This window comes from Chryseobacterium glaciei (assembly GCF_001648155.1).
GTDB lineage: Bacteria > Bacteroidota > Bacteroidia > Flavobacteriales > Weeksellaceae > Chryseobacterium > Chryseobacterium glaciei.
Map to the genome: position 1 here is coordinate 980414 of NZ_CP015199.1, position 57671 is coordinate 1038084.

Here is a 57671-nt window from a genome sequence, read left to right on the forward strand (position 1 = left end):
ACTTACAATCTTATCATAGTGTCCTTTTTTAGGAGCAATGATAACAATTGGCATGTTTTCGTCAATTAATGCAATTGGTCCGTGCTTCATTTCTGCAGCAGGATATCCTTCAGCATGAATATAAGAGATTTCTTTTAGTTTTAGGGCACCTTCAAGAGCTGCAGGATAATTGTATCCTCTTCCTAAATATAGGAAATTGGTAGCACCTACGAAGTCTTTTGCGATATTCTGAGTCAATTCATGGGTTGCATTAAGAACATCTTCTATTTTCTTAGGCATAGCATCCAATTCGGCAATTAAGCTCATAAATTCAGCGTTTCCTAGGTTACCATTGTGCTTACCTAATTTAAGTGCAATTAAGCTAAGAATGGTAAGCTGAGCTGTAAATGCTTTTGTAGAAGCCACACCAATTTCCGGCCCTGCATGAGTATATGAACCTGCATCTGTAATTCTTGCAATAGATGAATCTACGACATTACATATACCATATATAAATGCACCTCTTTCTTTTGCAAGCTTCAATGCTGCCATTGTATCAGCTGTTTCCCCAGATTGAGAAATTGCAATTACCACATCTTTATCAGTGATAATCGGGTTTCTGTATCTGAATTCTGATGCATATTCTACTTCCACAGGAATTCTTGCATATTCTTCAATCAAATATTCGCCAATAAGACCTGCATGCCAAGAGGTTCCGCAAGCAATGATGATGATTCTGTTTGCATTTTTGAATTTCTCAACGTGATCCCAGATTCCGGCCATTTTAATTACGCCTTCTTCTACGATCAATCTTCCTCTCATTGTATCTTGTACAGATTTTGGCTGCTCAAAAATCTCTTTAAGCATAAAGTGCTCGTAACCACCCTTTTCAATCTGTTCCAAACTCAACTTAAGTTTCTGAATTTCAGGCTCAATTTTAGAATTATCATTAATAGTTCTGATATCTACTCCATTTTCCAATGAAATAGTTGCCATATGACCTTCTTCTAAATAAATAGCTTCTTTTGTAAATTCTACGAAAGGAGAAGCATCAGAAGCAATAAAATATTCTTTATCACCAATACCAATAGCCAATGGAGAACCTAATCTTCCAACAACCAATACTCCAGGATAGTCTTCATGCATTACTGTAATTGCATATGCCCCATATACTTCGTTAAGAGCATATCTTACAGCCGTCGGAAAATCCATTTCTTCGTTAAGATCCATAAAATACTGGATAAGATTTACCAATACTTCAGTATCTGTTTCAGATTTAAATGTAAACCCCTTTTCAGTAAGCATTTTTTTAATAGTATCATAATTTTCAATGATACCATTATGGATGATTGCTATCTTATTGTTATTAGATAAATGCGGGTGAGAGTTTCTATCACTTGGAACACCGTGAGTTGCCCAACGTGTGTGCCCCATTCCTATTGTAGCTGTTCCTTTTAAATGGCTCGCAATATTAACAAGATCTTCTACCTTCCCTTTTGTCTTTTCAACTTCCAGCTTGTTATTTTTATCTTCAAGAACAATCCCTGCACTATCGTATCCTCTATATTCTAGTCTTCTAAGACCATTGATTACTATATCGTAAGCGTCCTGAAAACCTGTATATCCTACTATTCCGCACATAATTTTATCAAGTGTTTTTTAAGTTTTATTTTGTACCGTAAATGATTTTTAACTGAATTCTATTGGCATCTGTCGATTTAGATCCTATAAATACAGCTCTGTCTACAGCATATGGTGTTGATGTATATTGGTATCCTGCCAAAGCACCTGTTGATGTAGTTAAGAAGCTACCTAAATCAATTTTAAAATATTTATCCTCAATAGCCTGATTATTAAGATTCCCCTCAATAATATCTTTTACAGATTTTGTGACTGTAAAGTCATAATATGATTGGGTTTTGTCAAGATCGTAAGTTCGGTAAATTGCAAAATTGTTAGATCCCGTTAAATTCAATAAATCTGTTGTAAATGCTGTGGTAACTTTAGGCTTTGTAGGATCTGTTGTTCTATCAATATCTCTTTGAACAATAGTAAAGTTTTTAGGCTTTGCATATTTATTTGTCCAAACAGGATCTGTATACATTCTAATTTTAGCACTGATAATAGCTGCTTTATTATTTTGATACAATTCTTTAAGATCTTTAATTGTTTGCGTAGAAAGCTTAACTCCTATTGAAGGACCTCCCATTCCTTGTGTGTACAGTTTTTCATCACCTAATTCTTTATTTCCTAAAACGTAAGTAGAAAATTGAGAGCTTCTCTCATATTTATAGTTTGCAATATGAGCATTCGCAGAACCTAAAGCAAATGTATAAGTTGATTGAGGTCTTGTCGTAGTATTATTTTCAGTCTTATCATTTTTATAATACATTACTAACTCCATATCATTAGGAGAGAATTGTATTAAATAAGCATCATCTTCATCAACAGAAAGTTTCAGACCTTTGAAGTGTCTGATGAAATTTGAAACATCACTAAGTTCAGGCTGACCTTTTTTATCAATAATTTTAGTTTTAAAGAAACTAGGTGATAAAGGAATTCTAAAGCCAGTTGCAGAAGTAAACAATGAAGACGCATCAGAATCTTTAGTAATTGCTACAGAATTTACTGTTCCCGTAAAATCTTTAGTTCCAATTTCTTGTCCAATTGTATAAGCTTTGTTTGAATAAGCTATATCTGCAGGACCATTTAAGAACTCAGTTACTTCATTTACTCTTATCGTAAGTTTTGGAGATTTTGTTCTACCGTATTTTATTGCAGGATAAGTATTTACAACTTTTTTAGCAGCTACACTTCCATCCGGATAGATGTAATCTTCATTCGTAGTCGTTGTAATAGAATCTGAAGCATACGTTGGCTTAATTACCAACACCACAGAATCAACTGTAGGATTAGTCCCAAAATCAGGATTATATGCTGGTAGTCTTAATTGTGTATAATAAGCAGCTTTTTGCTTACCAAACTGAGCATCTTTTACAGCGCCCAAAGTTGCATACCCTAATTTAGAAGCATCACTTCTGATACTATCATTATTATTAATATTATAGGCAATAAGAGGATAAGAAACCTCCTCGCCATGTGCAGCTCCGTCTAAGAATAATTGTTCTCCTAAAGAATCCGGATCGGGTTCGCAATTATAAAGCAATACACTTCCAAAAATCGCCAAAGAAAGAATGGCGAAAGCTTTTTTAATATTATAAGTCATTAAAATGTGTTTTTTAATAAAGTTGGTTTATAGAATCCACATCGAGATATTCCGATTTTGGAGTTGACGTTTCGTTGAAGGCTTTATCTAAGTCTCCATCTAGAAATTCGTCTCCTTTTACTACTGCGTCTACATACTTCATGCTTTCGATTACAAAACTTTGAACACTCGGATTATCTAACGCTTTTAATCCTGAAATATTGTCGAATTTCAATTTTTCACCGATATTTTTATCAAAAGGTGCATCTTTCTCATTGTATAATGAAAGAACGATTTTTGCATCTTTGAAATAAGTATCAGATTCGTAATATGTTTTAAGATAAATTGGAACGAAAGAAGCCATCCAGCCATTAAGGTGAATTACATCAGGAACCCAGTTTAGTTTCTTGATAGTCTCAATTACTCCTCTTGCAAAGAAAATTGCTCTCTCGTCGTTATCATCGAAAGGAGTTCCTTCATCATCAAAATAATATTGTTTTCTTTTGAAGTACTCTTCATTGTCTATAAAGTACACCTGCAGTCTTTCCCCCGGAAGAGACGCTACTTTAATAATTAAGGGTTGATCTAGATCGTTAATAATAATATTCATTCCAGAAAGACGGATAACCTCGTGTAATTGGAACTTTCTCTCACTTATTTGTCCAAATCTTGGCATAAAAACTCTTACATCATTGCCTTCTTGGTGCATCTTAAGTGCCATTTTGTTTACCACTGCAGCCATATTCGTGTCTTCTTGATATGGATACATCTCTGTAGTAATGTACAGTATTTTTTGATTCGGCATAAACTTCTATCTAATTTTTGTAAAAATGCTTTAATGTGCAAAATTACAAAAAAACATCCAACATTATTTTAATTAACATTTTTTTACGATAATTCCCTTTTCCAAATTGCTAAAAACGCATTTTATTATATGATATTTTTAGTATTTTTGAATTGCTATTAAAATAAACTATGGAAGTTCTAAAAAACAAAAAAACACTTCAGGATTTCATTGAAAGACAGAAAGAAATGGGTAAAAGGATAGGTTTTGCACCTACGATGGGGGCTTTGCATAATGGCCATTTATCCCTGTATGAGGCAGCTAGAAAAGAAAATGATCTTGTAGTTTCTTCAATTTTTGTAAACCCGACTCAGTTTAATAATCCTGAAGATCTGGAAAAATACCCACGAGATATTAATAGAGATGTCTTAATTTTAAAGAATTCAGGGCTTGTGGATGCGGTTTATATTCCAAATGTTGAAGATATTTACCCTGAAAAAGCAGTAAGCCAACATTATGATTATGATGGATTGGAGAATGAAATGGAAGGAAAATCCAGACCGGGGCATTTTGACGGTGTAGGAACTGTTGTAGAAGAGCTTTTCAATCAGGTAAAACCAGACAACGCTTATTTTGGTGAAAAAGACTTCCAACAATTGGCTATTATTAAAAAAATGGTCGAAAAGAAGCAACTTACCGTAAAAATAAAAGGAGTTCCTATTTATAGAGCAGAAAATGGTTTAGCATTAAGTTCAAGAAACCAAAGACTTCATGAAGACAGAAGAGAGGCTTCAAAGATTATTTTTGAGACTTTAAATAAAGTGAATGATTGGTTCAGAGTTGTAACGATTGCGGAGATCAAAGAAAGAGTCCAAGATATTATGGATCATCAGCAAGGCATGCAGTTGGAATATTTCCTTATTGCGGACGAAGAAACTTTAAAGGAAACAGATTTCTTTTATAAGGACAGAAATTTCAGAGCGTTTATCGTTGTAATGGTAGATGGTGTGAGATTGATCGACAATATGCATTTAGATTAAAAAATTCCATACAAAATATAAATAGGCGTTATCTTTTTTAAGTGACGCTTTTTTTATGTTTTAATTCAAAATTTATTATTGATGAAATGATGAAGATTAAATATTTGTTTAAGTAAATCTTAGAAGATTAATTTTAAAAACTGATTTGTTCTTGAGTATATATAAAAAATCAAAGGCCACCGTTAGGAAGCCTTTGAACACCAAATCACAAAATATTAATATGAAAAAAATTTACTTTTCAGTAAACTTGTGACCCGGCTGGGATTCGAACCCAGGACCCATACATTAAAAGTGTATTGCTCTACCAGCTGAGCTACCGAGTCGGTCACTAAATTTTAAGATTGCAAAAGTATGAAAAATAATTCACATCTTAAAATAAAATTTCAATTTTCTTTGCAGTGCCTGCGACTGGATTCGAACCAGCACATCCTTAGGAAACCACCCCCTCAAGATGGCGTGTCTACCAATTTCACCACGCAGGCTAAAAAGAATTACAAAAATCTAGTAATCATTTTTTCGCTTGTGACCCGGCTGGGATTCGAACCCAGGACCCATACATTAAAAGTGTATTGCTCTACCAGCTGAGCTACCGAGTCGGTCACTTTATTATCAAGTTTTGTTGTGAGTAACGTCCCTTGTTTTGAGTGGTGCAAAGATATAGCTTTTTTTTATTTCTCAAAACTTTTTCGCAAATTTGTTTAAAATAAATTCATGATAATTTCACTGGTAGGATACATGGGGAGTGGCAAATCTCACATTTCCAAAATATTAAGCGAAAAAATAAATTTTAAATTAATTGACCTAGATAAAGAGATTTCTAGGCGAAATAAATTAACCATTCCTGAAATATTCGAAAAAAAGGGAGAAATTCACTTTAGAAAGCTGGAAAGAGAAACTTTGGAAGAGCTCTTGGCTACGGAAGAAAATCTTGTTTTAAGCCTGGGTGGAGGAACTCCTGTTTATTACAATAACATGGAAATTGTAAATCTTAACTCTAAGAGCGTATTTTTAAGAGCTTCGATTCAAACTTTATCAGAAAGGATTTCAAAACAAAAAGAGAAAAGGCCGATAATAGCCAACATTTCGGATGAAAACCTTTCTGAGTTTATTGCTAAACATTTATTCGAAAGAAACGAATTCTATAGCAAAGCACAGTTTAATATCATTACAGACTCGCGAGAACCGGAAGATATCGTTAATGAAATCATTGAAAAACTATATTTATAAGTCTTTCTCATTGTTTTCATCTTCGTTTGAATCATTGGAGTCACCTGTTTCGCCAAAAAAGTCATCCCAGTCTGTGAAATCTCCGGAAATATCGTTTCCTGAATATTCATCCATGTCTCGTCTATCTTTTTTGGTGGGTCTTCCCTCTCCTCTGGTTCTGTAATAATCTTGGGTCATTTTACGCAGTTTGAGTGTTTCATACTGCTCTTTGTCCGTCACGTCCTTGATATGAAGCGGAACCAACTTGGCGCCCATTCTGCTTTTAGGGATTTGGATGACCTTAATTTTGTAATCAATCTGATTTTTACGGATTTTAATGACATCTCCTTCCTTCACTTCTTTAGAAGACTTTACAACCGATTCGCCAATGGAAACTCTATTTTTCTTAATCTCCTCAGTAGCAATGGTTCTGGTCTTATAAAAACGAATGCTCCATAAAAATTTATCTATTCTCATAATTTTTTATACTTTTGTCGTTATATTATTTGTAAAGTAATCAAAGTTTTTTGAAATGAAAAAAATATTTTTATATATCCTTGCGGGATCACTGTGCTTTTCTGCTTGTAAAAAGGATGATGATGTTGAAAATTATGTAGAACCAGAAGACATCGGAGTACAAAATACCTATGACGACCAGTCTATCCAAAAGTTTTTAGATGCCAATTATTTGGATACTCAAGGAAATATAAAGCCTTTCAGCGCAACAGATACGGCTGATGATAATTATAAAAAACTATCTCAGTTGGCGCCAGTAACGCTTCCTTCAGGAGTAATTTATATCAAAAGAGCTAATGCTCAGCCTGAAGATGCACCAGCAACAGCACCGGGCAAAACAATTGGAGCTACAGACATTACAAGAATCATGATGAGAGCTAAAACTTATCTTGGAGCCAATACAAATGGAGACGTAGCATTTATCTCTGGTACGGATATGACAGGATATAACACGATCGATGTATCAGGTTCTCCCGTAATAGATCCAAAGTTTTATTATATTGATCCACTAAATGATCCTTTAATAACTCAAGCAACAACTGATGCTGCAAAACAACCAAGTTATTACGTAATTGAAGGTTATAATGAAGCTTTACAAAAATTTAAAGCTTTTGATCAGACTGATGGTTCTCCTTATAACTTACAAGGTGTAATTATTGTTCCTTCAAGAGCTGCCTTTGCAAGAGACGCTCACTACAATTACAGTGGTTACTCTTTCAGAAACAGAACTTTCGTTTTCAACTTCCAGGTTTATAAAACGACTGCCAGATAAGAAATATTCAATCTATAAAATAACAAACCCGCTATGAAATTCGTAGCGGGTTTTATTTTGAAATTATTTTTAGTCGTTCAAGATCTTGCTTTCTGCTTTACATTTCCTAAAATATCCGGGAAATAAAGGTCTGCCAGATGATCAAACTCATCACCTCTCATAAACATTGTGGCATCTACTTCTTCGTATGAAGTTCTTCCTGCTGCTGCAATTAATTCGTTACAAGTATGAAGTGTATTTTTATGAAAATGGTATACTCTTTCTGCTTTATCTGTAACATCAAGACCTTTTATCAGCATTTTATCCTGCGTTGCAACACCTGTTGGACACTTGTTGTTATTACATCTCAGCGCCTGAATACACCCTAAAGAAAACATAAATCCTCTCGCATTATTACACATATCTGCACCCATTGCAACGGCTCTCAGAATATCTAAACTTGTTAAGACTTTTCCGCTGGCAATCACTCTCAATTTATCTCTTACATTATAACTGTTCAAGGTTCTGTTAACAAAGATCAAAGCAGGTTCTAAAGGCATTCCTACTCCATCAGAAAATTCTGGCGGTGCGGCTCCGGTTCCTCCTTCTGCTCCATCGATTGTGATGAAATCAGGGTAAATTTTAAGAACATTCATTTGAACACAGATGTCGTCAAATTCTTTGGTATCACCGATACATAATTTAAATCCGACAGGTTTTCCTCCGGAAAGTTCTCTTAATTGCTGAACAAATCTCAACAATCCTGCAGCATTAGAAAATGCTGAATGTGAAGGCGGAGAAATAATCGTCACTCCCGGTGTGACGTGACGGATTTTTGCAATCTCAGGGGTATTTTTCACTCCCGGTAAAACTCCACCGTGACCTGGTTTTGCACCTTGAGATAATTTAATCTCGATCATCTTCACATTAGGAAGATTGGAATATTTTGTAAACAATTCAGGGTTAAATTTACCTTCATCATCTCTACAACCAAAATATCCTGTCCCGATTTGCCAGCAGAGGTCACCTCCTTCCAAATGGTGGGGAGAAATCCCTCCTTCACCTGTGTTGTGGTAAAAATTTCCTTTTTTGGCACCTTTATTTAAAGAAATCTGAGCTCTATCGCTTAAAGCTCCAAAACTCATTGCCGAAATATTAAATAAAGAAGCATGATAAGGCTGAGAACACTGCTCCCCTCCTACCCAAACTCTCGGCAGTTCTTCTGCAGGAGATTTAGCATAAATGGAATGTTTAATTCCTTCATATTTTCTATGATTAACTTCTAACTGAGTCCCAAAAGGTACTGTATCACTCAAGTTTTTTGCACGTCTGTACACTGCCGAACGTTGATTTCTTGGAAATGGCTTCCCATCCGTCTCTCTTTCGATGAAATATTGCTGCATTTCGGGCGAAATACTCTCGAAAAAGTATCTGAAGTACCCAACAACAGGAAAGTTCCGTAAAATAGCGTGTTTAGACTGATAGGCGTTGTATACGCCCAATGCATAGAACGCAGACAAAGAAATTGGTATCCAATAATCTGCCCGGATTAGTAAAGCTACAATCCATGCAACAGTTACTAATACAATTCCCCAAGATAAAAACTTATCTCTCATAGAATGTAATATTTAAAAGTTAAAAATAAATTTAGTAGAAATTTTGCAAAGAGACTACACTTTTGCTAAAAAACTTTCATAAGAAGATTGCACAGAAACCGTGCCATCTGACAGTATTTTTTCTAAATTCAGAAATTCGATCTGGTTTACAGACGCTTGATCAAAATCTTTTTGCACTCGCACATAATTTTCTGTGAAGCCAAACATTTTACCATCCTTATTTTCATGCTCCCAAAGAACAGGAAGCGTTTTGCCTAATTGTGTTTGATAAAATGCCATCTTTTTCTTTTCAGAAAGGATTCTAAGCATTTTATTACGTTTTTTTCTTTCAGGAATCGGAACAACGCCATCCATACCTACAGCTTCCGTATTTTCTCTTTCAGAATAAGTGAAAACATGTAAATATGTGATTGGAAGATCATTCAGAAAGTTATACGTTTCCATAAATCTTTCCTCAGTTTCTCCCGGAAAACCAACGATTACATCAACACCAATAGCCGCATCAGGCATTACCTCACGGATTTTATTGACTCTGTCGTTGTATAATTTCGTTAAATAACGACGTTTCATTTTTTTCAACAAATCATCGCATCCCGATTGTAACGGAATGTGAAAATGTGGAACAAAACTTTTACTTTTAGAAACCAATTCGATGCTTTCATCCTTTAAAAGATTCGGCTCGATAGAAGAAATACGGATTCTTTCGATCCCTTCAACCTGATCAAGCTCTGAAATTAAGTCTAAGAAAGTATGTTCGTGTCTTTTATTACCGAATTCGCCTTTTCCGTAATCACCGATGTTTACACCTGTAAGAACGATTTCTTTGATGTCTCTGGCAGCAATTTCTTTGGCATTATTCAGTACATTTTCGATGGTGTCTGATCGAGAAATCCCTCTGGCTAGAGGAATTGTACAATACGTACATTTATAATCACAACCATCCTGAACTTTCAAAAAAGCTCTGGTTCTGTCTCCGATCGAGTAACTTCCGATAAAGAAATCAGTTTCTTCAATTTCACAAGAATGAACAACACCTTCGCTTTCAGATTTTTCTAAATCATCCAAATAGCTCAGAATATTGAATTTTTCTTTGGCTCCAAGAACCAAATCAACACCCGTGATTTGTGAAATTTCTTCAGGCTTCAACTGTGCATAACATCCAACGATCACTACCAAACCTTCCGGATTAGCTTTCATCGCTCTTTTTACGTGAAGTTTGCACTCACGGTCTGCGTTTTCAGTTACCGAACAGGTATTGATTACATAAATATCCGCTCTTTCATCAAAACTTACCTTATCATAACCGGCATCTGTTAATTGACGGGCAATAGTAGATGTTTCCGCAAAGTTTAATTTGCAGCCGAGCGTATGAAAAGCGGCAGTTCTATGAAAATGGGACATTGAGTATTCCTGATTTTTTATGGGTGCAAAGATAGTAATTTAAATAAAAACTCTGAATTGATTCAGTCTATTGTTTATATTCGTCCCTCACTTCCGGATTATTTTGAAAGCAAACAGGTGAAGAATTTGAATTAAAATCCGTCTCAGTGAATTTATCTTTCATTTCAGAATTAAATTCGTTGGATTTATTTCTAGCAATAGAAAATGTTTTCCAATCATCATTTTTCATCATTTTGGCGATGTAAACGATCTGTCCGATATGATAAGGATAATGAGCCATCTGACGGAAAACCGCATCTACAACCAACTGAGCTTCGCCCCTTATATAAAGTGTAGCATATAAATTTTCATCATTAATTTGGTTTAAAGCATCGAAAAAGCATTTCCAGCCTTTTTCCCAGAAGTCTAGGATTTCCGTTTTAGTTTTAAAATTATTTACAAATTCTTCATCACGGTTTCGCCAGCTTTTTTCACCGTCTTCCGTTAAAAAATTTGTCCATCGGGAGAGCATATTTCCTCCAAGATGCTTTACAATGACCGCAATCGAATTACTTTCTTCGTTAAAATGCCAAAAGATCTGCTCCTCAGAAAGTTGCTCAAATGTTTTGTCACCAAGAGATTTGTAATATTCGAAACGTTTGATAAATAGCTCTTTCATATCATTTAAAATAAAAACCAAGTTAATAATTTTCGCGTATATTACATAAATGGAAATTATGAATTGTAAGATCAGTCATTTTATGAAGGATTTAAATTCTTTAAAAACAGAACAGCTTGAAAAATGGTTTACCGATGAAAGTATAATCTGGATTCCTCCGTCTAAAGAAATTTCGGGTAAAAACAGAATTTTAGCTTTGTTTAGGGCAATTTTTAGGCGTTATGAAAATATTGAATGGCGAGTTTCCGAGATTTTTCCATTAGGAAATGGAAAATATTTTTATCAGACCAATTCTCTAGGAAATATGTCCGGAAAAGGCACTTACAAAAATGAAATATGTACAATTATTCAGTTTTCAGACTGCGGGAAAATATTATATCTTTCTGATTACTTTAAAGATACAAAAGTATTTAACTAAAAAACCATCTCGTTAAAGATGGTTTTATTTTATATTGATGATTTAATTATTCTCGGTTTTTAACCATTACCCATCCTGTGTATTTGAATAAGGTATTCTTTTTATCTTTTTCATTCCACGAAACAGAATACCAGTAATTTCCTGTAGGAACTTTCATTCCTCCGTTCGTGGTTCCGTTCCATTTATAGCCATTAAATTTATCCGCCTGGAAAATTTTAGATCCATATCTGTCGAAAATATTGAAGACCAGATTTTGTTTTGCTGCCAATGCAGAATAATCAATCACATCATTTATGCCGTCGCCGTTTGGAGTGATGACGTTAATAAGATTCGGAACAACAATCGTAATATTAATCGGTTCGCAATCATAAGCATCTTTTACATAAATCATATTATCACCTCTCGGAACATTCGTAAAAATATTGGAATCCTGCCAAGTAATATTGTCTATTGAATATTTGTACGGTGCAGTTCCACCCATCACGGCAATCGTAACTGTAGTTGTTGAAATATCGACACTGGAAATTACAGGCTGCTCAGAAGCATATACTTTTACCGTTTGTGTTGTGATACAGTCCCCTGTTTTTAGCTTAACCCAATAGGTTCCAACGCCAACATCAGTAATAGATTGAGTCGTAGCACCCATACTCCATTGATAAGAACTGAATCCAGGCCCGGCATCCAATGTTGTCTTGTCTTCCATACAGATTATTTTATCTTTTAAAACTGTAGAATAAACCGGAGCTATCACGATTAAAGTAACTTTAGCAATAGCAAAACAGCCGTTTCCGTTCGTTACTTTTATATAAACAACACCACTCGGAGCGATGTATGCGGCTGCTAGTGTGGCAGGAATTTCATTTGTCCCGTTCAATGCATCAGTTAAAGATGGATAATACTTTTTGGTAATTCCTCCCTGTGTTGTAACCGAAGCGTTGGTAAGATTAAATAGTCCTGTTGAAGGATTGGTTTCTATAAAACAAGATCTCAGCGTTGCATCATTTACCACAACAACTGGGAAAAACTTCAATGTGATGACCGCAGTTGCGATACATCCAAATTGAGACGTTATTTTTACATAGACTGTACCTTCTGCGGCAACATAAGCTGTAAAATTCAGGATTTCATTAGTTCCTGCATTAAGGTCAGTGAGTGTAGGGTAATATTTCTTAGTCGCAGTAGGATCTCCAAAAACAGCAGCTGTTGTAAGATCAAATGTTCCTAATCCCGCATTGTTATTATTACAGGCAAATAAATTAACATTAGTTCCCGTAATATTTCCCATCTTAAATTTAAATGCACCAACCTGTCGACAGGAATTGATAGGATTCGTAGGATTTGCAGGATCCAGATAATGAATACTGTAATAATAAGTAGTCGTTGTATTAACCGTAATTGGAGTTAAAATAGGATTCGATCCCGAAAGTGCATTATTTTGTGTAGTATGATAACTGATCAGGAAATTCGGGTTATTATTAAGAATTCCCGCAGATAAAGTCGTGAAATCAAAAATCGCAGGATTATTACATACAACAACCTCTCTCGGATCTGCTGGGTTTGCGGCAGGCAGTCCCGGAGCTACAAACGGATGAGGCTGTATCGTAGGATCTGTAAAAGGTGAAGCTAAAGTAGCCGTTCCTCCCCAAGTTAAAGAAAATGGAGCCATTGTAGGATTAATCCCATCAACCCAGTTATCTATATATAAGTAATAGGTTTGTCCCGGCAAAACATCCAAATATTTGCAATAAGGTGTTAATGAGCCACCCGCAGCATTTGTAATCGTGCTTGTCATATTCAACCCTGTAGCTGCGCCGACTCCGATTACGGTTGCAGCATTACAGCGTATTGGCGAACCCAAACTTCCACAGGTAACGTTTGGTCCATAAACCGCCCAATCATAATCTGCTGCAGGATCGTTCGGAACCAGATTAAAAGTAAGCGTTCCTCCCGTAGCAATCGTGAATTTGTACCAAATAGAATTATGTTCACCTGTCGTTAAACATCCTCCCAAACTTTCATTGACGGCGCCAATTCCCAAAGGAGAATATGTGATACTCGAGTTTCCACAAACCGACAATGCAGATGTACAATCTGCTTGCGAAAAAAAGGTCTGTGAAATAAATAAGAGAAGAAATAGTAGAGTTTTTTTCATATATTTTTTTTCAATGGTTATTAATTTAAATGTTTGTAAGACAGTGGATATCAAATATAAACATTTTTTCAATCAATAATAACAATATTCAAAAAAAATAATACATTTAAATGTGAAAAATTAAAAATTAATCAAGATTTAAAAAGAAAACAACAAAGATTATTTTATACTTGTAATATTTCCGCAAAGATTCTCAAGGTGAAAGATCTTATGGAAAGGACTTTTTACTTCATTCAAATGTTCTTTATCCTGAATGAAAGTATATCGGGAAGCAATGGAATTCATATCAGAAACAATTACCAACCAACATTCGTCTACAGAAGTATCGTAATATGGAAATTTTTCGTTTTTCTTTTCTATTAATTCTAAAATTTTCTCGGAACAAAGCTCATCAAACAAATTCATATTATATTCGTGAGTGATGAAAACATTTCTGCGATGAAAAGATTTTCTGACACTTTTTACACAGCCAAAAGGCTTTCCTTTCTTAATGCTTTTATAAATATTCAGAATATTTTCCTCCTGTTCTTCCAGACGTTCAAACTTAATATTTGGGTGAAATCCTAAAAAATAAACACCACGATATTTCGTAGTGTCTTCCTGTTCTAATAATATTTCTGCCTGACGGAACATCTTGTTAAGATTACTCTCCACCTTCTTCATTTCCAAATGGTTGATAACTTCGGTTAATTCTATTCCGATTTTTTTGTCATTGAATTTTGCGATAAAGTCAGGACTTTCGCAGGTAAGATCTTCAAATTTAACTTCAGGAAAATGGTGCATGAAAGAATTAAGGAGCAAGATTTCGGCTTTCTTCTTATATTTTTCGCGGTCATGAAGCGGAGACTCATCTATCGTACGGTGATACTTCTCCATCGGCTTTTTTTTCAAATGTCGATTCAGGTAGTATAAACTCAGATTTTTGATCAGATCTTCATCGGAAAATACCTTTTTCATGACTTCTTTTTTATTATGTTAAACAACAAATATCCGCTACGATTTCACTAATAAAGTTTTTGATTATCAATTTCTTACACTTAAAGGTAAGCAAAAAAACTGTTCAGAAGATGCTTTTAAAAATAATTTATTATATAATTAATGTAGAGTTTATTTTCATAATCAATACATTTGTTTTTCGATTACAAAAAAAACATTGATGTATGGATTTTAAAAATTTTAAAATGCCGTTTGGTATTAATCCTCAATATTCTAAAAAAGTTGCCTATTTCTCAATGGAATTTGCCCTTGAGCAGGTCTTAAAAATATATTCGGGAGGTTTGGGTTTCTTGGCAGGTTCTCACATGAGAAGCGCTTATAATTTAAAGCAAGACCTTATTGGGATTGGAATTCTCTGGAAATTCGGATATTATGATCAGGCTAGAAATCATGATCAGACTTTACAACCGACCTGGACAAAAAAAATGTACAGTTTCCTTGAAGATACGGGAATAAAATTTCAGATCGAGATTCACAGTGCGCCTGTTTGGGTGAAGGTTTGGTATCTAGATCCTGAAACTTTCAACACCGCACCTATGTTTTTCCTTTCAACAGATGTTCCTGAAAATGACCACATTTCTAAAACAATTTCTCATAGATTATACGATGCTAACGAGTCTACAAAGCTTGCACAATACATTTTACTAGGAAAAGGTGGCGCAAAATTATTAGATGAAATGAATCTTGAAAGAGACACTTACCATCTTAACGAGGCTCACGGGCTTCCTGCAGCTTTCCATTTATTAAAAAAATATAAAGGAGATCTGAATAAAGTTAAAGAAAAATTGGTTTTCACTACTCATACGCCTGAAGAAGCCGGAAATGAGAAACATAATATGAAATTATGTTACGATATGTCTTATTTTTCAGGTTTCAGCATGGAAGAAGTAAAAAGTATTGAAGGTTTTGATGATGACCGTTTCAACCATTCGCTTTGTGCTTTGAAAATGGCTAAAGTTGCCAACGGAGTTTCCCAACTTCACGGAGTTGTTTCCAGAGCAATGTGGAGCAAATATCCGGGAATTTGTGAAATAACTTCAATCACCAACGCTCAGGAATTCAAATACTGGTCGGACAAACCGTTGTATAATTCTAAAGATGAAAACAACGAAATTGTATTTGATTACCGTAAAAAACATTTAAAAAAGAGGCTTTTCAAAATCGTTGCAGACCAGACGGGAAATTTATTTAATCCAAATATCTTCACAATCGTCTGGGCGAGAAGATTTGCTGGTTACAAACGTGCTGACTTACTTTTACACGATAAAGACAGGTTTTATAAATTATTAAATAATCCAAAATATCCTGTACAAATTATCTGGGCAGGAAAGCCTTATCCGATGGATTATTCTGCAATTTCAACGTTCAATACGTTGGTTGAAGAAAGTAAAAATCATAAAAATATGGCGGTTCTTACAGGTTATGAACTTTCATTAAGTAAATCTTTAAAGCAAGGTTCTGATCTTTGGTTAAACAATCCAAGAGTTCCTAGAGAAGCATCAGGAACGTCAGGAATGACGGCATCAATGAACGGTTCTGTAAACCTTTCAACCGACGATGGCTGGATTCCAGAATTTGCAAAACACGGAGAAAATTCTTTTGTAGTTCCAAAAGCAGATTATAATACTATGAGTATTTACGAGCAGGATAATTATGATTTGAATAAATTATATGAAATCCTTGAAAATGAAATACTTCCAACGTATTACGACAGTCCTAATAAGTGGAGAAAAATTCAGCATAACTCGATGAATGATGTTAAAGATCAATTCAATAGCGATAGAATGGCTGATGAATATTATAAAAATCTTTACAATTATAAAGGATAAAATTTATTTTTAAACCATTAAGATTTTATTAAAGTTAAGTTGAGTTAAGATCAATCATTCTGATTTTAAGCTTTAAGCGAAGCAAAACTTAATACTCTTAACACCTTAACTAAATCTTAATGGTTCAACATTAAACATAAAAAAATTCCGTGAAAAATCTTCACGGAATTTTTATTTGTATTAATCTTTTTTCTTTTTAGGGACTTTTAAACCTTGTTCTTTAGCTTCAGAAATTCCGATGGCAATCGCCTGTTTTCTGTCTGTCACTTTTTCTCCGGAAGAAGATTTCAATTTTCCTTCCTTGAATTCGTGCATTACTTCTCCTATTTTTTCCTGAGCTTTATCTGAATATTTTTTCTTGCTCATGATACTATTTTTTTAAGATTTTGGCAACGTAATTCCTAATTCATAAACATCAGCATGTTTCAAATATTTTGAACGCTCTCTCGAAGTCACCGATTCTAAATGATCATTTTTAATCACAATGATCGGGTCTTCTGTATTTTCAATTTCAAAATTGGCAAAATATCTTTCATCGGGGCTCGTTTTATCATTACTAGCCTTTATTTTTTGTAGTTCGTCGGCATATTTTCTAAATCCGGGATCGGAAGAGTGGATAAATTTATATTCTTCACCAGCATACACATAGAAATGAAGTTTTTTCTCAATAAGTCCAGCTTCATCTGTAATTTGAGGATTATCATTTCCATCTTTAAAAGCTACTTCTACCAAAGTTCCTCCTTTTTTTTGCGCACAGTCTTCAGCATCTTTAAAGCTTGAAAAACCTGTGTATACAATTTGATCACTCAAAACGTAACGGTTAAGTTTCTGATCGTATGCATTCGTTTCCATAATTATTAATTTAAATTGATTGATATCATGATACATCCAATTTTTTTGCCAAACAGCACCTATTTCATTAATACTTATTAAATATCTCAGAAGATTCTTGAACTAAGCATAAACTGTGAATTTTAAACCTTTAATTGTATATCTTTAAAAATTAATTAATTAAATTAAAAATATTCATTTAAACAATTAAATTTGCAGACTAAAATTTTGACGATATGAAATTAAATTTTATTTTTTCTATTTTTCTATCATTAACAGCCGTATTGGGTAAGGCTCAAAGAATTGATGCAGAAAACATTTCTTTTCAAATATTAAAAGAACCTACAAATGCCATAGAAGCTCAAAACAGAAACTTTTCGGTAGTAGTAAATTCACCTTACAACATCACAAAAGAAAATGTGGTGGCAGATTCTAAGGCTAATTTCCAAAAAAGTGTTGATAATTATGACCAAAGTGTTGCAGATGCAAAACTTCAGCATGAAGAAAGATTGAAAGAGTATGATCTTGAAGTAAAAAAACTTCAGGAAAAATACAAAATCGAATCCGCAGAATATGGCAAACTGAAAACTGTTGAAAAAATTGCAATGAATGCCCAGCCGCCAGTTTTAAGAATCCCTTCCCGTCCGCAACTGAACATTCCTCAAAAACCTGTTTATAATCAGCCGGATCTTAAAGATGCTTTAATTGTTGACAATAAAGTATTGGCTTCACAAATCAACATCGACGGATTTTCAAGAGGTGGAAGTTATATTGACATTTCTGTGAATATGGAGAGAACAAACTTTCAGGATAACGCAGGAAAATCTTTTGCAAATCAACCTACAAAATTGGTTGTAAAACAAAATGGCACTGTAAAAATCGACAAAACTTTATTTTCTGATTTTGAAGAAATTGCATCAAGTCCAACCAATGAAATTAATTTGAGTGTTCACGAAAAAAATTATCTTCAAAAAGTAATCAATAGAATTAATGACATCTTAGCTGAGAATTTTGCGTACTCAAAAATTATTTCAACAGTAAAATTGGAGAACGTAAAAAATAAAGGCGATTATGATAATTTAGATAAAGCTTATATTTATGTAACAACCAATCTTAAAAAAATGCAGGCAAAACCGGATTACGCTCCAAACAAAGCTGCTTTTGAAAACCTAAATAAAGGGGTTGAGATCTGGAAAAGCACTTTATTAAAAATTGACTACAACGATAAAAAAGCAATTTACAACGGTAAAATTGCAACTTATCTTTATATGAATTTAATTCGTTTGAATCTTGCATTAGGAAACAAAGCCGAAGCTGAAAAATATTTAAATGAAATGCAGGAGCACCTTGTTGATCTTAAATTATCTTGGGATCAAAACAACGAACTAAAAGCTCTTGAACTAAAAATCTATAACTAATTCCATGAAAAAAACTTTAATCCTTTCTCTTGCCGTAATAAGTTCTCTAGCTTTCGGGCAAAAGAAATTCGTTTACGGTGACGCTTTCGAATTCAATTCAAAATACGAAAAAGACATCAAATTGGTTCTTTGTGACGACTATAATCAATACGTTTTCAGTGATATTAATGAAGACGGTTACAGTTCATATCCTCACAAAAAAATCTTAATGAGAAAACTGGATCAAAACGGAAATTTGATCGATACTTATACTAAAGATTATGCGAATAAAACCAATGGTGTTTTGCATAATTATTTAGGTTCAATTGAGGTCAGCAAAGATCAGTTTGTGATTTACACAGAAGAAATTGAAACAAAAATCAACAGAAAAGAAATTTTCCAACATGTTTTCAACAGAAAAGACGGAAATTTCACTACAACAAGCGTTGGTAAACTTTTCACAGAAGGCGGGATGAAACAGGGAACAACTTTCCTTAGATTCTCAGAAAACGGAAAATATGTTGCCATTGTAAACGACAGATCTGTATCTAAAAAAACAGCAAACACAATCGATAATATTGTGATCGACCTTTCTACCCTTTCAAAAAAATGGGATAAAGAAATCACTTTAGACACAGAATATTTTGAATCTGACGCGGCAGTTACCAATTCAGGAAGAATTTTAATTCTAAGAAAATCAACAGGTTGGAAAGAATCTTCAAAATTGGTTTACGTTTCGGCTCAAGGTGAGCAGGATATTGCTTTAAAGGAGAAATTAATCTTAAAAACACTGACTCCGGTTTCTATTAACGATCAGGATTATTTGGTTTCTTTCGGATATTTTACGGGAGTGAGAATCAACCAAAGTAATTTTGGAGATATGGCGTTCATCAATCTTCAGAACGGAAATATTACGATGAGCGAGGTTTCTGATTTCAGATCAAATACCAATATGTCGGGAGTAGATATTCCTCTGGTTCAGGTTGTAGACGGAAAAGCATTTTTATATGGATTTAATGTAAATAAAACATTACCACCGTCAACGCCTTCAAATCGCTTCCCTCATCCTATTTATTCTTATGGTCCGGGTAAATGGTTTACTGTAAAATCTGACGGAACCGCAAGTACAACTTCAACTGAAAAAAGAGGAGATATAGGATTTTTCACAAAAGACAAGATCAACTACTTTTTCACTGACAGTTATGGTTTCACGCCTTATAAAGTAGGAAGTGATTTCACGGATAAAAGTAAATTTGTCGAATTTCAGAACAGATATACAAGTACTGATGCAAAGTATGGGCAACCTATTTTAACTTCTGTTAAATACATTCCGCAGTCTGACCGCGTGATTTTCTTGAGAAAAGTAGGCGACAATAAATTGCTTACTCAAAGCCTTTACGGCTGGCAGAATTAATAATTTTTATTGATAAATAAACGAAAAGTTGGCAGTGATGTCAACTTTTTTGTTTTAAATAATTCACCAAATCCTAAACTTCATCTGTAAGATTTAAATATTTTATATATTTGAATTCTTTTAAAATTAGAAATGAAAAAATTCTTACTAACGCTTACAGTTGCTGCTGTATTTCAAAGTTTATCCGCACAGGAAATCACTTTAGATAAAATATATTCAGGATATTACCGTGGAAAAGGCATTGCCGGAATCACTTCCATGAAAAACGGAGAAAATTATTTAGTTATCGAACAAGGTGGAATTGCAAAATATTCTTACAAAACCTCTCAAAAAGAAAGCAATATCGTTGACGGACAATTTGAAAGCTATGAATTTTCTGATGACGAATCTAAAATCCTTTTATTAAAGCAGAGTCAACCGATTTACAGACATTCTTTCTTAGGAATATTTGATGTAAAAGATTTAAAATCAGGGAAAGTTATCAGCTTAAATAACGGAAAACCTATTCAGGAACCAAGATTTTCTCCTGATGCGACGAAAGTAGCTTTTATCGTTGATAACAATTTATTTTATCAGGATTTAAGTTCAGATAAAATCACACAGATAACTGAACACGGCGTTAAAAATAAAATATTGAATGGTCTTGCAGACTGGGTGTATGAAGAAGAATTCGGGCACGCAAGATTGTATGAATGGACAAAAAATTCTGATGCCATTCTTTTTGTTAAATTAGATGAAACTGAAGTTCCGGAAATCTATATTCCCATCTATGGAAAATCTTTATATCCGCAGGAAATGCGTTATAAATATCCTAAAGCGGGAGAAAAAAACTCTGTTGTTTCGGCTCACATTTATCAGTTGAGTGATGGTAAAAAAACAAGAGTTAATTTAGATAATTACAAGCATTACTACATTCCAAACGTTATTCAGACGGCAAAACCTGACGAAATTGTTTTAATTACTTCTGAAAGAGTTCAAAATGCTTCTGATGTTTTAAAAGTAAATACAAAAACGGGAGCTGTTCAGAAATTATTCACAGAAACTGACGAAAAATGGATCGATACAGACAGTCCGACATTAGAATTTTTAGAGGATAATTCTTTCCTTTGGGGTTCTGAAAGAGATGGAAACCGTCATTTATATTGGTATGATAAAGATGGAAAACTTAAAAAACAAATTACAAAAGGTAATTGGGAAGTAACGGATTATTACGGATTTAATCCAAAATCTAAAGAAATCTACGTTCAGACAACTGAAAAAGGAAGTATTAATAAAGTTGTTTCTAAAGTTAATATTGAAAACGGAAAAACTCAGTTAATCTCTAATACTGATGGAAACAATTCTGCAAGTTTCAGTAAAAACTATAATTATTTCATCGAAACATCTTCTACAGCAGCAAAACCTTTCACTTATGTTTTAAAAGACGGAAACGGTAAAGTTGTAAAAGAACTTCAAAATAACAACGATCAGCTTCAAAAATTAAAGTCTGATAATTTTGTTGAAAAAGAATTCATCACGATTCCAAATGAAGCCGGAGATCAGATGAATGCATGGATTATTAAGCCTAAAAACTTTGATAAGAATAAGAAATATCCATTATTCATGTTCCAATATTCAGGTCCGGGTTCTCAGCAGGTTGCTAATTCTTGGGACAATGGAAATGCAATGTGGTTTGAAATGTTGGCACAAAAAGGTTACGTTATAGCTTGCGTTGACGGACGTGGAACAGGTTTCAAAGGAGCTAAATTCAAAAAGGTAACATACATGAATTTAGGTAAATACGAAATTGAAGATCAAATTACCGCTGCAAAATGGTTCGGTAACCAATCTTACATCGATAAATCAAGAATCGGAATGTTCGGATGGAGTTTCGGAGGTTATATGACGAGTTTGGCAATGACGAAAGGTGCAGATGTTTTCAAAATGGGAATCGCGGTTGCGCCGGTTACAAACTGGAGATATTATGATTCAGTTTACACGGAAAGATTCATGAGAACACCTCAGGAAAACGCCGATGGTTATGATAAAAACTCTCCTACTGAATACGCTAATTTATTAAAAGGAAAATTCCTATTAATTCACGGAACGGCCGATGACAACGTCCATTTCCAAAATTCTATGGAATTTTCGGAAGCTTTGATTCAAAACAAAAAACAGTTTGATTTCATGGCTTATCCTGATAAAAACCACGGAATTTTTGGTGGACAAACAAGACCACAATTGTATCAGAAAATGACTGATTTTATCTTGGAGAATTTATAATCTCAAATAAAATTTGAACATAAAAAAATCCGGATCTGTTTTTTTAAGATTCGGATTTTTTATTTTGTTGAAACTTGAATGTATATCAATTAATTTTTGCTTGAAGCAATATAATCTTTGATTTTCTTTTGGGCAGATTCATGACTTATCGTTTTGCCATTTTCTATATCTTCCAATCCTTTCTTTAATGATTCTCTCTGAGGTTCAGATAACATTCCCGACCAATCTTCAGCATTTGTTCTGTTATATTTTGTCTTCAAAAAATCAATAAAATCATTCACTTCCTCGTAAAAATTTTCAGGAAGCGTTTTGATATTGTTTTCTAAATCTTTTAATGTAATTTCCATTTTCTTCATCTTTATATGAGTCAAAGTTAAGAAAATTCGATTATTATTTTTAAAATTCTATATTTGTGAAAATTGAAATTTATCAACTATGAAGACTAAACATCCTAAAGGGTTGCCTTTCCTCTTCTTTACTGAAATGTGGGAACGTTTCGGGTACTATTTAATTCTCGGAATTTTTGTGCTTTACGTTATTGAACCTACCGGAATGAAGGGCGGGCTCGGACTTCCCGACAAAACCGCAGACGATATTTTCGGAACTTATATCGCTTTGACTTATTTAACTCCTTTCATCGGAGGATTTTTGGCGGATAGAGTTTTAGGATATATTAAATCTATTTATTTGGGTGGAATTTTAATGGCAGCCGGATATATTGGGATGGGAGTTTTTAAAGAACTTCCTCTATTTTACGGGTCTTTAGCATTAATTATTATCGGAAACGGTTTTTTTAAACCTACAATTTCTACGTTATTAGGAAATCTATATTCAGAAGAACCCTATAAAGCGAATAAAGACTCAGGATACAATATTTTTTACATGGGAATCAATATTGGAGCGTTTATTTGCAACATTATTGCTGCTTTTATGCGTAATAAATTCGGTTGGGGCGAAGCATTCATCACCGCCGGAGTTGGAATGTTGATTGGAATGGTTATTTTTACCATCGGTAGAAAACATTACATTCACGCAGCTCAGATGAAGCCTGTGCAAGAAGGCGATACTAAGCTTTCTGAGATTTTGCTTAAAGTTTTCCTTCCCGCAATTGTTGCAGGAGTGATTGGCTGGTTTATTCCCGGAAATATCTTTGGAAGCGACAGTACAGATGCATTTATTTTTGCATGTATTCCTGTTATTTATTTTTATGCTTCCCTTTACTTTAAAGCTAAACCTGCAGAAAAAGCCTCTATCGGTGCTCTTTTATCTGTATTTATGATCAGTATGTTCTTTTGGGCAGTTTTTAAACAAAATGGAACAGCTTTAACGAGATGGGCTAATTATTACACCGACCGAAGTGTTCCTGCATCGTTAGAAAAACCATTGGAAGACATTTACATGGTAGAGGGGAAAAGCTTTGAAAACAAAGATGTTCCTGTTTATAATGAGCAATATCAATCTCAAAAAGATAAAGATGGGAAACCACTTAAAGAAGCTGGAAAAGATATCTATTTCAGAAATATTTCTCCAGAACAGAAAGCTGAACTAGAAAAGAATCCTGAAAAAAAGGTCTTTTTATATAATACAGAGCTCTTTCAATCTATCAATCCGTTTTGGGTAATTGCATTGACGCCTGTTGTCGTAGGATTTTGGGCATTATTAAGAAGAAAAGGAAAAGAGCCTTTGACACCAACAAAAATAGTGTTGGGATTATTTATTTCGGCATTATCTTGTCTGGTCATGGTATTGGCAGTAATGGCCGGAGAAAACGGAGCCGTAAAAGTATCATCGTTATGGCTGGTTGCCGGATATGGAGTAATCACAATTGGAGAACTTTGTCTTTCACCCATGGGATTATCTTTTGTGTCTAAACTCTCTCCTGCAAGATTAACGGCATTAATGATGGGAGGCTTCTTCCTTGCAAACTCTGTAGGAAACAAGCTTTCAGGAATTTTGGCAAGTACTTGGTACAATTATGATAACAAAGTAAATTATTTCTTGGTTAATTTCGCTTTGTTGATATTTGCTACACTTTTAGGACTTTCAATGTTAAAAAGATTAAACAAAATCATGAAAGAAAAAGGGCATTAATCTTTATCTTCATAAAGAATATCAAAGCTGCAGACCCGTTCTGCAGCTTTTTTATTTAAATATAAAATTAAAACCTTGCCAAAAACCCAAAAAAAACTATATTTGCTAGTCTTAACAAAAATTTAACAAGCAAGATATGGATACAGCCGTTCAGTCGAAGACTAAACACCCTAAAGGATTATGGGTTCTATTCGGAACAGAAATGTGGGAGCGCTTCAATTTCTACGGAATGAGAGCATTACTTACCTTATTTATGGTAAACTCTCTTCTCATCAAAGAAGCAGATGCATCAATTATTTATGGTGGTTTTCTTGCTTTATGTTATTTAACGCCACTTTTGGGAGGTTTTATTGCAGATAAATATTTAGGAAACAGAAACTGTATTATTTTGGGAGGTAGCCTTATGGCACTTGGTCAATTTTTACTTTTCCTAAGTGCTTCTACATTCTCTGAGAATTTAGGAGGAGCAAAAACTTTCATGTGGTTGGCCTTATTCATTATTATCTTTGGAAATGGTTTCTTTAAACCTAATATTTCCTCAATGGTAGGAAGTCTTTATCCAAAACAGGAAAAGTCTAAACTGGATTCTGCTTTTACCATTTTCTACATGGGTATCAACATCGGAGCATTTTTAGGTCAGTTTATCTGTCCTTATTTAGGTGACGTAAAAGATTCTGCAGGCGTGAGAGATATCTTCGCTTTCAAATGGGGATTCTTAGCGGCATCTATTGCAATGGTTATAGGAACAATAATATTCTTTATCCTTAAAAATAAATACGTTGTAACTCCTGAAGGCAGACCAATCGGAGGTTTACCGAAGAACAGTACAAGTGCAGATTTTGAAGAAGGAGAAACACAAACTGCAAAATTCACAGGAAAATCTATGGGTATTGCAACTGTTATATTTGTGGCATTATTCTTTGTATTCAGATATGTTTTAGTGGGTGAATTGGGATTCAGTTCTGTAGGAATGGGTCAATTGATCAAAGGGTTAATTTATCCTTTCATCTACGCTGCAGGGATTTCATTGGCATTCTTAATTATGAGTTCTGCCGAAAACAAAGTTGAAAGACAGAGAATCTGGGTAATTTATATCGTTTCATTCTTTATTATTTTCTTCTGGGCTGCATTTGAGCAAGCGGGTTCATCATTAACTTTCATTGCTGATAATCAAACAGACAGAAATATTCTAGGTTGGAATATGCCTCCATCAATGGTTCAAATTTTCAACGGACTATTTGTTGTAGCATTAGCTTTACCTTTCAGTATTCTTTGGGATAAATTAAGAGCTAAAGGAAAAGAGCCGGTTTCTCCAATGAAACAGGCAATGGGTCTAGCTTTGATCGCTTTAAGTTATTTCATCATCGCTTATAACGTAAAAGACTTAGGAAATACAGGATTATTAGCCATCAAATGGTTAATGTTATTATATCTTATCCAAACAATGGGTGAACTTTGTTTATCTCCAATCGGATTATCATTGGTAGGTAAATTGGCTCCAAAAAGATTTGCATCTTTATTATATGGAGTTTTCTTCATCTCAAATGCTGCAGGTTATGCTTTGGCGGGTTCTTTAGGAGCTATTATTCCTGCAACGGGAGACAAGTTTGTGAAAGCAGAAAAATTAGGTATAAATCTTCAGGATGTTTTAGATAAAAAAGTAACGCTTACACCAGAGCAGGTTGCTTTATTTGAAAAAGAGCAATTACCTGTTGCTAATACAACATTTGCCGGAGTTGAAATTCATAACCTATTTGAATTCTTCATGGTATTCGTAGTACTTTGTGGTATTGCAGCTGTAATTTTAGCGATCTTATCACCTAGATTAAAGAAAATGATGAACGGTGTAAACTAACCGTATCAATAAAATATAAGTAAAACCTCTGCTAAGTCAGAGGTTTTTTTTATTTTCGTGTGTACTTATCAATTAATTTAATGTGTGACGCATTGCGTCACACATTAAATTAATTGATAGCAATCTTAATTAAAATCTTATCATAAACATTATGAGCTTAACTTTAGATGAAATACAAGATTTCAAAGGAAAATATCCAAAACAAATATGGAGTTTATTTTTCTCTGAAATGTGGGAACGTTTTTGTTTCTACGGAATGCGCGGAATGTTGGTATTCTTCATGATCTCTCAATTAGATTTACATGAAAAAGAAGCCAATCTTCAATATGCCGCAACTCAAGCGTTTGTGTATGCCTTTACTTTTATAGGAGGTCTTTTTGCCGATAAAGTTCTAGGTTTTAGAAAATCTCTTTTTTGGGGTGGGCTTCTAATGATTGTTGGAAGTTTAATTCTCGCAACAGATCCACATAACTACTTTTTCCTAGGAATCTCATTTACTGTTGTAGGAACAGGTTTCTTTAAACCAAATATATCCTCAATGGTCGGACAACTTTACAAGCCCAATGACTCAAGAGCTGATGCAGGCTTCTCACTTTTCTATGCAGGAATTAACCTTGGAGCTTTACTTGGAGGATATTTATGTATTACAATAGGAAAAGGAGAAATTTTCACTAATCTCATTCCGGAAAATCTTAGATGGAATGTTGCTTTCGGACTAGCTGCTATTGTAATGGTAATAAGTCTTATCAACTTTGTTTTCACCCAAAGAAGTTTAGGAACCATCGGGCTTCAGCCAGGGCATCCAGATAATGAAATAAAATCTGCCCCAATTCCAAAATGGCAGGAATATGGAGTTTATGTTTTATCATTAATCTTCGTTCCGATTATTATGGTGATGGTTGCAAAGACGCAGTATACAGACTATTTTATGTATACAATCGGGCCGCTTACGTTGATTTATCTTTTTTATGAAATGACAAAAGTAACCGTTGCAGAACGTAAAAAGCTTTTGGCAGCCTTGGTTTTTATCTTGTTTTCGATCTTATTCTGGGGAATTTACGAACAAAGTGGAGGTTCATTAAGTATTTTTGCTGCTAAAAATTTAAATAAAGATCTTTTAGGATTAGACCCGAATGGTGTTAATAATTCCGGAGGTGCATTTTTCATTATTTTCTTAGCCCCGATCATCGGTTTACTTTGGATTTGGTTGAATAAAAGAAAAATAGAACCCAACACGATCATTAAATTTGGTCTTGGATTTATTTTCCTTGGACTTGGTTATTACGTATTATTTGCAACAAAATTCTTTGCTAATTTACAGGGAGTTACTTCATTGAATTTCTTTACAATCGCATTATTGGTTATCACTTTGGGTGAGCTTTGCCTCTCTCCGATCGGATTATCAATTATGACTAAACTGTCCACCAAAAACCTACAGGGAATGATGATGGGAATGTGGTTTTTAGCATCAGCTTACGGGCAATACGTTGCAGGAATCATTGGAGCAGGTTTGGCAACAGCAAAAAAAGGCTCTACAAACTATGATGCTTTAATCACTTACACTGATGGATATAAACAATTAGGATTATATGCAATAATTGCCGGAGTTGTATTAATTTTGATCTCCCCATTCGTTAAAAAATTAATGCAGGAAGTAAAATAGAAATAAGGAAATTATGCTTATTTTTATTATTTAAATACCAAATTATGAAGAAAATTATAAGCATATTCCTCTTATTCATAGTAAGTTTTAGTTTTGCTCAGGTAAAATGGATGACTATTGAAGAGGCTTTAAAAGCTCAAAAAGAAAATCCAAAAAAAATATTGGTTGATTTTTATGCAGATTGGTGCGCTCCATGTAAGATAATGGATAAAAATACATACGGACACCAAGTAATTGCTGATATTTTAAACCAAAATTACTATCCAGTAAAGTTTAATGCCGAGGAAAAAAATTCTGTTGAAATTTTTGACAGAACATTTTCAAATCCTAATACGGAGCAGAAAAAAGGAAGAAATTCTTTGCATGAATTCACTCAATATATGAATGTATCAGCTGTTCCAAGTACTGTTTTTCTGGATGAAAAAGGTGGCCCGATCACCATTTTGCAGGGAGAATTATCCGCAAAAGAGCTGGAACCTTATTTAGAATTAATTTCAAAAGATTTATATAAGAAAATCCGAACCAGACAACAATGGGAGGATTATCAGAAGAAATTTAAATCTAAAATAAAAGATTAATTGGTAATTCGGGCTTCGAGTTCGAAATTTCCAAATAAAGACTTCAGACTTTCAATTTTTTTTTGGAAGTCTTTTTTATTTTACCGAAATTCGAGACTTTATTTTTCCAATCAGAAATCAATCTGATCTCAGATAAAAATGACTTTAGAAACCTCCATAGAATATGTAAAAGGAATCGGTCCAGAAAAAGCCAAACTCATTAAAAATGTGTTGGGAGTTTCTACCGTGGAAGATTTTCTTACCTTCTACCCGACCCGTTATATTGATAAAAACAAAGTATATAAAATTGCTAACCTTCAGGAAAGCAGTATTGAAATTCAACTGAAAGGAAAAATTACCAGTGTTCAGGAAATTCAGACAGGAAAAGTAAAAAGATTGTCCGCAAAATTCAATGATGATACGGGAATGATGGATCTGGTTTGGTTTCAGTATTCAAAATGGATGGTGGAACAGCTTCCTATCAACCGTGAAATCTATATTTTTGGTAAAATTAATGTTTTCAATAATCAATTTTCAATGCCACATCCGGAAATTGAAATTGACGAAAGAAAGGAAAACGACAACCGTTTAAGACCGATTTATCCAAGTTCAGAAAAGCTGACCAAAAGAGGTTTACATCAAAAATTCTTTCAGACTGTTTTAAGAAATATCTGCAAAGAAATTCCTAATCTGATACAGGAAAATCTTCCAGATTACATGATGAACTCGTTTAAATTTATGTCCAGACAACATACTTATTTAAATATTCATTTTCCGAAAGATCTGGATCATTTTGAGAAAGCAAATAATAGATTAAAGTTTGAGGAATCCTTCTTTTTCCAATTAGGATTTGGATTAAAAAAACTTCATCATAAAACCCAATCTCATGGAAATCCGTTTCCAATAGTTGGAGCTCATTTTACTGATTTTTATGCCAATAATCTTCCGTTTGAACTCACCAATGCTCAAAAAAGAGTATTAAAGGAGATTCGTTTAGACATGAAAAAGCCAATCCAGATGAACAGGCTTCTACAAGGAGATGTAGGTTCAGGAAAAACAATGGTGGCTTTATTAACCATGCTGATAGCGATGGATAATGGTTTCCAAAGCTGTTTGATGGCTCCGACCGAAATTCTGGCTCAACAACATTTTAACGGTATCAAAGAGTTATTGGCAGAGACAAATATCAACGTTCGTATCTTAACAGGTTCTTCCAAAGCTTCTGAACGGAAAATTATTCATCAGGAACTAGAAAATGGCGAACTTTCTATTTTAATAGGAACTCATGCTGTTTTGGAAGATAAGGTTAAATTTAAAAATCTTGGTTTAGCAATTATTGATGAACAACATCGATTTGGCGTTGCTCAGAGAGCTAAACTTTGGGCTAAAAATAAAATTCCTCCCCATATTTTGGTGATGACCGCCACTCCCATTCCAAGGACGCTGGCGATGAGTTTTTACTCTGATCTTGATGTTTCTGTGATTGATGAAATGCCTGTTGGAAGAAAACCCATCATTACAGCTCACAGACGTGAAAAAGACAGGGCTTTTGTGTATAATTTCTGCAGAGATGAGATCAAAAAAGGTAGACAAGTTTATTTTGTGTATCCGTTAATTGAAGAATCTGAAACGCTGGATTATAAAAATTTGATGGAAGGTCTTGATCATGTGATGGATTCTTTCCCGGATTACAAAGTCTCCATGCTTCATGGTAAAATGAAACCTGCTGAAAAAGATGCTGCCATGAATTATTTCGTATCAGGAGAAGCAGAAATAATGGTTGCAACGACCGTAATTGAAGTTGGGGTGAATGTTCCCAATGCTTCGGTAATGGTTATTGAAAGCTCAGAAAGATTTGGTTTATCACAGCTTCATCAGCTAAGAGGCCGTGTTGGCCGTGGAGCCGAGCAAAGTTATTGTATTTTGATGACTTCCGACAAGCTATCCAAAGAAAGCAGAACCCGCATCAAAACGATGACGGAGACTAATGATGGCTTTAAAATTTCTGAAGTAGATATGCAACTTCGCGGTCCCGGAGATATTTTGGGAACCCAACAAAGCGGTGTTATAGATTTTAAAAGACTGGATCTGGTAAACGATTCTGCGATTATAAAAGCCACAAAAAAGACGGTAGAAAAAATTCTGGAAGCTGATCCTCTGTTAGCAAAACCTGAAAATCTCGTTATTAAAAATTACTATGTGAGATACTATAAAGGTAAAAATAAATGGAGTAAAATTTCATAAAAAAACCGCGAAAAGACTTTTCTTTACGCGGTTCCCCCTTATAAAACTGTTATTTTGAAGAAATTATTTTGTACCGTTTTTAATAAAATATTTTAATAGCTATAACTTAATATCTTGTGATTTGGTGTGAAAATATTTATACTTATTACTTGAAGTAATTTTTTAGTTATAACTATTAAAATAAATTGAAAAAAAAACAAAATGAATTATGTTTCCAACTTGTTTATTATAAAAACTAACCGTTTTTCGTTAAAGGATTTTTTTAATGAAACGAATATATTTTCCTTTAACTACTCTTGAGTTTTCATGATTGTACCGTTTTTTTAAAGATCTTCTTCGCTTTTAAAATTGGAAATTCATATAACCCATTTTGTTTTAACTAACATTGTGATTTATATAATTTAGTTTCTTAATGAAACAATTATTTCATTCATTTAATGTTTTTATTATATCTAAACATTGTGTTAAAAATTGCTTTTACAAAAGTGATGATATACAATGGAAAAGGTTTTATATTATTTTAATTATTCGTTACAAAATTTTCACCTTTGAGTGAATATTATGCAATAAATACGATTAAATTAATTTTAAACAATCTTCCTTAAAGCCTTTATTTATAATACTTTCATGATGAAGTTATCTCTATTAAGTCCTGACGTATAATATTGCCAGTTTATTGTGATCACATCAGAAAGTACCTTCTTCATGGCATTATAATCATCCTTCTTTTTAATAAAAATATTAGCTCCGTTTACAAAGACATCCTCAACTTCATTTTCTGATAAATTTTCAGAATAGATTGCGGTAACCATATTATCAAACCTAAAATCTATTTTTATTTCTGATATACATTCCAGACTATTTTTCTGAGAAATATGATAATTCATAAACAAAATCTCAGGAATCTGAGCTTCCTTGCTATTCAGATATTCCATTAAATTTGCTCCGTTTCCAAAGCTCTGAACTTTAACTCCTATTTTTAACTCTTTAAAAATATTCTTAAAAAGAATACGGTTTCCTTCATCATCATCTACCAAAATTACACTCAAATATTCCCTATTCATACTGTATTCTGGTATTGCTGATAAGACTCTGTGCCTTTCTTCTTTTTACAATAATTTTTTGAAACTGAGAAGGCGTAACACCCGTCATATTCTTAAACTGCGTACTCAAATGAGCAACACTTGAATAGTTCAGGTTATGGGCAATTTCTGTTAGGCTCTGCTTATTATTAATGATAAGCTCTTTAGCATATTCAATTTTTTGCAGGATAATGAAATTTTCTATAGAAGTAAAACTTACCTCAGAAAACAGATTAGACAGATATCCATAACTGTGATTCAATTTTTCTGCAATATAAATAGATGCTTTCACCGGAATCATTTCTTCCGAAAAAACCAGTTCTACAATTGCATCTTTAATTTTTTGCACCAAAGCAGTTCTTTGGCTTTCAATAATTTCTATACCGTAATCTTCAAGATTTTTCTTAAAAATAGTATGCTGTTCCTGGGTAAGCGATTCATAAAATTCTACTTCTCCAAAATTCAGCAAGCGATATTTCAAACCATGTTCCTTAAGCTTTTCATCCAAAATCTTTTTACAAAGAGCATTGAAATCAAATTTTACATACATTTTCATCCTAGTATAAGTGTGTCGATTTTTTTAGTAAATATAATACTTTATTTCAATTAAAAGTGATATAGCAATAAAAATAATGATTTTTTATATAAACGCAAAAAACTCCTGTATTGTTGAATACAGGAATTTAAACACTAAGGATGAAAAAAAATATACTGATAAAAAGCTAAAAAAGCTTAAAACCAAGCATATGAATGTATTATTGTAAAGTGATTTGGTTCTATTACAAAGATGAAATAATTAATAACATCACTTGTTATAGAATTACAATGGAATGTTACAGAATTTTAAGTCAATTATTCGTGAATTAAATACTCCATTAAATAGTCGTCCATGAAAAAATTATTACCAATATCGAAAACTCCTTCATCATACACCTTGTAACCTTGAGATTCATAGAATTTTCTTGCAGAATTGTACTTGTTCACATTCAAAATAATTCTCTTATCTCCTCTCTCGGAAACTTCCTTATTTAAAAATTCTAACGCTTTTTTGCCAAAACCTTTTCCTTTACTTTCCGGAATTAAATAAATACGGTGAAGTTTTGTTGTTTCCTTTCCATATCCGATTTCATATCCGATAAAACCTTCAAATGAGTCATTGCTCTCATCCTGAATTAAAAAATAATGATAATTCGGATTCTGCATATGGTTGGCAATCTCTTCCTGAGAATACATTGTACTCAGCATAAATTCCATTTGTTCCTTAGATAGTATCCCCGCATAAGCATTTTCCCAAGATCTTCTTGCCAAATCCTGAATCATTGGAATATCGTTTTCTGTAGCTTTTATCAATTTCATATTTTCAAATTTTATGATTAAAAAAAGTGAAAAGCCTAAACTTTCCACTTTATCTTATTGTAAATCTTTACTTCTTAAATTTTCGCCATTTCAGCTTTAATTTTTGCATAAAGTCCTTCTGAAGCAGCAACAAGAGGAAGTCTTAAATAGTTTTTAATTATTCCCTTTTCTGCCAAGATAACTTTAATTCCGCAAGGATTTCCTTCAGCAAAAATCAATCTTGTGATCTCAACTAATTTATTGTGGATTTCGTATGCTTCTTTTACTTTTCCGTCAAATGCCAACTGCACCATCGTAGAAAATTCTTTTGGATACCCTTGTCCGATTACAGAAATTACACCATTTCCACCTGCTAAAGTTACAGGAAGTGTGTATTCGTCATCACCAGAAACCAAATTAAAACCTTCAGGTTTTTTTCTTAAAATATCGAAATACTGTAAAATATTCGGTGCTGCTTCTTTTATTAAGAATAAATTCGGGAATTCATTGGCTAAACGTAAAGTTGTTTCCGCTTCAACATTTTGTCCCGTTCTTGAAGGAACGTTATAAATAATAATGTTTTTCCCTGTAGAAGCTAATGCTTTATAATGCTGATAAAGCCCTTCCTGATTAGGTTTATTGTAAAATGGAGATACAGAAAGTACCGCTTCAAAAGCTGAAAGATCTGTTTCCTCGATTTGTTTTTTAACTTCAAGCGTATTATTTCCACCAATTCCCAACACCAAAGGCAAGCGTTTACTATTCACCTTAATGATATGATCTACTACCTGTTTCTTCTCCTCATCAGAAAGCGTTGCAGCCTCTGCTGTAGTACCTAAAACAACTAAATAATTGGTTCCGTTCTCGATATTATACTCAACAAGTTTTGTCAAACTATCGAAATCAACGGATAAATCTTCATTAAAGGGTGTCACCAACGCCACACCTAATCCTTTTAAAATGCTCATCTGTTAGAATTATTTTTGCCAAATTTAATAATTTAAGCTAAGAATTTATAATAAATAATAATGTTTTATTATACATATAATTATATTTGCATATACTAAAAGATATTATGACATCGCTATGACTGAAATTGTTGACAAAAACATTACAAATATTGGTGATTACATATGACCTTAATAAAAAATAATTTGCTGCATATGAAAAATAAATTCTTGTTACTAGGAATTGTTCTGGCTACACTTTCCGCTTGTAAGACGGCTTCTCCGTTGCAGGTGGCGAATGTGAAGACCCAGAAAAATATTTCTATTAATAATGAGCTAAAGAATGATGAGGAGTTTGTAAAAATTATTGAACCTTATAAGCAAAAATTGGATAAAGAGATGAATCAAAAGATCTCCCACACCAATGTAGACCTTACAAAACAAGGGGATAATAGTAATTTGGGTAATCTTTTAGCAGACTATACATTCGAGGGAGCTGATGTTTGGGCAAAATCAAAACTAAATAAAAATGTAGATGCCGCGTTAATCAATATCGGAGGAATCCGTACAACGATCGGACAGGGCGATATTTTTTTGAAAAATGTTTTTGAAGTAATGCCTTTCGAAAATGAAGTGGTTATCGTAAAGATGAAAGGTTCAGATTTGCAAGGACTTTTTGATTATTACGCTGAACATCAGGTTAATAATCCGGTTTCTCATTTGTATATTGAAACAAAAAACGGACAGCCAACCACAACTTTAATCAACGGAAAAGCGGTAAATCCAACTCAGGATTATTACATTGCAACGTCTGATTATTTGGCTTTGGGTGGTGACAACATGAAATTCTTCGCAAAAGGAGAATCTATTCCTACAGGAATTAAAATGAGAGATTTATTTATTGATTATTTTAAGAAAAATCCTGAAGTTGTAGTAAATACAGATGTTCGTTTAAATTTTATTGGTAAGAAGTAATGGATAGAAAAAAGTTTTTAAAAGCAATAGGTGGCGGAACTTTAGCAATGGCTTTAGCTCCCAATATGATGATGGCGGAGGAATTAAAAATTCTAGATTTAAAATCCACAAATAAACTGACGATTCTTCACACCAACGATCAACACAGCAGAATAGAACCTTTTGATGCAAGTTATACCAAAAATCCTAATCAAGGAGGTTTTGCGAGAAGGGCAAGTTTAATTCAGCAAATCAGAAATCAGGAAAGTAACCTTTTGCTTCTTGATTCAGGTGATATTTTTCAGGGAACTCCTTATTTCAACTTTTTCGGAGGTGAATTGGAGTTTAAATTAATGTCCATGATGAAGTATGACGCTTCAACAATGGGAAATCATGATTTTGACAATAGTTTGGACGGATTCCTAAAGGTTTTGCCTAATGCACAGTTTCCTTTTATCTGCTCAAATTATGATTTTAAAAATACAATTCTTGACGGGAAAACTTCTCAATACAAGATTTTCAACAAAAACGGAATCAAAGTAGGGATTTTCGGAGTCGGAATTCAATTAGATGGATTGGTTGGTAAAAAGCAATACGGAGAAACGGTTTATTCTGACCCGGTGGATGTTGCTCAACATTATTCAAATTTCCTTAAAAACGAGCAAAAATGTGATCTTGTGATCTGTCTTTCACATATCGGCTATGATTACAAAGACGAACCAAATAAAGTAAGTGATAAAATCTTAGCTGCCAAAACTGAGAATATTGATCTAATTTTAGGCGGTCATACCCATACTTTCTTACCTGAACCTCAAACTTTTACCAACAGACAAGGTAAAAATGTTTTAGTGAATCAGGTTGGCTGGGCAGGTTTGCTTTTAGGTAGAATAGATTTCTTTTTTGATTCAAATAAAAATGTAAAACATATTTCCTGGAATAATCAGGCAATAGACAGCTCTATAATAGCATAATATGAAAAAATTCTCTATAATTTCTCTTGGTATTTTAGCATCCCTGCAATTGGTCAATGCTCAAACTATTTCTTCAAAAAAATGGTCGGATTTGTTTTCCTATAACAACGTTATCGCCATGAAAGAAGATAATGGAAAAATAGTTGCCGCCGCAGAAAACGGACTTTTCTACTATACAATTTCCACAGGAGAAATTACCAAGCTGTCTAAAGCAAACGGCCTGCATGAGATAAAAATAACGGCTTTCGATTATAATCCACAAACAAAAGTTGGGCTTATAGGTTATCAAAACGGCTCTTTGGATGTTGTTACACCAGACGGAGTGACTTATGTTGTCGATATTCCTATTGCTACAGGGTATAACGGGAGTAAAAAAATTAATCATATTTCAATTACAGGCGATAAAGCCGTTGTTTCTGTAGGATATGGAGTTTCTATATTTGATTTAAAAAAGAAGGAATTTAATGATTCTGCTTTTTTCCTTACAGGAGGAGTTTATCAGGCAAGTAATGAAGCTGTTTTATTTGGAAACAAAGTTTATTCTGTAACTAATACAGGATTAAAAACCCATGAAATGAATACCACATTCCCGGTATTTACAACTTGGGTAACTGAAATGCCAGGAAACTTCACACACATTGATTCTGAATCTGTACTTACATTTTCATCACCAACGACTTCTTATATCTATAATAATGGTGTTTCTACGCCTATTGGACAGACATTTACAAATGTTCATGATGTTGTTGTAAATGCAAATAATATTATTGTAACAGACTTGGCAAGGATATATTCTTTTAATACAAACGGAACTGCAGGTACTGTTTCAAGTTTTGGGGAAGAATGTAATACGGCAACCACCGTTGGTGGAAGAGTTTATGGCGGAACAATATTATCTGGTATAAAAAATGAAACCAACAATACTTTTAAACCGGATGGTCCTTATCTAAACTATGCTTATAAAATTAGTTTACATGAGAATAATCAAATTGTTGTTTCAACTGGAGGAAGAGAATCAAGATTTAATACTCCCATAAACAATTCCAAAAATCCGGGCTTCTATTTCTTTAATGGAATGGAATGGATCTATTCTTCATACTTTATAGGAAGTACGACAAGATTTAACGTTCTAGATGCTGTATTAGATCCTGCTAGTCCAGATGATGTTTTCTTCACCAATTATAATAATTCTACAGGACATGGTATTTATAAAATGAAATATAATGCAAGTAGTAAAGACTTTGCTTTCACAAAATATTATGACCTTGGTGGTGTAATTAATCAGGATCGTCGTCCAGTGGGTCTGGTTTATGATGACCAAAATAATTTATTTACATCTATTGCTTTTTCTGGAAACGGAACAACTGCCGGTACAGCAACAGCAATAGGATCTTACGACAGAGCAACAGACAATTTTATTGTTAAAAATACTAACTCTTCAAGTGGGGCTGCTCAAAAGCCTTACTATTATGAGGGACTGTTATGGATACCAACTCCAAGATTAAACAGCTTAGTTGTATATGATAATAAAAAAACACCTAGCATTTCAGACGATGTAGATTATATTATTGATCCGTCAAACGGCTTACCATCAAATAACGGAGGATCACTTTCTGTCGTAATAGATAAAGCAGGTGACGCATGGATTGGTACAGACAGCGGAATAAGAGTTTTATCTAATGCTGCAACAACAATTAAAGAAGCAGACCCTCAAGCAGACCCTATTGTTATTGAACAAAACGGATTGGGCGAAGAACTTTTCAGAGATCTGCAAATTTTACAGATTGAAGTAGATGCCGGAGATCATAAATGGGTTTCTATAGATGGTGGCGGTGTATATTATTTATCGGCAGACGGTCAACAAACTATTAAACATTTTACAAAAGAAAATTCTCCTTTGCCAACAAACAGTATTACTGATATTAAAGTTGACAAAAAAACAGGAAAAGTATACTTCGCATCATACGACGGAATTGTTGTTTATCAAGGCGATGTAGCAGATGTTACATCTGATTTTGGTAATGTAGTTGTTTATCCGAATCCTGTGGTTTATTCAAACTTTAAAGGAAAAGTTACCATTAAAGGGTTAGCAGAAAAAACAAATATCAGAATTGCAGATGTTGCAGGAAATGTAGTGCATTCAGCGGTTGCGAGAGGTGGTTACTACGAATGGGATCTTAACAATATGAGAGGATCAAGAGTAGCTTCCGGAATTTATTTTGTGTTAATGACCAACGAAGATGGTTCTGATAAAGCTACTGCAAAAATAGCTGTAGTTAATTAATGAATTCTCAAAACGGATTTTTACTTTCATTCATAAAATATGGCGAAAATGATGCTGTTTTGCATTGTTTTACTGAAGATGACGGCTTTCAGACCTATTTTTTAAAAGGTGTTTACACCAAAAGAAATAAAAAGAAAGCTTTACTTCTGCCATTAAATCAGCTTAATTTTTCTGTAAATACAGGAAGAGGTAACGGCATTCAATCGGTTTCTAAATTTGAACTGACCAAAAACAACGATATCTATACCGATATTAAAGCGAATACCGTTATATTTTTCGTTTCAGATTTTTTAAATCAGGTTTTAAGGCATGAAAATAAAAATCCAAATATTTTCTTTTGTATTGATGAATTTACGGATCAATTAACACAAAAAAATTATCAGTCACATTTAATATTTTTAATTAAAATCTTAAAAATTCAGGGTGTTGCACCTTTGCTTGATGAGGGGAAATATTTAGATCCCGAAACAGGAACTTTTTCCTTTAATTCCATTCATCATCTTTTCAATGAAGAAATTTCATTGATTTGGAAAAATATTATTTCCTCTGCAGATCCTTATCAGATAAAAATTCATTCATCATTAAGAAAAAACTTTTTGGATAGCCTTTTGGTGTATTATCATTATCATATTACCGATTTTAGAACACCGACTTCCTTAGAAGTTATTCAACAGATCTTTGAGTAAAAAAATACAGTTTTAACCATTAAGATTTAGTTAAGAATATTAAGCAAATCAGAATGATTAATCTTAACTCAACTTAATTCCTAAACTAAATCTTAATGGTTAAAAAATTCTCAATACATTTTTTTCGGCCAATTATTTTGCATCATCCGGCATTTCCGTTTCAGATTCTGCGATTTCCTTTTTGGTAAATCTTGGCTGAAGAATTTTTGCAATTAAGCCCGTCCATCCCGTTTGGTGAGAAGCTCCTACTCCACGGCCATTGTCTCCGTGGAAATATTCATAAAATAAAATGTAATCCTTAAAATCTGGATCAGTTTGAAACCTTGGATATTGTCCGTTAAAAGGTCTGTTACCATTTTCATCTTTTAAAAATAGCTTAGATAATCTTTTGCTTAAAGCGTCCGCAATTTGATCTAAATTAGAATAATTCCCACTTCCTGTAGGATATTCTACCATAAAATCCGGGCTGTAATAAAAGAAAAAACGCTGCAGACTTTCAATAATTAAAAAATTGATAGGAAACCAGATCGGACCGCGCCAATTGCTGTTTCCACCAAAAAGTCCGCTGTCACTTTCTGCCGGAGTATATTTTACAGAATAATCTGTTCCATTCAAATTAAGTTGATAAGGATTTTTTTCATATTCTTTAGACAAAGCACGAACGCCGTAATCACTTAAAAACTGTTCAGGATCAAGCATTCGGCTTAATAATCTCTTCAAACGATGACCTCGCAAAAGTGACAGTAGGTGCTTGGAATCCTGACCTTTCACTTCCCAACGGGAAACCAAAGAAGCCAACTCAGATTTATTTTCCAGCACCCAATTCATTCTTTTCTTAAAATTGGGCAATTTTTCAATCATTTCATCATCAATAACCTCAACGGCAAACATTGGAATTAAACCAACGATCGTTCTCAATTTCAAATACATATGAGTTCCGTCATTGGCCGCAAGCGCATCATAGAAAAACTCATCCTGCTCATCCCAAAGGCTGAAACATTCATCACCCATATTCTCGAGAGAATTGGCAATCGAGAGGAAATGCTCGAAGAACTTCATCGCCATTTCTTCATATACTTTGTTGTAAAGAGCCAATTCCAGAGCAATTCTCATCATGTTTAGAGCAAACATTGCCATCCAGCTTGTTCCGTCCGACTGTTCGAGGTCTTCGCCGTTTGGAAGTGGCATATTTCTGTCGAAAACTCCAATATTATCGAGCCCTAAAAATCCGCCTTCAAAAATATTATTCCCGTTGTTATCTTTTTTGTTGACCCACCACGTAAAATTCATCAAAAGCTTTTGGAAAGCACTTTCCAGAAACTCCAGATCGGGTTTTTCGTTTAAATATTCATCAATTTTAAATACCCTGAAAACTGCCCAGGCATGAACCGGAGGATTTACATCACTTAAATTCCATTCATACGCCGGAAGCTGGCCATTTGGATGCATATACCATTCAAAAAGGAATAATTTTAACTGATGTTTGGCAAAACCGGGATCAATTAAAGAAAAACTGATCGTATGAAAAGCCAGATCCCAAGTTGCATACCACGGATATTCCCATTTATCGGGCATTGAAATGATATGCTCGTTGTTAAGATGCTTCCATTCATAATTCCTGATTTTTTCGCGAGATTTTGATGGATTGACTTCTGCAGGATCGCCTTTCAACCATTTTTCAACGTTGTAATGATAAAACATTTTGTTCCACAACATTCCTGCGAAAGCCTGTCTTTGAACCAGTTTTTCATCTTCAGATTGTATTCCTTCCTGAATTTCATTGTAAAATTCGTCTGCATCTTTTTGTCTTGAATTAAAAATTTCATCAAAATCTTCAAAAGGCTGTTTTAAATCTTTATTTGAAAGTCTGAATTCAAATACTTTGGTTTCTTTAGCTTTAAAATTTTCGTCAATAAAAAATGAAGCTTTTGTTCCAATATCTTTTGGATTAACGGCTTGAGAATTTCCATTGATCACAAAATCATTGATTCCGTCTTTGCTGTATTTTGTACTATTAGGAGACTGATAAAGCTTTTCGTTATTAGTTTCATTGTCGCAAAACAACGTTTTTAAAGATTGTTTTGCGTATATATTTTTTGTTTCTAAATCTTTGTGATCAATTTTTATTGAAGTAGATTCTTCCGAACTTAATTGAGGTTTATAGTCATCATATCCCCAATTCCAGGTATTTCTGAACCAAATTGTTGGAAGAATAATTAATGGTGCTTCTTTTTCAGATTTATTGATAATGGTAAGCTTTACCAAAATATCATTCTGACTTTCCTTTGCATATTCAATAAAAATATCGAAGTATTCATTTTGATCAAAAATTCCGGTGTCGATTAATTCGTATTCCGGTTCGTCTTTTGTTCTCGCTGCATTTGTCTGCACCAAATCTTCATAAGGAAAAGCATTCTGAGGATATTTGTACAGCATTTTCATGTAAGAATGCGTTGGCGTTGCATCCAGATAATAAAAATATTCTTTGACGTCTTCACCGTGATTTCCCTGCCCGTTTGATAGGCCAAAGAAACGTTCTTTCACCATTTTATCTTTTTTATTCCAAAATCCTACGGAAAAAACGAGCTTTTGAAGATCATCACAAATTCCGCAAATACCTTCTTCACCCCATCTGTAGGTTTTTGCTTCCGCAGAATCGTGGTTGGTATAATTCCATGCGTCGCCATCTTCGCTGTAATCTTCACGCACCAATCCCCATTCGCGGTTGCTGACATATGATCCCCATTTTTTCCATGTAATGTCTGAAAGTCTTTCTTTTTCGGAATTCATTATTGAATATTTTTTGAAATAAAATTGAATAAAAAATTGTTTTTGAACCACGACTAACTGCGCCCCGGATTGAACGGCCTGTCTGAGCTCTTTTTGTAAGCTAAGGAAAGGCAAAGGCACAAAAAAGCGAGTAGTGAAAGCCGGAAATGTGCGCCAAAAAATTATCCTCCCGTAGAAAAACTTTCAAAAGTCGTCATTCCACCGTCAACAAAAATACTTGTTCCTGTGATGTAGTCTGCGAGATCGCTCGCTATAAATGCAGCCAGATTTCCGATGTCCTGCGGTTGCCCGATTCTGTTGTATGGAATTAAATTAAGAAGAGAATTTAACGCTTCCGGAGTACTCCACGCATCTTTATTGATCGGTGTTTGAATCGCACCCGGACAAATGGAATTTACACGGATTTTATCCGCTCCGTATTCCTGAGCCAACGTCTGCATCAACATTCTGATCGCCCCTTTACTCGAAGCATAATTCGCGTGACCAGCCCAAGGAATGATCTCATGAACCGAACTTATATGAATGATTTTTCCGCAGGCGATAGATCGTGTAGGATCAATTCCGCGACGTAAAAATTCTTTGATAGCTTCTCTTGCGCAAAGAAACTGGCCTGTAAGATTAATTCCGATCACTGTATTCCATTGATCAAGTGTCATTTCTGTGAATTTGGCATCTTTTTGTACTCCGGCATTATTGACTAGAATATCAACCGTTCCGAATTGCGAAACAACATCCTGAAACATTTTTACCACCTGATCTTCCTTGGAAACATCACATTGATAGGTAATTCCGTTTCCGCCCGCATCTGTAATTTCTTTTAAAACAGCTTTGGCTTCGTCTGTAGATCTTTCCGAAGAATGATTCACAATAATTGTTGCGCCCGCTGATGCCAATGATTTGGCTACTCCTGTTCCTATTCCGCTTGAAGCTCCGGTAACGACTGCTACCTGATTACGAAGTGATATTTCCATGCTTTTTTATTTGATGTTACTCAAAGTTAGCAGAAAGTATCACGCCAAACGGGAAATTTTATAATTAAATTTTTCTTAAAGTTTAGAAATAATAGGTTTTGGCTAAAGCCTTTTTGGAATTTATTTTTCTTGTGAACGGGCTAAAGCCCGCTCCTATTGATGGGTAAGGTTTTAAAGTTTCTTATACATCAAATATTGAGGTCCGCTTCTACCCATTCTGCTTTTGCCGTCGTACAAATATCCTACTTTGATGTAAAGCTCGTAAGCGGTTGAGTTATTTTGATTTACGGCTAATACTATTTCGTCACAGTTTTTGAAATTTTCTCTTACAAAATCATCAATCTGAATCATGGAAGCTTTTCCAATTCCTCTGCCTTGACATTTTGGATTGATTGATAAAGACCTCAACAACGTAGAATTTGGATTATCCGTAAGGTCAAGTTTATCTTCTCCGAAATCCAATGTGAAGAAACCTACCGCTTTTTCATCTTCAAAAATGGTGATGGGAAATTCTAAGTTGGTATTTCTTTCTTTTATCCTATTTAGAGCAAATTCTGCTGTGGAGGTATATTTTAACTGAACTTCATCTAAAGTATAACTGACTTCAGATAAGTCTTCCCGCTTGAAAAAATTTAATTTGATCATATTAGATTTAATGATGATAAATATCTTCATACATAACCCCAGCACGAATTTCCACTGGAAGTTTATTTTCTTCCGGAACTATCGGACAGTTGTAATCATAAGCATTGTAGGCACAAAATGGCTGGTAAGATTTATTAAAATCTAGAACGATTGTATTTCCTTTGGGAATCGTTAGATCCATATATTTTCCGCCGCCGTAGGTTTCTTTTTCATTCGTCAAATCTCGGAAAGGCAAGAAAAGGTAATCCTTGTATTTCTTTTGTTTAATTAAATCTAAGCTTTGATATAAAGTTAAAGCATATGGTTTTCCGTCCAGTTCAAAAGTTGCTTTTCCGTATTCTCTGTAAGATTTTGTTTTTCCGGATGATGTTGGAAGATCAAAAGGTTTGGGGCTTTTAGTCTTAACAAATTTTGCAGTGATCTTATATTTCGGACTAAAAGGAAAGAAAGGATGTCCTTTAAAATTGGTAAAATTATCTCCACGCAAAGGTGTTTCCTTGGAATTAAGATATTCTGCATTCAGGTCTTCCTGAAATTTTTTGACCTCCATTACATCTTTTGAAACCATTTTTTGAGAGAACGCAAACAATGGAAACATCAACATTATCAATATGTATTTTTTCATAAACTCAATTAATATTTAAAACTATGAAATTTTAATTTGATGAAGATTAAAAATATGTTACAAAGCTCTCTTTTTCTTCTTTAAAAATAAAATTCATTAAACAAATTTAGATAAAGATTAATTTAAACAAAAACTCAAAATAAAATCGATACGGATACAAATAATGAAAATTTTAATGCAAAATAACAACAAATTAATTCTTTAGCATGTTTTTTGGATAGGGAGAGAAGAAAAACATAGCATACAAATGAACAGAAAAAAATTTATTCAATCTAGCCTTCTTGCCGTTGGTGGTTTTTATTTTTTAAACTCCAACCTTTTTAAGGCAGCTCAACCAAAAATTATCGAACAGAAAGAAATTGAAGCTCCAATCATCATTATCGGTTCCGGATATGGCGGTGCAGTTTCCGCACTAAGACTTTGTGAAGCCGGAAAAAAAGTGCTTATGTTGGAAATGGGACTTAACTGGGAGAAATCAGGCATTCCTTTTTCTAATTTGCTGAAACCTGGGAAAAGTGCGGCTTGGCTGAGAAAGAAAACCATTGCTCCGTTTATGAATCTCTTCAATTTAACTCCTTTTACGGGAGCTTTGGATCGATTGGAATTTGAAAATATCAACATCTGGATGGGAAGAGGTGTTGGCGGTGGTTCATTGGTAAACGGTGGTATGGCAGTTACTCCAAAAGAGACTTATTTCAAAGAGGTTTTCCCTAATCTTGACGCTGCAAAATTTTATGATTTCTATTTTCCATTAGCCCGAAAAGAGCTTAAAGTTAATGTAATTGATGAGCAGTTTTTAAACGACTGCCCATACTATAAATTTACAAGAGTTGGTGAAGAAGAAGCTCATAAAGCGGGTTTCAAAACGATGAGAGTTCCGAATGTATATGATTTTAAATACATGGAAAAGGAATATAAAAATGAAGTTCCACGTTCTGCGCTGAATACAGAAGTTATTTATGGAAATAATCATGGTAAAAACAGTTTAGACAAAACCTATCTTAAAAAAGCTTTAGATACAGGAAATCTTGAAATTCTTGATCTTCATTATGTTGATAATATTAAGCTTAATGCGGATAAAACCTACACGCTGAATGCTCAAAACATCAATACTTCAGGAGATGTTGTTGCTGAAAAAGTTTTTCACTGTAAAAAGCTGATCATGGCTGCTGGAACAATGGGAACTTTGAAACTTCTGCTCCGTTCTAATGCTATGAATGATTTCCCAATTGGTCAAAATATCGGAAAAAACTGGGGAAATAACGGGAACTTTATGACCGGAAGAAACTTTGTAAATCCTTTACACGGAGGAACGGGAGCCCAACAATCTACGATTCCTGTAGGTGGTGTTGATAATTGGGATGATAAGGAACATCCGTTTTTTACGGAAATTGCTCCTTTACCAATGGGAATGGATGTCGCAACCGGTTTGTATTTATTGATCAACAGAGTTGACAAAAAAGGTAAGGTTTCTTATGACAAAGTCAATAAAAAAATAGTGCTGGATTGGGATAAAACCAACACCGAAAAGATGAAGGAAAACGCTGATTATTTTATTAAAAAAATGAATAAAGCAAATGGAGGAACGAGAGCACATCTACTTTTTGACAATGGTTTTGGGGCAGATATTTGCTATCATCCGCTTGGAGGATGTGTGTTGGGAGAAGCAACCAACGAATATGGAAAATTAAAAGAACATGATAATCTATATGTTTTGGATGGTTCTTTAATTCCCGGAACGATTGGCGTGAATCCTTTTGTGACGATTGTTGCGATTTCAGAATACTGTATTGAAAATCTTATCAAACAAAATGAATTTGCTTAAGTTATTCTGATTTAAGATTATTAAGATATTTTTCAGCTCCATTGAATAAGTGGAGCTTATTTTATTGTTTAATATTTTTTTAACGCAAAGATTGCAAAGTTTTTTTTGACTACTAAATGTTTTTAAGTTCGCAAAGGCGTTTCACTCAGCGAAGTTCACTAAGAGTTTCAATTATATTAAATTGAGAATAATGTTAGCTTAATATGCTTCTGAAATTTTTACGCGATACACGTCCAAAGAATTTCTTTTAATAGATTCTACAAAAAAACCACCTTCTTCGGGAATTACTTCCATCAGATCAAAGCTTTTGCAGTCTTTCGGAAGCCCTGAAAATATTAAGGTAAACCAAAAATCCTTCATAAAAGGAACGACCGTCCAGTTTGGAGAGAGGGAAATATTTTCTGCGTGGATCAATTTACTTTTATGGTCAGAATTATTATCGAAAAGATAGGTTGAATTCCAAATTCTGATCAAATTACCCAAAAACGGAGATGCGGGAAAACAGCAATGCACAATTACCTGCTTCTCTTCTTCTATTTTTGTCTGAAGAGATTCCAGTAATTCTTTAGCAATAACGGGTTTTACAAGCGTGTCTGACATTTTCTTTATGATGAATAATTAGTAATGGGCAATAAGTAATGACTAACCGCAAAATTAATCATTTATTACTCATTGCCCATTGCTTATTACCTATGTTTAATATTCTAATTCTAATTTCTCTTTAGAATAATTTCTTACTTTTTCGGTCAGTTCAGGGTTTCCGGCTAATTTTTGTCCGTAAGATGGAATCATTTCTAGCAATTTGTCCTTCCATTCTCCGTGAAGTTTTTCGGGGAAACATTTTTCAAGAACATTCAACATTGCGTAAGCAGCTGTGGATGCTCCGGGAGACGCTCCTAATAATGAAGCGATTGTTCCGCTTTTATTTACAACGACCTCAGTTCCGAATTCTAGTTTTCCACCGTCTTTTTCATCCTTTTTTATGACCTGAACTCTTTGTCCGGCAACTTTCAATTCCCAATCTGCTTCGTTGGCATCTTTTACAAACTCTCTTAAATGCTGTATTCTCTGAGCTTTTGTCATTGCAACCTGCTGCACAAGATATTTTGTTAAAGGAATATTATGCCACCAAGCACCAAATAGAGATCTGATGTTTTTAGTATTAACACTTTCAGGCAGATCAAGATAACTTCCTTCTTTCAGGAATTTGGTTGAAAAACCAGCAAATGGCCCAAAAAGCAATGCTTTTTTACCATCAATAATTCTTAAATCCAAGTGTGGAACGGACATTGGTGGCGCATCAACTGTAGCTTGAGTATAAACTTTGGCCTGATGCTTTTCTACCAATTCCGGATTATGAGTTACCAACCATTCTCCTGAAACTGGGAAACCTCCGTAACCAGCACTTTCTTTAATGTCTGAACTATCCAATAATGGAAGAGCGTAACCTCCTGCTCCAATGAACACAAAATCTGCAACTACTTCCTGTTTGTGATTGTGAATTCTGTCTTTCACCTTCATTTCCCATTGTCCGTTTTCTCTTGGATCGATGTCTTTTACTTCGTGGTATAAGAAAACCTCAACATTAGAATCTTCAAGCAAATGTCTTCCCATTTTTCTTGTTAAAGAACCAAAATTTACATCTGTTCCCAGATCCATTCTGGTGGCAGCCATTATTTCAGATTCGTTCCTTTTGCTCATCACTAAAGGAATCCATTCTCTTAGCTTGTCGTGATCTGTGGAAAACTGCATTCCGTTAAACAGAACAGATTCTGACATTTTATCGTGACGTTTTTTTAAATATTCGGCATCTTTTTCACCAAATACCAAACTCATGTGCGGGCAAGAATTAATAAAATCTTTTGGCTCCTGAATATATCCTTTGGTTAATAAATATGACCAAAACTGTTTTGAAATCTCAAACTGCTCTGCAATACTTTCTGCTTTGGAAATATCTATTGTTCCGTCCGGATTCTCAGGCGTATAATTAAGTTCACAAAAAGCGGAGTGACCTGTTCCTGCATTATTCCAGGCTGCAGTACTTTCTTTAGCAAACCTGCCCAACCTTTCGAAGATGGCGATCTCAAGATTGGGATCAAATTCGTGTAATAATGTAGCTAAAGTGGCACTCATAATTCCGCCACCTATTAGTACAACGTCGTATTTTGGTTTCGGCGTTCTGCTCGTAAGCGATTGTGACATAATTCTATATTTTATATCAAATTTCGGGAAAACTTTTAGAAGTTTGGGTGTATTTAACGATTTTAACAGGTTAATTTTTCACGAAATCTTTAATTTAAAATTGACAATAAAATACGATTGAAAGTATCAATTCAGGTGTATAGAAATGATTAATTTAATGTCAGATTTTCAATTAAAAAATTTCGGCTCCGCTCAAACTGACGTGTTATCAAACTGAGTGGAGCCGAAATTTATTTTAAATTATAACCTTAATTCAATTTTGCAGTCAGTTTTTTGAACTGTTTTTCTGCATTTTTACCTTCATATAAAATTCCGTAAATAGTATCTACAATCGGAAGTTTAAGGTTTTTCTGTTTTGCTGTTTTATAGATAGAATCTGCCGCATAATATCCTTCCGCTATCATGTTCATGGACTGGATTGCAGATTTTACGGTATATCCTTTTCCGATAAGGTTTCCTAAGCTTCGGTTTCTTGAGAATAATGAATAAGCCGTTACTAATAAATCACCTAAATAAGCACTTTCGTTAACGTCTCTTGGTGCTTCGTAGATTGCTTCCAGAAAAGTTTCCATTTCACGGATCGCGTTGGATACGAAAACTGCCGTAAAGTTATCTCCATAACCTAATCCGCTTGCAATACCTGCTCCGATCGCGAAAATATTCTTCAAAATCGCGCTGTACTCATTACCCAGAACATCTTTGCTTGAATGTACTTTAATGAAATCTGAGTTGAAAATACTAAACAACTTCTCAGAAACCTCATCTTCCACTGTTGCTATTGTAAGGTAAGAAAGCCTCTCCATCGCCACTTCTTCTGCGTGACAAGGTCCTGCAATTACAGCCTGATTTCTGAAACCTATTTTAAATTCGTCTCTTAAATAATGAGCTACGACATCATTCACTTTAGGAATAATCCCTTTAATCGCTGAAACGAAAATTTTGTCTTTATAATCACAATTCATTTTATCCAATGTATCAGATAAATAAATTGACGGTGTTGCCAAAACCACAATATCACAGGCAGAAACCAACTCATTGATATCTGTTGTTAATTTTAAATTTTTAAGATTAAAAGTTGCCGCAGTAAGATAGCTCGGATTATGACCGCGAAGTTCGATCGCTCCTTTCACAAACTCACTTCTTACGCACCAATGTACGACTTTGCAGTTCTCAACAAGCATTTTTACAATCGCTGTTGCAAAACTTCCACTTCCCACAACACCCACGGAAACTTCATTTTTATTCTTTTTTGAATTTGAAGATTCTGAAATTATTTTCTTTTTCGTCATAATTGAAATGTGAACTGCAAATATATTAAAACAAAGATTCAACAAAGCTTTTCCTACGACGATAAACGCTATTTTCTGAAAAAATTAACACTTCAGAGCATAATTAATTTTTACACGAGTCTGTGCCATTTTGATAGAGACTTTTTTTAGACTGTATAAAATGTTATGGTTAGTTACTTATAATAAATCTTATTCACAATCCATACCATATTTAATGAAAAACAATCATAATAGCTTATTTTCAATTTATATTTGTTAAAATTAAATTTTATTAGAATTTTTTTCAACTCTTATTTAAATTATGACGAAAAACTTACTCATTTTTATATTCCTATATTCTACAGCAATGTGGGCACAAAAAACTGATGATCCGTACGAAAATCTGTACATGACCACTCTGACAGAAGTCGCTGCGAATGATATGCCCCGCGCACTCAAAATTGCAGATTCTATGACTGTAGCTGCAACAACACCTCAACATGAGGGAAGAAGCATAATGCTGACCGCCAGCCTTTATATGCAGCAAAGTAAATACAACGAAAGTATTAAGTTTGCGGAAAAAGCAAAAGATATTCTTGATACAACAGATAATTATGAACTTCAGGCAAAAATCCGAGGACTTTTGGCGACCGAATACAGAATCATAGGACTCTTACATCAATCTAAAAAGTATGCAGATGAGGGAATAAAAATAGCAGATAAAATCAATGATGCGAAGAAACAGGCACAGGTAAAATCTCTTTTCCTCCAAGAGTTGGCATATTACGAGATCAATAATAATAAAAATTATACGGCTGCCATTGCTTATCTTACTCAATCTCTGGAGTATTGTTCAAAAATTCCGGAGGATCAAATCAATCTGGGAAGAACGCACCAAATGTTGGGAGAAGTATATTGTTTTTATTTAAATAACTATAGTCTTGCAGAAAAACATTATCAAATCGCTTTGAAAAATCTTCCCGAATCTTATTATGTTATTGCACTTGTTCAGGAGGGATTAGGAAAAGTGCGATTTTCACAAAAACGGTATGATGAAGCTGAAAATTTTTTCTTAAAAGCTTTAAAATTTGCAGAAACAACCGATCATCCCGAAATGAAAAGAAGAATTTACAATGATATTTCAGAATATTATGAAAAAACAGGTCAGTATAAAAAAGCTGCCGTTTACAGGAAAAAACTCGCTGAATTAAATTGGGTTGAAGCTGAAAAGCATAGCCACACCGTTGACAGTGACTATAACAAAATTGAAAATGAAAACCAGCAATATGCAATTTGGGACAGCTCAAAAAATATTGCCATTGGCATTGCTTCTCTTTTGATTTTAAGTCTTATCGTAATTTTCATTATTAACAAAAAGAAGCAGAAAGCAGAATATCTTAAGTTTAAAACCATAATTGATCATTATAAGGAAAAAGAAGAATATGTTTTAGAAACAAAAATTGAAACTTCAGCACTTGATGAAAGTGAAGAAGAAAGAAGTTCAGATGAAATTGACGTTAAAAATAAACAGACAGATATTGCCATTAATAAAGAAACAGAAACAAAAATACTGGAATATCTTGATCAGTTTGAAAAAGATGAAATGTTTAATCAAAGTTATATTTCTCTTTCTTTCCTTGCTACGGAATTCAACACGAACAGCAAATACATTTCTTATGTGGTGAAAAAATATAAAAACACTGATTTTAAGAATTATGTCAATAAACTAAGGATCAATTACATCATTCACAAACTGAATACTTCAGAAAAACACAGAAAATATAAAATGGGAGCTTTGGCTGAAGAATGCGGTTTTTCATCACACAGTGCATTTGCAACTATTTTTAAATCTATTACAGGAATTTCACCTTCTACTTTTATTTCTTTTATCGAACAGGAAAAAGTAAAGAAAATTTAAATATAATTTCGATACAATTATTAATTTTTCACATGAGTCTGTACTTTACTAAAGTGCAGGCTTTTTTCATGCTTTTTTATCCTATTTTTCTTGCAATAAATTCAAAAATCATTTTTATTTTTCATTAAACCAAGATTATTTCATTTGCTTTCATTAAAAATTAAATTATTAAAAATCAAACATTTACAATTACAACCCTTTTGATTTTCCGAAAAACAGAAGGGTATTTCTTTCTTAATGAATTAGTTTCAGATAAATTTGCAAAACAATGTTAAGCATAATAACATTTGAACTAAAAACCCTATCATCCTATTAAAATACTTTTCTATTTCAGGTAAAAACTCATGTAGAAATCAACAATAAAATTTCCCTTTTATCATACGCTGCAAATGATTCTATTACAATTAAAATATCCCAATTAATTAAACACATAATTGAGTCCTACTATTCCAAATCTGGAATACAGCAAATCATTACACAAAAAATTTAGACCAAGATTCTAAGAATTACAAAAATGAAAAAACAACTATTAACAACTTTCACTTTGGCAATCGGCATATCTGTAGTTGCCAAAGTCGAAATTAATGTCGGAACATCAACATTAAATATTACGAAACTAGTATAAAAAATTACTCCTTTTAATCCTCAGAGTAATTCCATAAATCAACCATTCAAAAAAGCAATGTGCTAACATTTATAATTTATTAAACCACTATTATGAAAAAAAAATTATCGCTGGCTGTCACACTATTTTTAAGTGTATACTCTTACGCGCAAGTTGGTATCAACACAGCAGCCCCAGCAGCAACATTCGACATTGTAGCTAAAGGGAATGCAACTACCGCAGAAGGTATCATTGCTCCAAGACTTACAGGACTGGAAATCAAAACTGCTACCAGTAGTTCACTTTACACTACAGCACAGAGCGGTGCTATAGTGTATGCAACTTCGGCTCAGCCGGTAACACCAATTACACCAGCTTCCGCTAATGTGAGCGCTCCCGGCTATTATTATTGGGATGGAGCTTTGTGGCAGAAATTTGATATCAATTTATATCAACACGATGGTTCTTTAGCTGCAAATCGTGTTGTATCTATGGCTGATAAAACTTTGAGCTTTAATCCCGGAACAACACAATTGGTAAACCAGTTCAGCGTAGATGGCAATACATTTTCAGTTGATGCCCTAAACAACAGAATAGGTATTAATAATTCTGCCCCATTTAATGAATTGAGTTTGAGTAATAACACCTTTGGTTCCAATCAAACAGACGTTAACGGAAAGAAATTTGCAATTTACAACGGCGGAAATGCCGATTTCTATGGTCTTGGGATAAGCTCAGGCATACTTCAGTTCCACGCTGCCTCTACTCCTAATGAAGCGCCAGGAATGGTATTAAATGGTTATGGTTACTTAGGAGTAGGGCTTATGGGAGCAGATCCTACCCATAGACTTCATATCATTCCTGAACTGGGATTCGATCCTGTACGTATACAAGGTTTGAATGAGGATCTTACCGCTCCAAACGTATTGGCTGTTACCAGTACAGGTGTGTTTAAAACAATTCCAAAAACAGGCTTAGGTGCTGCCAGTTTATGGACACTTACCGGAAATAACTTATATCCTGCAACCCTTACCAATAATGTCGGTATTGGGACTACTACTCCTTCTTCTTTATTACAGGTAAATGGAACAATTACCGCTAACAGGATTCAGGGTCCTTCGGATTCACGATTTAAAAAGAATGTCACCCCAATTAAAAACGCTTTAGAAAAAGTAATATCATTAGGCGGATATACTTATGACTGGAAAGATGCATCTGAATTTCCTAACCAGTCCATCGGTAAAGGACACGACATGGGGGTAATCGCACAGGAAGTAGAAAAAGTATTCCCGGAAGCGGTAACAACCAACAAGGAAGGTTATAAAGCAGTGAATTACCAAGCGTTAGTGCCTGCACTTATTGAGGCGATCAAAGCACAACAAGCACAGATCAATGCACTACAGGCACAGGTAAACAAGCTTACCAAATAAGAATAAATTTTAAGGATTATTTGTGACAGTTGCTGAAATATGAACTATGCATAACTGATCCATAATTAAAATATATAACAATGGAAAAATTTAAAAAAACCATACAGGAGTTACTCGCATTAATGCTGATGCTGATGATACTGCCGCTCAATGCGCAGAATAACACAGCAACAGTCAACGGTGCATGGGACAACTGCGCCACATGGAACAGCCCGCCTGCCATATATAACAATTCATCTTCTAATAAAATCATAAATGCCTCTGTAAATGTAACTCTGAACAGCAATTGGTATGCACAAGGAGCAGATCTGGCAGCTTTGGGAGGAATAGATTTTCAAGGTGCCAACTGGCTGGATTTTACTGGATCTGGTACTAACCAAACCTGTATTGGAACTCTTGCAACTTTATCTTGTAATGGCGGAACACAGTCTGACATCACAATTAGTGAAGGTCAAGCTATCCCCGCAGGAACGACCCGAACCATCCCTTACACAGGCGGAAACGGAGGAAGTTACCCAGCAGGAAGTTGGAGTGCAAATGGTATTACCGCAGATTTACCAGCAGGAAACTTTGCCGTGGGCAATGGCAATCTGGTTTTTAACCTGAGTGGAACACCTACTGCAAACGGCACCATAAACATACCTATTACAGTAGCTGGCATTAGCTGTAACCTTACCGTAAGTGTATTAGCACCTATACCTTTAACTATTACAAGTGTCGGATTTAATTTTTCACCTAATTATCCGACTCAATATCCATCCAATATCATTTATCGACACAATTCTTCATCTCCCGAAATATGGAACGGTTCTTATACTACTCCTCAAACTGCAGCAGTCCAATTTACTTATTATTTCCCCAATGGAATAAGAGTTGTTGCGAGTAGCGGGGCACCTATTTATTTCCCAGGTGCTACCACATTTAATGCCGCAGCTAACATGAGAATGGTCGTGTATGCAGGATGGATATATCCGGGCGTTAATACACTTACATGGTCTCTTTATAGAGTAAGCACTGGTATTAACGTTAACTTCATAGGCTCACATACCATAAATGTGCTTGGGACAAACCTGATATTTGGTTATCAAACAATCAGAACAGGGATTTAATCCGATGAGTGTTTAAAGAATGAAGTCATGGTAATTAAAAAGGAATAAGATTTAAAGATTTAAAAATTTCATATCAATGCAACGTCCGGTTTAATAATCGGACATTTTTTATAAAAAGCATTACAAAACAAGATTCATAATGTTATAGTTAAGCTAAAATTAGATCTTAAAATTTAATAATCAGATATTTAATTATTAAAAAAATAAACAATAGAAATGAACATTTATCGTTAATTAAGATAGCAATTAAGTTAAAAAATGAGATGAATAAATATTTGCTTCATGACATCTAAACAACAAATACGTTAGATATTTATCAAAAAATAGCCCTTAAAACTTATTTTTAATTAAATTTGCAAGCTTAAAACCGTTTTTTTAATATACTAAGAGAAGAAATATGAAGAAATTTCTAAGCAGCAAGAAGAACATAAACATCCTTCTGGGAGGACTTTTATTTGTTGTTTTTGCACAAGGACTTTTCATAGCCAAACTATTTTCTGACAGAGATAATAAAACCTATGAAGTAAACCTTGTAAAAATAAACACTGAAAAAGACAGTGTAGACTACTTAAAAATGAAAACAGATTTAGGTCTTGTAGATCAAACTGTTGCTCAACTCAATTCATTCTTAAAATCAAAAGATATTTCGAATGAAAAGCTAACAATCCTTAGCAAAGACAGTATTTCGAGTTCTGTTTATCTGGCAAAACAATCTAACCGATACAGCCAGTATTTGATGGACTTACAGAAAAAATTAATGCAAGTTCCGCTGGGAATGCCTACAGAAGGTCATATCTCATCAAATTTCGGAATCAGAAAAAATCCTATTCCTTTCAAAACTGTTTACGCATCTGTAAGATCCGGTGCATCTTCAGAATCTAAACCTGCCACTGTTGCTGCAGCTCCAAAACCTGAAGTAAAAGCAGAACCCGTTGAAAAAACAATCGAATTAACCGACAGTTACGGAAATAAGCGAGAAGTAAAAGTAATGGTTACACCAAAATCAGCTCCTGTTGCTTCGGCTCCTGCAAGTACTTCTACAAAAACTATTGCCAGTAATTCAAATTCAGGATCTAAAGTTCCTGTTGTTGAAAAAAATAATCCACCCGCTGAGGCCGATCAGATGCAGTTTCACAAAGGTCTGGACATTGGTGTTGCTTTTGGTTCTGATGTTATCGCAACCGCTGCCGGAATTGTAATTTTCTCAGGACAGAAAGGTGGTTACGGAAACTGTGTAATCATTTCTCACGGAAATGGACTGGCTACATTATACGGACATTTATCTCAGTTAGTAGCGAAAGTTAATGAAAAAGTAAAAGTGGGTCAGGTCATCGCAAAATCCGGAAATTCAGGACGTTCCACAGGACCGCATCTTCATTATGAAGTACACAAAAACAATACGCCGGTAAATCCGAAATTGTTTATGAATTTATAAAAAGTAAGGCTGCCCAATGGACAGCCTTTTTATTGCTATAAATTTGATTGAGGAACATATAAATAACAGAAGTTATTTATGGAAATTCAACATTCAAAATCTTTTTGGTTTTTCTATCGAATGCCACATTGATAAAAGGAAAAAGAGTGTCTCTTTTACTTACTTCCCTGATTAATACTGTATGGCCTAAATTTGAATCATCAATAAACTCAAATCCCTGAAATTGTATTTCTTTAATTGGCCCTAGTTTTAAATCCATAGTAGAAAGCCCATCTTTTACTAATTTATCCTGAGGTCTAAACTTGGGAGCAAACATTTCAAGGATTCCATCATAATTTTTATTTATTAAAAACGAATTAAACTTATCAACTTCAGGATAAATATCTTTTATTTCCTGCAATTCTTGTTTAGAGAAAGATTTTGAAATATTGGTACCATCAGGTAAAAGTATTTTTATTTTAATTAAATCATACTTATCCGGGTTTTGATTTTGATAAATTGTATATGCAATATTTGATGCATTAGATATTACTCTTTGAGGCTGTTTATCTATCAGTTCACTACCTTTAATTATTACCTCAAAATAATCACTACTTTTTCCATTAAAGGCTTCCACGCCTTTCATAGTATTAACATAACCTCCATAAAACTTCTGAACTTCTTCAACAGACTTTTTATCTTCGGGTGTTGTGGTTAATTTATTACAACTTATCAAAAATAGCAATAATAAAAAGGGTAAGATTTTAATTGATCTCATGTATTGATTATTAGTTAATTTTTAAAATTCCTGTTACCTGCTTAAAGCTTTATAAAAGCGACTTTTCAATGAAAACCTCCAACCCAAACAGAAAGTTCAAATATAACGAAAATGTTTATTTTGTAAATCCCAAATAAACTAAAAGTACATACAGTAATTGCATGTACTTTTGGCTTATTTTAAAATCTTAAGAGTTCCTTTCGGATGATCTGATGATCCATCTGCTTTCAAGATATTTGAATAAATAACATTCTTATTATAATCCTGAATGTTGACAACGTTTACACCAACTTTAGGTTCATACCAATAAACCATAAAAACATTTTTTGCAATTTCTGTTGCTGTATATTCAACAGTATCTGAAAGTCCCTTAACTTCACCTTTTGTTCCGACAAAAGACATCGTTTTATTGTCTTTAAAATCTAAAATAAATTGAGCGGTTCCAAAGTTAACTTCCACTTTTCGTCCAATTGCGGGATAAGGTGATCTTAAATCCCAATTCATTTCACCTAAGAAAACTTTCACTCCCATCACCAATTCATCTTTTCCGGGAAGACTTGGATATTTATTAACCATGAAATTAACAATTGCTTCTGAAGTTTTATTTTCTGTGACTGCTTTTTTATAGTTTTCAAGATAATTTTTAACAAAATCCAACGAGTTTGGAGAAAGAGTCAGTTTTGCAAAATGGGAAGGTACAACCTGTGTCGGGTTCAATGCTTTCATGGCATCAATTTGCCCGATCCATTGATCAATAGCTTTTTGATTCTGTGTATCGGCCATCCAGAGATGAGAGTCTACAGAAACTGAAATACCGCCTACAACTGTTTTCAAAGAAGGAATCCAAAGAAAACTATGCGCTGAATCATCAGGATTTTGTTTAATTTCAATTTTATTCCCTTCCAAATCAAGAATTGAATTTACCGCTTCCGGAATAATAATTTCAGAAGGCGAATCTTCTTTCAGTT

The 57671-nt window shown here is 34.0% G+C and carries 47 protein-coding genes and 3 tRNA genes (2 of these 50 running past the window's edge); 22 read left to right on the forward strand and 28 right to left on the reverse strand.

The genetic code is table 11. The features are described 5' to 3' along the window. The 3 genes in view from glmS to A0O34_RS04305 are tightly spaced (at most 25 nt apart) and all read right to left on the reverse strand, a layout consistent with a single transcriptional unit that may run on beyond the window. Window positions 1–1620, reverse strand: the 5' portion of a protein-coding gene (gene glmS / locus A0O34_RS04295) for a glutamine--fructose-6-phosphate transaminase (isomerizing) (protein WP_066751657.1). The gene continues 234 nt to the left of window position 1, outside the view; the window shows 1620 of its 1854 coding nt (coding positions 1–1620); it begins with the start codon at window positions 1618–1620; its stop codon lies beyond the left edge, outside the window. A gap of 25 nt (window positions 1621–1645) precedes the next feature. After that, window positions 1646–3205, reverse strand: a complete 1560-nt coding sequence (locus A0O34_RS04300) for a DUF4270 family protein (RefSeq protein ID WP_066751660.1) — start codon at window positions 3203–3205, stop codon at window positions 1646–1648. Between the two features lie 13 nt (window positions 3206–3218). Next, entirely contained in the window at window positions 3219–3989 is a 771-nt protein-coding gene (locus tag A0O34_RS04305) for a glycogen/starch synthase (protein WP_066751669.1), read from the reverse strand. A gap of 170 nt (window positions 3990–4159) precedes the next feature. Between A0O34_RS04305 and panC the strand changes: the two genes are divergently transcribed. Next, entirely contained in the window at window positions 4160–5008 is an 849-nt protein-coding gene (panC, locus tag A0O34_RS04310) for a pantoate--beta-alanine ligase (protein ID WP_066751672.1), read from the forward strand. Window positions 5009–5258: 250 nt separating this feature from the next. On the opposite strand, the gene A0O34_RS04315 is transcribed toward panC, so the two are convergent. The 3 genes from A0O34_RS04315 to A0O34_RS04325 form a co-directional block, all read right to left on the reverse strand. Further along, a tRNA-Lys gene (locus tag A0O34_RS04315) sits at window positions 5259–5331 on the reverse strand. A gap of 76 nt (window positions 5332–5407) precedes the next feature. Continuing rightward, window positions 5408–5490, reverse strand: a tRNA-Leu gene (locus tag A0O34_RS04320). Between the two features lie 41 nt (window positions 5491–5531). Continuing rightward, window positions 5532–5604 (reverse strand) — tRNA-Lys (locus A0O34_RS04325). Between the two features lie 115 nt (window positions 5605–5719). On the opposite strand from A0O34_RS04325, the gene A0O34_RS04330 reads away from it, so the two are divergent. Further along, a complete protein-coding gene (locus tag A0O34_RS04330) occupies window positions 5720–6235 on the forward strand; it encodes a shikimate kinase (protein WP_066751674.1) in 516 nt (171 codons plus the stop codon). Here A0O34_RS04330 and A0O34_RS04335 read toward each other — a convergent pair. Beyond that, window positions 6230–6691 (reverse strand): RNA-binding S4 domain-containing protein, encoded by a 462-nt coding sequence (locus A0O34_RS04335; protein WP_066751677.1) that lies wholly within the window; start codon window positions 6689–6691, stop codon window positions 6230–6232. The two genes, A0O34_RS04330 and A0O34_RS04335, sit on opposite strands and share 6 nt — an antisense overlap. A 55-nt stretch (window positions 6692–6746) precedes the next feature. Between A0O34_RS04335 and A0O34_RS04340 the strand changes: the two genes are divergently transcribed. Then, on the forward strand, window positions 6747–7502 hold the full coding sequence (locus tag A0O34_RS04340) for a hypothetical protein (RefSeq protein WP_066751680.1): 756 nt from the start codon (window positions 6747–6749) through the stop codon (window positions 7500–7502). Between the two features lie 77 nt (window positions 7503–7579). Here the strand turns inward: A0O34_RS04340 and A0O34_RS04345 are convergent, their stop codons facing one another. From A0O34_RS04345 to A0O34_RS04355, 3 genes are all read right to left on the reverse strand, one after another. Continuing rightward, entirely contained in the window at window positions 7580–9097 is a 1518-nt protein-coding gene (locus A0O34_RS04345; protein ID WP_066751683.1) for an FMN-binding glutamate synthase family protein, read from the reverse strand. 54 nt (window positions 9098–9151) lie between these two features. Next, window positions 9152–10498, reverse strand: coding sequence for a tRNA (N(6)-L-threonylcarbamoyladenosine(37)-C(2))-methylthiotransferase MtaB (mtaB, locus tag A0O34_RS04350; protein ID WP_066751686.1), 1347 nt, complete (start codon window positions 10496–10498; stop codon window positions 9152–9154). 67 nt (window positions 10499–10565) lie between these two features. Continuing rightward, window positions 10566–11156 (reverse strand): DUF1572 family protein, encoded by a 591-nt coding sequence (locus A0O34_RS04355; protein WP_066751689.1) that lies wholly within the window; start codon window positions 11154–11156, stop codon window positions 10566–10568. Between the two features lie 58 nt (window positions 11157–11214). Between A0O34_RS04355 and A0O34_RS04360 the strand changes: the two genes are divergently transcribed. Continuing rightward, window positions 11215–11574: a nuclear transport factor 2 family protein gene (locus A0O34_RS04360; RefSeq protein ID WP_157885946.1), complete on the forward strand. Its 360-nt coding sequence runs from the start codon at window positions 11215–11217 to the stop codon at window positions 11572–11574. 46 nt (window positions 11575–11620) lie between these two features. Here A0O34_RS04360 and A0O34_RS04365 read toward each other — a convergent pair whose 3' ends face one another. Then, window positions 11621–13726, reverse strand: coding sequence for a T9SS type B sorting domain-containing protein (locus tag A0O34_RS04365; protein WP_066751693.1), 2106 nt, complete (start codon window positions 13724–13726; stop codon window positions 11621–11623). Between the two features lie 159 nt (window positions 13727–13885). Beyond that, window positions 13886–14683, reverse strand: coding sequence for a hypothetical protein (locus A0O34_RS04370; protein WP_066751695.1), 798 nt, complete (start codon window positions 14681–14683; stop codon window positions 13886–13888). Window positions 14684–14886: 203 nt separating this feature from the next. On the opposite strand from A0O34_RS04370, the gene glgP reads away from it, so the two are divergent. Then, window positions 14887–16551: an alpha-glucan family phosphorylase gene (gene glgP, locus A0O34_RS04375; protein WP_066751697.1), complete on the forward strand. Its 1665-nt coding sequence runs from the start codon at window positions 14887–14889 to the stop codon at window positions 16549–16551. A gap of 180 nt (window positions 16552–16731) precedes the next feature. Here the strand turns inward: glgP and A0O34_RS04380 are convergent, their stop codons facing one another. Both A0O34_RS04380 and A0O34_RS04385 read right to left on the reverse strand, forming a co-directional pair. Next, complete coding sequence (locus tag A0O34_RS04380) at window positions 16732–16917, reverse strand: DUF6496 domain-containing protein (protein WP_066751700.1); 186 nt, start codon at window positions 16915–16917, stop codon at window positions 16732–16734. Between the two features lie 12 nt (window positions 16918–16929). Further along, window positions 16930–17403 (reverse strand): hypothetical protein, encoded by a 474-nt coding sequence (locus tag A0O34_RS04385; RefSeq protein ID WP_066759494.1) that lies wholly within the window; start codon window positions 17401–17403, stop codon window positions 16930–16932. Window positions 17404–17618: 215 nt separating this feature from the next. Between A0O34_RS04385 and A0O34_RS04390 the strand changes: the two genes are divergently transcribed. The 3 genes from A0O34_RS04390 (at window position 17619) to A0O34_RS04400 (ending at window position 22455) form a co-directional block, all read left to right on the forward strand. Beyond that, window positions 17619–18800 (forward strand): hypothetical protein, encoded by a 1182-nt coding sequence (locus A0O34_RS04390; protein ID WP_066751703.1) that lies wholly within the window; start codon window positions 17619–17621, stop codon window positions 18798–18800. Between the two features lie 4 nt (window positions 18801–18804). Beyond that, a complete protein-coding gene (locus tag A0O34_RS04395; RefSeq protein WP_066751706.1) occupies window positions 18805–20193 on the forward strand; it encodes a hypothetical protein in 1389 nt (462 codons plus the stop codon). Between the two features lie 132 nt (window positions 20194–20325). After that, window positions 20326–22455 carry a S9 family peptidase gene (locus A0O34_RS04400; protein WP_066751708.1) on the forward strand — a complete coding sequence of 710 codons (2130 nt, stop codon included), beginning with the start codon at window positions 20326–20328 and terminating at the stop codon, window positions 22453–22455. An 89-nt stretch (window positions 22456–22544) separates the two neighbouring features. Here A0O34_RS04400 and A0O34_RS04405 read toward each other — a convergent pair whose 3' ends face one another. Continuing rightward, on the reverse strand, window positions 22545–22802 hold the full coding sequence (locus A0O34_RS04405; protein ID WP_157885947.1) for a DUF2281 domain-containing protein: 258 nt from the start codon (window positions 22800–22802) through the stop codon (window positions 22545–22547). 88 nt (window positions 22803–22890) lie between these two features. On the opposite strand from A0O34_RS04405, the gene A0O34_RS04410 reads away from it, so the two are divergent. The 5 genes from A0O34_RS04410 to recG all read left to right on the forward strand — a co-directional run bounded on the left by A0O34_RS04410 (window position 22891) and on the right by recG (window position 30865). Further along, window positions 22891–24546, forward strand: a complete 1656-nt coding sequence (locus A0O34_RS04410; RefSeq protein ID WP_066751713.1) for a peptide MFS transporter — start codon at window positions 22891–22893, stop codon at window positions 24544–24546. Between the two features lie 136 nt (window positions 24547–24682). Then, window positions 24683–26401, forward strand: a complete 1719-nt coding sequence (locus A0O34_RS04415; protein ID WP_066751715.1) for a peptide MFS transporter — start codon at window positions 24683–24685, stop codon at window positions 26399–26401. Window positions 26402–26552: 151 nt separating this feature from the next. After that, window positions 26553–28064: a peptide MFS transporter gene (locus tag A0O34_RS04420; RefSeq protein WP_066751718.1), complete on the forward strand. Its 1512-nt coding sequence runs from the start codon at window positions 26553–26555 to the stop codon at window positions 28062–28064. A 44-nt stretch (window positions 28065–28108) separates the two neighbouring features. Then, window positions 28109–28642, forward strand: a complete 534-nt coding sequence (locus tag A0O34_RS04425) for a thioredoxin family protein (RefSeq protein ID WP_066751721.1) — start codon at window positions 28109–28111, stop codon at window positions 28640–28642. Between the two features lie 138 nt (window positions 28643–28780). After that, window positions 28781–30865: an ATP-dependent DNA helicase RecG gene (recG, locus tag A0O34_RS04430; RefSeq protein ID WP_066751724.1), complete on the forward strand. Its 2085-nt coding sequence runs from the start codon at window positions 28781–28783 to the stop codon at window positions 30863–30865. A 614-nt stretch (window positions 30866–31479) separates the two neighbouring features. Here the strand turns inward: recG and A0O34_RS04435 are convergent. The 4 genes from A0O34_RS04435 to dapA all read right to left on the reverse strand — a co-directional run bounded on the left by A0O34_RS04435 (window position 31480) and on the right by dapA (window position 34250). Beyond that, entirely contained in the window at window positions 31480–31929 is a 450-nt protein-coding gene (locus tag A0O34_RS04435; RefSeq protein WP_066751727.1) for a response regulator, read from the reverse strand. Further along, window positions 31922–32503 carry a helix-turn-helix domain-containing protein gene (locus tag A0O34_RS04440; RefSeq protein ID WP_066751730.1) on the reverse strand — a complete coding sequence of 194 codons (582 nt, stop codon included), beginning with the start codon at window positions 32501–32503 and terminating at the stop codon, window positions 31922–31924. The genes A0O34_RS04435 and A0O34_RS04440 overlap by 8 nt, the downstream gene beginning before the upstream one ends. Before the next feature lie 296 nt (window positions 32504–32799). Further along, entirely contained in the window at window positions 32800–33303 is a 504-nt protein-coding gene (locus A0O34_RS04445; protein ID WP_066751733.1) for a GNAT family N-acetyltransferase, read from the reverse strand. 74 nt (window positions 33304–33377) lie between these two features. Further along, window positions 33378–34250: a 4-hydroxy-tetrahydrodipicolinate synthase gene (dapA, locus tag A0O34_RS04450; protein WP_066751736.1), complete on the reverse strand. Its 873-nt coding sequence runs from the start codon at window positions 34248–34250 to the stop codon at window positions 33378–33380. Between the two features lie 195 nt (window positions 34251–34445). Between dapA and A0O34_RS04455 the strand changes: the two genes are divergently transcribed. From A0O34_RS04455 to recO, 4 genes are read left to right on the forward strand one after another with little or no spacing between them, the layout of a single operon-like run. Next, window positions 34446–35204 carry a 5'-nucleotidase C-terminal domain-containing protein gene (locus A0O34_RS04455; protein WP_066751739.1) on the forward strand — a complete coding sequence of 253 codons (759 nt, stop codon included), beginning with the start codon at window positions 34446–34448 and terminating at the stop codon, window positions 35202–35204. Beyond that, window positions 35204–36154: a bifunctional metallophosphatase/5'-nucleotidase gene (locus A0O34_RS04460; protein ID WP_066751742.1), complete on the forward strand. Its 951-nt coding sequence runs from the start codon at window positions 35204–35206 to the stop codon at window positions 36152–36154. Before A0O34_RS04455 ends, A0O34_RS04460 begins: the two co-directional genes overlap by 1 nt. Window position 36155: 1 nt before the next feature. Beyond that, complete coding sequence (gene porZ / locus A0O34_RS04465; RefSeq protein ID WP_066751745.1) at window positions 36156–38438, forward strand: type IX secretion system anionic LPS delivery protein PorZ; 2283 nt, start codon at window positions 36156–36158, stop codon at window positions 38436–38438. Next, window positions 38438–39124, forward strand: coding sequence for a DNA repair protein RecO (gene recO, locus A0O34_RS04470; protein WP_066751748.1), 687 nt, complete (start codon window positions 38438–38440; stop codon window positions 39122–39124). Before porZ ends, recO begins: the two co-directional genes overlap by 1 nt. A gap of 132 nt (window positions 39125–39256) precedes the next feature. Here the strand turns inward: recO and A0O34_RS04475 are convergent, their stop codons facing one another. From A0O34_RS04475 to A0O34_RS04490, 4 genes are all read right to left on the reverse strand, one after another. Further along, entirely contained in the window at window positions 39257–41914 is a 2658-nt protein-coding gene (locus A0O34_RS04475) for an MGH1-like glycoside hydrolase domain-containing protein (protein WP_066759495.1), read from the reverse strand. A gap of 161 nt (window positions 41915–42075) precedes the next feature. Then, window positions 42076–42885, reverse strand: a complete 810-nt coding sequence (locus A0O34_RS04480) for a glucose 1-dehydrogenase (protein ID WP_066751751.1) — start codon at window positions 42883–42885, stop codon at window positions 42076–42078. A 171-nt stretch (window positions 42886–43056) separates the two neighbouring features. Continuing rightward, the gene (locus A0O34_RS04485) at window positions 43057–43530 is read right to left on the reverse strand and encodes a GNAT family N-acetyltransferase (protein WP_066759496.1); all 474 of its coding nucleotides are present in this window, start codon (window positions 43528–43530) and stop codon (window positions 43057–43059) included. 7 nt (window positions 43531–43537) lie between these two features. Then, on the reverse strand, window positions 43538–44155 hold the full coding sequence (locus A0O34_RS04490; protein WP_066751754.1) for a DUF1684 domain-containing protein: 618 nt from the start codon (window positions 44153–44155) through the stop codon (window positions 43538–43540). A gap of 247 nt (window positions 44156–44402) precedes the next feature. Between A0O34_RS04490 and A0O34_RS04495 the strand changes: the two genes are divergently transcribed. Further along, window positions 44403–45980 (forward strand): GMC family oxidoreductase N-terminal domain-containing protein, encoded by a 1578-nt coding sequence (locus A0O34_RS04495; protein ID WP_066751757.1) that lies wholly within the window; start codon window positions 44403–44405, stop codon window positions 45978–45980. 198 nt (window positions 45981–46178) lie between these two features. Here the strand turns inward: A0O34_RS04495 and A0O34_RS04500 are convergent, their stop codons facing one another. From A0O34_RS04500 to A0O34_RS04510, 3 genes are all read right to left on the reverse strand, one after another. Then, window positions 46179–46580 (reverse strand): hypothetical protein, encoded by a 402-nt coding sequence (locus A0O34_RS04500; protein WP_066751760.1) that lies wholly within the window; start codon window positions 46578–46580, stop codon window positions 46179–46181. A 96-nt stretch (window positions 46581–46676) separates the two neighbouring features. Further along, entirely contained in the window at window positions 46677–48182 is a 1506-nt protein-coding gene (gene mqo / locus A0O34_RS04505; protein WP_066751764.1) for a malate dehydrogenase (quinone), read from the reverse strand. 248 nt (window positions 48183–48430) lie between these two features. Further along, window positions 48431–49471 carry an NAD(P)H-dependent glycerol-3-phosphate dehydrogenase gene (locus tag A0O34_RS04510; RefSeq protein WP_066751767.1) on the reverse strand — a complete coding sequence of 347 codons (1041 nt, stop codon included), beginning with the start codon at window positions 49469–49471 and terminating at the stop codon, window positions 48431–48433. A gap of 301 nt (window positions 49472–49772) precedes the next feature. Between A0O34_RS04510 and A0O34_RS04515 the strand changes: the two genes are divergently transcribed. The 4 genes from A0O34_RS04515 to A0O34_RS04530 all read left to right on the forward strand — a co-directional run bounded on the left by A0O34_RS04515 (window position 49773) and on the right by A0O34_RS04530 (window position 55946). Further along, window positions 49773–51368, forward strand: a complete 1596-nt coding sequence (locus tag A0O34_RS04515) for a tetratricopeptide repeat protein (RefSeq protein ID WP_082891093.1) — start codon at window positions 49773–49775, stop codon at window positions 51366–51368. Between the two features lie 717 nt (window positions 51369–52085). Beyond that, window positions 52086–53402 (forward strand): tail fiber domain-containing protein, encoded by a 1317-nt coding sequence (locus A0O34_RS04520; protein WP_066751774.1) that lies wholly within the window; start codon window positions 52086–52088, stop codon window positions 53400–53402. A gap of 134 nt (window positions 53403–53536) precedes the next feature. Continuing rightward, the gene (locus tag A0O34_RS04525) at window positions 53537–54511 is read left to right on the forward strand and encodes a hypothetical protein (protein ID WP_157885948.1); all 975 of its coding nucleotides are present in this window, start codon (window positions 53537–53539) and stop codon (window positions 54509–54511) included. A gap of 397 nt (window positions 54512–54908) precedes the next feature. Next, window positions 54909–55946, forward strand: coding sequence for a peptidoglycan DD-metalloendopeptidase family protein (locus A0O34_RS04530; protein ID WP_082891094.1), 1038 nt, complete (start codon window positions 54909–54911; stop codon window positions 55944–55946). A gap of 76 nt (window positions 55947–56022) precedes the next feature. Here the strand turns inward: A0O34_RS04530 and A0O34_RS04535 are convergent, their stop codons facing one another. Together A0O34_RS04535 and A0O34_RS04540 are read right to left on the reverse strand one after the other, a co-directional pair. Further along, a complete protein-coding gene (locus A0O34_RS04535) occupies window positions 56023–56703 on the reverse strand; it encodes a hypothetical protein (protein ID WP_066751780.1) in 681 nt (226 codons plus the stop codon). A 174-nt stretch (window positions 56704–56877) separates the two neighbouring features. Next, window positions 56878–57671, reverse strand: partial view of an MBL fold metallo-hydrolase gene (locus tag A0O34_RS04540; protein WP_066751783.1) — the 3' portion only. It continues 382 nt past the right edge of the window; the window shows 794 of its 1176 coding nt (coding positions 383–1176); its start codon lies beyond the right edge, outside the window; its stop codon occupies window positions 56878–56880.

Excerpts from the sequence above, each read along its gene's own strand:
- A0O34_RS04530 (WP_082891094.1), top strand. The coding sequence starts at position 54,909 with ATGAAGAAATTTCTAAGCAGCAAGAAGAACATAAACATCCTTCTGGGA.
- A0O34_RS04510 (WP_066751767.1), bottom strand. The coding sequence starts at position 49,471 with ATGACGAAAAAGAAAATAATTTCAGAATCTTCAAATTCAAAAAAGAAT.
- A0O34_RS04390 (WP_066751703.1), top strand. The coding sequence starts at position 17,619 with ATGAAATTAAATTTTATTTTTTCTATTTTTCTATCATTAACAGCCGTA.
- A0O34_RS04380 (WP_066751700.1), bottom strand. The coding sequence starts at position 16,917 with ATGAGCAAGAAAAAATATTCAGATAAAGCTCAGGAAAAAATAGGAGAA.
- A0O34_RS04480 (WP_066751751.1), bottom strand. The coding sequence starts at position 42,885 with ATGGAAATATCACTTCGTAATCAGGTAGCAGTCGTTACCGGAGCTTCA.
- mqo (WP_066751764.1), bottom strand. The coding sequence starts at position 48,182 with ATGTCACAATCGCTTACGAGCAGAACGCCGAAACCAAAATACGACGTT.
- A0O34_RS04455 (WP_066751739.1), top strand. The coding sequence starts at position 34,446 with ATGAAAAATAAATTCTTGTTACTAGGAATTGTTCTGGCTACACTTTCC.
- A0O34_RS04500 (WP_066751760.1), bottom strand. The coding sequence starts at position 46,580 with ATGTCAGACACGCTTGTAAAACCCGTTATTGCTAAAGAATTACTGGAA.
- A0O34_RS04440 (WP_066751730.1), bottom strand. The coding sequence starts at position 32,503 with ATGAAAATGTATGTAAAATTTGATTTCAATGCTCTTTGTAAAAAGATT.
- A0O34_RS04445 (WP_066751733.1), bottom strand. The coding sequence starts at position 33,303 with ATGAAATTGATAAAAGCTACAGAAAACGATATTCCAATGATTCAGGAT.
- A0O34_RS04490 (WP_066751754.1), bottom strand. The coding sequence starts at position 44,155 with ATGAAAAAATACATATTGATAATGTTGATGTTTCCATTGTTTGCGTTC.
- A0O34_RS04400 (WP_066751708.1), top strand. The coding sequence starts at position 20,326 with ATGAAAAAATTCTTACTAACGCTTACAGTTGCTGCTGTATTTCAAAGT.
- recO (WP_066751748.1), top strand. The coding sequence starts at position 38,438 with ATGAATTCTCAAAACGGATTTTTACTTTCATTCATAAAATATGGCGAA.
- A0O34_RS04410 (WP_066751713.1), top strand. The coding sequence starts at position 22,891 with ATGAAGACTAAACATCCTAAAGGGTTGCCTTTCCTCTTCTTTACTGAA.
- A0O34_RS04515 (WP_082891093.1), top strand. The coding sequence starts at position 49,773 with ATGACGAAAAACTTACTCATTTTTATATTCCTATATTCTACAGCAATG.
- A0O34_RS04360 (WP_157885946.1), top strand. The coding sequence starts at position 11,215 with ATGAATTGTAAGATCAGTCATTTTATGAAGGATTTAAATTCTTTAAAA.
- A0O34_RS04415 (WP_066751715.1), top strand. The coding sequence starts at position 24,683 with ATGGATACAGCCGTTCAGTCGAAGACTAAACACCCTAAAGGATTATGG.
- recG (WP_066751724.1), top strand. The coding sequence starts at position 28,781 with ATGACTTTAGAAACCTCCATAGAATATGTAAAAGGAATCGGTCCAGAA.
- mtaB (WP_066751686.1), bottom strand. The coding sequence starts at position 10,498 with ATGTCCCATTTTCATAGAACTGCCGCTTTTCATACGCTCGGCTGCAAA.
- A0O34_RS04525 (WP_157885948.1), top strand. The coding sequence starts at position 53,537 with ATGATACTGCCGCTCAATGCGCAGAATAACACAGCAACAGTCAACGGT.
- A0O34_RS04345 (WP_066751683.1), bottom strand. The coding sequence starts at position 9,097 with ATGAGAGATAAGTTTTTATCTTGGGGAATTGTATTAGTAACTGTTGCA.
- A0O34_RS04340 (WP_066751680.1), top strand. The coding sequence starts at position 6,747 with ATGAAAAAAATATTTTTATATATCCTTGCGGGATCACTGTGCTTTTCT.
- A0O34_RS04520 (WP_066751774.1), top strand. The coding sequence starts at position 52,086 with ATGAAAAAAAAATTATCGCTGGCTGTCACACTATTTTTAAGTGTATAC.
- A0O34_RS04535 (WP_066751780.1), bottom strand. The coding sequence starts at position 56,703 with ATGAGATCAATTAAAATCTTACCCTTTTTATTATTGCTATTTTTGATA.
- A0O34_RS04305 (WP_066751669.1), bottom strand. The coding sequence starts at position 3,989 with ATGCCGAATCAAAAAATACTGTACATTACTACAGAGATGTATCCATAT.
- A0O34_RS04335 (WP_066751677.1), bottom strand. The coding sequence starts at position 6,691 with ATGAGAATAGATAAATTTTTATGGAGCATTCGTTTTTATAAGACCAGA.
- A0O34_RS04420 (WP_066751718.1), top strand. The coding sequence starts at position 26,553 with ATGAGCTTAACTTTAGATGAAATACAAGATTTCAAAGGAAAATATCCA.
- panC (WP_066751672.1), top strand. The coding sequence starts at position 4,160 with ATGGAAGTTCTAAAAAACAAAAAAACACTTCAGGATTTCATTGAAAGA.
- A0O34_RS04475 (WP_066759495.1), bottom strand. The coding sequence starts at position 41,914 with ATGAATTCCGAAAAAGAAAGACTTTCAGACATTACATGGAAAAAATGG.
- glgP (WP_066751697.1), top strand. The coding sequence starts at position 14,887 with ATGGATTTTAAAAATTTTAAAATGCCGTTTGGTATTAATCCTCAATAT.
- A0O34_RS04370 (WP_066751695.1), bottom strand. The coding sequence starts at position 14,683 with ATGAAAAAGGTATTTTCCGATGAAGATCTGATCAAAAATCTGAGTTTA.
- A0O34_RS04330 (WP_066751674.1), top strand. The coding sequence starts at position 5,720 with ATGATAATTTCACTGGTAGGATACATGGGGAGTGGCAAATCTCACATT.
- A0O34_RS04435 (WP_066751727.1), bottom strand. The coding sequence starts at position 31,929 with ATGAATAGGGAATATTTGAGTGTAATTTTGGTAGATGATGATGAAGGA.
- dapA (WP_066751736.1), bottom strand. The coding sequence starts at position 34,250 with ATGAGCATTTTAAAAGGATTAGGTGTGGCGTTGGTGACACCCTTTAAT.
- A0O34_RS04385 (WP_066759494.1), bottom strand. The coding sequence starts at position 17,403 with ATGGAAACGAATGCATACGATCAGAAACTTAACCGTTACGTTTTGAGT.
- porZ (WP_066751745.1), top strand. The coding sequence starts at position 36,156 with ATGAAAAAATTCTCTATAATTTCTCTTGGTATTTTAGCATCCCTGCAA.
- A0O34_RS04355 (WP_066751689.1), bottom strand. The coding sequence starts at position 11,156 with ATGAAAGAGCTATTTATCAAACGTTTCGAATATTACAAATCTCTTGGT.
- A0O34_RS04405 (WP_157885947.1), bottom strand. The coding sequence starts at position 22,802 with ATGGAAATTACATTAAAAGATTTAGAAAACAATATCAAAACGCTTCCT.
- A0O34_RS04485 (WP_066759496.1), bottom strand. The coding sequence starts at position 43,530 with ATGATCAAATTAAATTTTTTCAAGCGGGAAGACTTATCTGAAGTCAGT.
- A0O34_RS04495 (WP_066751757.1), top strand. The coding sequence starts at position 44,403 with ATGAACAGAAAAAAATTTATTCAATCTAGCCTTCTTGCCGTTGGTGGT.
- A0O34_RS04300 (WP_066751660.1), bottom strand. The coding sequence starts at position 3,205 with ATGACTTATAATATTAAAAAAGCTTTCGCCATTCTTTCTTTGGCGATT.
- A0O34_RS04425 (WP_066751721.1), top strand. The coding sequence starts at position 28,109 with ATGAAGAAAATTATAAGCATATTCCTCTTATTCATAGTAAGTTTTAGT.
- A0O34_RS04365 (WP_066751693.1), bottom strand. The coding sequence starts at position 13,726 with ATGAAAAAAACTCTACTATTTCTTCTCTTATTTATTTCACAGACCTTT.
- A0O34_RS04460 (WP_066751742.1), top strand. The coding sequence starts at position 35,204 with ATGGATAGAAAAAAGTTTTTAAAAGCAATAGGTGGCGGAACTTTAGCA.
- A0O34_RS04395 (WP_066751706.1), top strand. The coding sequence starts at position 18,805 with ATGAAAAAAACTTTAATCCTTTCTCTTGCCGTAATAAGTTCTCTAGCT.